53 protein-coding genes are annotated in these 57,671 nt (G+C 35.8%); 12 read left to right on the forward strand and 41 right to left on the reverse strand.

The genetic code is table 11. From position 1 onward, the window contains the following. A partial coding sequence (locus CN326_RS15300) for a DUF3898 domain-containing protein (protein ID WP_141525059.1) occupies positions 1 to 198 on the forward strand: 198 nt, incomplete at its 5' end. Positions 199 to 506: 308 nt separating this feature from the next. Here the strand turns inward: CN326_RS15300 and CN326_RS15305 are convergent. The 6 genes from CN326_RS15305 to CN326_RS15330 all read right to left on the reverse strand — a co-directional run bounded on the left by CN326_RS15305 (position 507) and on the right by CN326_RS15330 (position 6,981). Further along, positions 507 to 1,835, reverse strand: a complete 1,329-nt coding sequence (locus tag CN326_RS15305; RefSeq protein WP_098309866.1) for a glycosyltransferase family 4 protein — start codon at positions 1,833 to 1,835, stop codon at positions 507 to 509. Positions 1,836 to 1,874: 39 nt separating this feature from the next. Next, the gene (locus CN326_RS15310; protein WP_483295649.1) at positions 1,875 to 2,930 is read right to left on the reverse strand and encodes a phosphotransferase; all 1,056 of its coding nucleotides are present in this window, start codon (positions 2,928 to 2,930) and stop codon (positions 1,875 to 1,877) included. Between the two features lie 5 nt (positions 2,931 to 2,935). After that, positions 2,936 to 4,111, reverse strand: coding sequence for a carboxylate--amine ligase (locus CN326_RS15315; protein ID WP_098309868.1), 1,176 nt, complete (start codon positions 4,109 to 4,111; stop codon positions 2,936 to 2,938). Continuing rightward, complete coding sequence (locus CN326_RS15320; protein ID WP_098309869.1) at positions 4,101 to 5,429, reverse strand: glycosyltransferase family 4 protein; 1,329 nt, start codon at positions 5,427 to 5,429, stop codon at positions 4,101 to 4,103. The genes CN326_RS15315 and CN326_RS15320 overlap by 11 nt, the downstream gene beginning before the upstream one ends. Continuing rightward, entirely contained in the window at positions 5,426 to 6,082 is a 657-nt protein-coding gene (locus tag CN326_RS15325) for a PIG-L deacetylase family protein (protein WP_098309870.1), read from the reverse strand. Before CN326_RS15325 ends, CN326_RS15320 begins: the two co-directional genes overlap by 4 nt. Before the next feature lie 347 nt (positions 6,083 to 6,429). Continuing rightward, positions 6,430 to 6,981, reverse strand: a complete 552-nt coding sequence (locus tag CN326_RS15330; RefSeq protein WP_098309871.1) for an AarF/UbiB family protein — start codon at positions 6,979 to 6,981, stop codon at positions 6,430 to 6,432. Positions 6,982 to 7,179: 198 nt separating this feature from the next. Here CN326_RS15330 and CN326_RS24270 point away from each other — a divergent pair, with 198 nt between their 5' ends. Then, a complete protein-coding gene (locus CN326_RS24270; RefSeq protein ID WP_141525060.1) occupies positions 7,180 to 7,422 on the forward strand; it encodes a DUF1361 domain-containing protein in 243 nt (80 codons plus the stop codon). Positions 7,423 to 7,599: 177 nt separating this feature from the next. Here CN326_RS24270 and CN326_RS15335 read toward each other — a convergent pair whose 3' ends face one another. Beyond that, complete coding sequence (locus CN326_RS15335) at positions 7,600 to 8,451, reverse strand: exonuclease (RefSeq protein WP_098309872.1); 852 nt, start codon at positions 8,449 to 8,451, stop codon at positions 7,600 to 7,602. A 138-nt stretch (positions 8,452 to 8,589) separates the two neighbouring features. Next, positions 8,590 to 8,790 carry a cold-shock protein CspD gene (gene cspD / locus CN326_RS15340; RefSeq protein ID WP_035430809.1) on the reverse strand — a complete coding sequence of 67 codons (201 nt, stop codon included), beginning with the start codon at positions 8,788 to 8,790 and terminating at the stop codon, positions 8,590 to 8,592. A 537-nt stretch (positions 8,791 to 9,327) separates the two neighbouring features. Between cspD and CN326_RS15345 the strand changes: the two genes are divergently transcribed. Next, on the forward strand, positions 9,328 to 10,440 hold the full coding sequence (locus CN326_RS15345; RefSeq protein ID WP_098309873.1) for a phosphodiester glycosidase family protein: 1,113 nt from the start codon (positions 9,328 to 9,330) through the stop codon (positions 10,438 to 10,440). Positions 10,441 to 10,493: 53 nt separating this feature from the next. Here the strand turns inward: CN326_RS15345 and CN326_RS15350 are convergent, their stop codons facing one another. After that, positions 10,494 to 11,111 (reverse strand): acetate uptake transporter, encoded by a 618-nt coding sequence (locus tag CN326_RS15350; RefSeq protein WP_098309874.1) that lies wholly within the window; start codon positions 11,109 to 11,111, stop codon positions 10,494 to 10,496. 161 nt (positions 11,112 to 11,272) lie between these two features. Next, positions 11,273 to 11,728 (reverse strand): ferritin family protein, encoded by a 456-nt coding sequence (locus CN326_RS15355; protein WP_098309875.1) that lies wholly within the window; start codon positions 11,726 to 11,728, stop codon positions 11,273 to 11,275. A gap of 187 nt (positions 11,729 to 11,915) precedes the next feature. Here CN326_RS15355 and CN326_RS15360 point away from each other — a divergent pair, with 187 nt between their 5' ends. Next, positions 11,916 to 12,668 (forward strand): (S)-benzoin forming benzil reductase, encoded by a 753-nt coding sequence (locus CN326_RS15360; protein ID WP_098309876.1) that lies wholly within the window; start codon positions 11,916 to 11,918, stop codon positions 12,666 to 12,668. A gap of 24 nt (positions 12,669 to 12,692) precedes the next feature. Here the strand turns inward: CN326_RS15360 and CN326_RS15365 are convergent, their stop codons facing one another. The 4 genes from CN326_RS15365 to CN326_RS15380 form a co-directional block, all read right to left on the reverse strand. Further along, positions 12,693 to 13,532 (reverse strand): GNAT family N-acetyltransferase, encoded by an 840-nt coding sequence (locus CN326_RS15365; RefSeq protein ID WP_098309877.1) that lies wholly within the window; start codon positions 13,530 to 13,532, stop codon positions 12,693 to 12,695. Positions 13,533 to 13,602: 70 nt separating this feature from the next. Further along, the gene (argH, locus tag CN326_RS15370; protein ID WP_098309878.1) at positions 13,603 to 15,111 is read right to left on the reverse strand and encodes an argininosuccinate lyase; all 1,509 of its coding nucleotides are present in this window, start codon (positions 15,109 to 15,111) and stop codon (positions 13,603 to 13,605) included. 100 nt (positions 15,112 to 15,211) lie between these two features. Then, positions 15,212 to 16,312, reverse strand: coding sequence for a serine hydrolase (locus CN326_RS15375; RefSeq protein WP_483295651.1), 1,101 nt, complete (start codon positions 16,310 to 16,312; stop codon positions 15,212 to 15,214). Between the two features lie 127 nt (positions 16,313 to 16,439). Next, positions 16,440 to 17,387 (reverse strand): nucleoside hydrolase, encoded by a 948-nt coding sequence (locus CN326_RS15380; protein ID WP_098309880.1) that lies wholly within the window; start codon positions 17,385 to 17,387, stop codon positions 16,440 to 16,442. Positions 17,388 to 17,483: 96 nt separating this feature from the next. Here CN326_RS15380 and CN326_RS24675 point away from each other — a divergent pair, with 96 nt between their 5' ends. Then, positions 17,484 to 17,669 (forward strand): hypothetical protein, encoded by a 186-nt coding sequence (locus CN326_RS24675; protein ID WP_218007851.1) that lies wholly within the window; start codon positions 17,484 to 17,486, stop codon positions 17,667 to 17,669. A gap of 138 nt (positions 17,670 to 17,807) precedes the next feature. Further along, entirely contained in the window at positions 17,808 to 18,182 is a 375-nt protein-coding gene (locus tag CN326_RS15390) for a DUF3888 domain-containing protein (RefSeq protein ID WP_255258139.1), read from the forward strand. Between the two features lie 529 nt (positions 18,183 to 18,711). Here CN326_RS15390 and CN326_RS15395 read toward each other — a convergent pair. The 4 genes from CN326_RS15395 to CN326_RS15410 form a co-directional block, all read right to left on the reverse strand. Then, complete coding sequence (locus CN326_RS15395; protein ID WP_098309882.1) at positions 18,712 to 19,815, reverse strand: lactonase family protein; 1,104 nt, start codon at positions 19,813 to 19,815, stop codon at positions 18,712 to 18,714. Positions 19,816 to 19,932: 117 nt separating this feature from the next. Then, on the reverse strand, positions 19,933 to 20,178 hold the full coding sequence (locus CN326_RS15400) for a hypothetical protein (RefSeq protein ID WP_255258140.1): 246 nt from the start codon (positions 20,176 to 20,178) through the stop codon (positions 19,933 to 19,935). A 152-nt stretch (positions 20,179 to 20,330) separates the two neighbouring features. Continuing rightward, positions 20,331 to 21,770 carry a sodium/pantothenate symporter gene (gene panF, locus CN326_RS15405; RefSeq protein ID WP_098309930.1) on the reverse strand — a complete coding sequence of 480 codons (1,440 nt, stop codon included), beginning with the start codon at positions 21,768 to 21,770 and terminating at the stop codon, positions 20,331 to 20,333. Positions 21,771 to 21,772: 2 nt separating this feature from the next. Then, positions 21,773 to 22,051 carry a YhdT family protein gene (locus CN326_RS15410; protein WP_098309883.1) on the reverse strand — a complete coding sequence of 93 codons (279 nt, stop codon included), beginning with the start codon at positions 22,049 to 22,051 and terminating at the stop codon, positions 21,773 to 21,775. 435 nt (positions 22,052 to 22,486) lie between these two features. On the opposite strand from CN326_RS15410, the gene CN326_RS15415 reads away from it, so the two are divergent. Continuing rightward, entirely contained in the window at positions 22,487 to 23,971 is a 1,485-nt protein-coding gene (locus CN326_RS15415) for an aldehyde dehydrogenase family protein (RefSeq protein ID WP_098309884.1), read from the forward strand. A 65-nt stretch (positions 23,972 to 24,036) separates the two neighbouring features. Here CN326_RS15415 and fabG read toward each other — a convergent pair whose 3' ends face one another. After that, positions 24,037 to 24,777: a 3-oxoacyl-ACP reductase FabG gene (gene fabG / locus CN326_RS15420; protein WP_098309885.1), complete on the reverse strand. Its 741-nt coding sequence runs from the start codon at positions 24,775 to 24,777 to the stop codon at positions 24,037 to 24,039. A 134-nt stretch (positions 24,778 to 24,911) separates the two neighbouring features. On the opposite strand from fabG, the gene CN326_RS15425 reads away from it, so the two are divergent. Beyond that, the gene (locus tag CN326_RS15425; RefSeq protein WP_098309886.1) at positions 24,912 to 25,061 is read left to right on the forward strand and encodes a YfhD family protein; all 150 of its coding nucleotides are present in this window, start codon (positions 24,912 to 24,914) and stop codon (positions 25,059 to 25,061) included. Positions 25,062 to 25,081: 20 nt separating this feature from the next. Here the strand turns inward: CN326_RS15425 and shc are convergent, their stop codons facing one another. From shc to CN326_RS15445, 4 genes are all read right to left on the reverse strand, one after another. Further along, positions 25,082 to 26,941 carry a squalene--hopene cyclase gene (shc, locus tag CN326_RS15430; RefSeq protein WP_098309887.1) on the reverse strand — a complete coding sequence of 620 codons (1,860 nt, stop codon included), beginning with the start codon at positions 26,939 to 26,941 and terminating at the stop codon, positions 25,082 to 25,084. A gap of 100 nt (positions 26,942 to 27,041) precedes the next feature. Beyond that, a complete protein-coding gene (locus tag CN326_RS15435) occupies positions 27,042 to 27,467 on the reverse strand; it encodes a divergent PAP2 family protein (protein WP_098309888.1) in 426 nt (141 codons plus the stop codon). A 78-nt stretch (positions 27,468 to 27,545) separates the two neighbouring features. Beyond that, on the reverse strand, positions 27,546 to 28,475 hold the full coding sequence (gene rarD / locus CN326_RS15440; RefSeq protein WP_098309889.1) for an EamA family transporter RarD: 930 nt from the start codon (positions 28,473 to 28,475) through the stop codon (positions 27,546 to 27,548). 94 nt (positions 28,476 to 28,569) lie between these two features. Next, positions 28,570 to 28,818: a DUF1294 domain-containing protein gene (locus tag CN326_RS15445; protein ID WP_098309931.1), complete on the reverse strand. Its 249-nt coding sequence runs from the start codon at positions 28,816 to 28,818 to the stop codon at positions 28,570 to 28,572. Positions 28,819 to 29,077: 259 nt separating this feature from the next. Here CN326_RS15445 and CN326_RS15450 point away from each other — a divergent pair, with 259 nt between their 5' ends. Beyond that, on the forward strand, positions 29,078 to 29,554 hold the full coding sequence (locus tag CN326_RS15450; RefSeq protein ID WP_375337670.1) for a CarD family transcriptional regulator: 477 nt from the start codon (positions 29,078 to 29,080) through the stop codon (positions 29,552 to 29,554). 664 nt (positions 29,555 to 30,218) lie between these two features. Here CN326_RS15450 and CN326_RS15455 read toward each other — a convergent pair. From CN326_RS15455 to CN326_RS15475, 5 genes are all read right to left on the reverse strand, one after another. Continuing rightward, on the reverse strand, positions 30,219 to 30,359 hold the full coding sequence (locus CN326_RS15455; protein WP_098309891.1) for a phosphonate ABC transporter permease: 141 nt from the start codon (positions 30,357 to 30,359) through the stop codon (positions 30,219 to 30,221). 56 nt (positions 30,360 to 30,415) lie between these two features. Beyond that, on the reverse strand, positions 30,416 to 33,778 hold the full coding sequence (locus CN326_RS15460; protein ID WP_098309892.1) for a tubulin-like doman-containing protein: 3,363 nt from the start codon (positions 33,776 to 33,778) through the stop codon (positions 30,416 to 30,418). A gap of 17 nt (positions 33,779 to 33,795) precedes the next feature. After that, entirely contained in the window at positions 33,796 to 35,898 is a 2,103-nt protein-coding gene (locus CN326_RS15465; protein WP_098309893.1) for a vWA domain-containing protein, read from the reverse strand. Positions 35,899 to 36,268: 370 nt separating this feature from the next. Beyond that, positions 36,269 to 37,306, reverse strand: a complete 1,038-nt coding sequence (locus CN326_RS15470; RefSeq protein ID WP_098309894.1) for a DmpA family aminopeptidase — start codon at positions 37,304 to 37,306, stop codon at positions 36,269 to 36,271. 70 nt (positions 37,307 to 37,376) lie between these two features. After that, on the reverse strand, positions 37,377 to 37,712 hold the full coding sequence (locus tag CN326_RS15475; RefSeq protein ID WP_098309895.1) for a hypothetical protein: 336 nt from the start codon (positions 37,710 to 37,712) through the stop codon (positions 37,377 to 37,379). A 177-nt stretch (positions 37,713 to 37,889) separates the two neighbouring features. Between CN326_RS15475 and CN326_RS24680 the strand changes: the two genes are divergently transcribed. Then, a complete protein-coding gene (locus tag CN326_RS24680) occupies positions 37,890 to 38,303 on the forward strand; it encodes a hypothetical protein (protein WP_098309896.1) in 414 nt (137 codons plus the stop codon). Between the two features lie 140 nt (positions 38,304 to 38,443). Here the strand turns inward: CN326_RS24680 and CN326_RS15485 are convergent, their stop codons facing one another. Both CN326_RS15485 and CN326_RS15490 read right to left on the reverse strand, forming a co-directional pair. Continuing rightward, positions 38,444 to 39,163, reverse strand: a complete 720-nt coding sequence (locus tag CN326_RS15485) for a class I SAM-dependent methyltransferase (protein WP_098309897.1) — start codon at positions 39,161 to 39,163, stop codon at positions 38,444 to 38,446. Positions 39,164 to 39,389: 226 nt separating this feature from the next. Continuing rightward, positions 39,390 to 41,096 (reverse strand): peptide ABC transporter substrate-binding protein, encoded by a 1,707-nt coding sequence (locus CN326_RS15490; RefSeq protein WP_098309898.1) that lies wholly within the window; start codon positions 41,094 to 41,096, stop codon positions 39,390 to 39,392. A 784-nt stretch (positions 41,097 to 41,880) separates the two neighbouring features. On the opposite strand from CN326_RS15490, the gene CN326_RS15495 reads away from it, so the two are divergent. Then, positions 41,881 to 42,369 carry a DinB family protein gene (locus tag CN326_RS15495; RefSeq protein ID WP_098309899.1) on the forward strand — a complete coding sequence of 163 codons (489 nt, stop codon included), beginning with the start codon at positions 41,881 to 41,883 and terminating at the stop codon, positions 42,367 to 42,369. 434 nt (positions 42,370 to 42,803) lie between these two features. On the opposite strand, the gene CN326_RS15500 is transcribed toward CN326_RS15495, so the two are convergent. Then, entirely contained in the window at positions 42,804 to 43,610 is an 807-nt protein-coding gene (locus CN326_RS15500) for an ABC transporter permease subunit (RefSeq protein WP_098309900.1), read from the reverse strand. Continuing rightward, the gene (locus CN326_RS15505; RefSeq protein ID WP_098309901.1) at positions 43,607 to 44,497 is read right to left on the reverse strand and encodes an ABC transporter ATP-binding protein; all 891 of its coding nucleotides are present in this window, start codon (positions 44,495 to 44,497) and stop codon (positions 43,607 to 43,609) included. Before CN326_RS15505 ends, CN326_RS15500 begins: the two co-directional genes overlap by 4 nt. 161 nt (positions 44,498 to 44,658) lie before the next feature. Between CN326_RS15505 and CN326_RS15510 the strand changes: the two genes are divergently transcribed. Beyond that, positions 44,659 to 45,249 (forward strand): TetR/AcrR family transcriptional regulator, encoded by a 591-nt coding sequence (locus CN326_RS15510; protein ID WP_098309902.1) that lies wholly within the window; start codon positions 44,659 to 44,661, stop codon positions 45,247 to 45,249. 31 nt (positions 45,250 to 45,280) lie between these two features. On the opposite strand, the gene CN326_RS15515 is transcribed toward CN326_RS15510, so the two are convergent. From CN326_RS15515 to parE, 9 genes are all read right to left on the reverse strand, one after another. Continuing rightward, complete coding sequence (locus CN326_RS15515; RefSeq protein ID WP_098309932.1) at positions 45,281 to 46,420, reverse strand: branched-chain amino acid ABC transporter substrate-binding protein; 1,140 nt, start codon at positions 46,418 to 46,420, stop codon at positions 45,281 to 45,283. 194 nt (positions 46,421 to 46,614) lie between these two features. Next, the gene (locus tag CN326_RS15520) at positions 46,615 to 47,643 is read right to left on the reverse strand and encodes an oxidoreductase (RefSeq protein ID WP_098309903.1); all 1,029 of its coding nucleotides are present in this window, start codon (positions 47,641 to 47,643) and stop codon (positions 46,615 to 46,617) included. A gap of 160 nt (positions 47,644 to 47,803) precedes the next feature. Then, positions 47,804 to 48,505, reverse strand: coding sequence for an ABC transporter ATP-binding protein (locus CN326_RS15525; protein ID WP_098309933.1), 702 nt, complete (start codon positions 48,503 to 48,505; stop codon positions 47,804 to 47,806). A 113-nt stretch (positions 48,506 to 48,618) separates the two neighbouring features. Next, positions 48,619 to 49,395: an ABC transporter ATP-binding protein gene (locus CN326_RS15530; protein ID WP_098309904.1), complete on the reverse strand. Its 777-nt coding sequence runs from the start codon at positions 49,393 to 49,395 to the stop codon at positions 48,619 to 48,621. A 10-nt stretch (positions 49,396 to 49,405) separates the two neighbouring features. Then, the gene (locus tag CN326_RS15535; RefSeq protein ID WP_098309905.1) at positions 49,406 to 50,689 is read right to left on the reverse strand and encodes a branched-chain amino acid ABC transporter permease; all 1,284 of its coding nucleotides are present in this window, start codon (positions 50,687 to 50,689) and stop codon (positions 49,406 to 49,408) included. A gap of 9 nt (positions 50,690 to 50,698) precedes the next feature. Beyond that, positions 50,699 to 51,685, reverse strand: a complete 987-nt coding sequence (locus CN326_RS15540) for a branched-chain amino acid ABC transporter permease (protein WP_098309906.1) — start codon at positions 51,683 to 51,685, stop codon at positions 50,699 to 50,701. Positions 51,686 to 51,752: 67 nt separating this feature from the next. Then, positions 51,753 to 52,961 carry a branched-chain amino acid ABC transporter substrate-binding protein gene (locus tag CN326_RS15545; RefSeq protein ID WP_098309907.1) on the reverse strand — a complete coding sequence of 403 codons (1,209 nt, stop codon included), beginning with the start codon at positions 52,959 to 52,961 and terminating at the stop codon, positions 51,753 to 51,755. 142 nt (positions 52,962 to 53,103) lie between these two features. Next, positions 53,104 to 55,527 (reverse strand): DNA topoisomerase IV subunit A, encoded by a 2,424-nt coding sequence (parC, locus tag CN326_RS15550; RefSeq protein ID WP_098309908.1) that lies wholly within the window; start codon positions 55,525 to 55,527, stop codon positions 53,104 to 53,106. 1 nt (position 55,528) lies between these two features. Continuing rightward, positions 55,529 to 57,493 (reverse strand): DNA topoisomerase IV subunit B, encoded by a 1,965-nt coding sequence (gene parE, locus CN326_RS15555; protein WP_098309909.1) that lies wholly within the window; start codon positions 57,491 to 57,493, stop codon positions 55,529 to 55,531. Positions 57,494 to 57,671 lie beyond the last annotated feature (178 nt).

The following is a 57,671-nucleotide window of genomic DNA, read 5'->3' on the forward strand; positions in this document are numbered from 1 at the left end:
CTAAAGGCAGACCATATTTCAGTGAAGGCATTGCTTGCGGATTTTGGAGACCAAATTCATATTGCGAAAGTTAATGATAAATATGTACTGATGATTGAGGCGGATTCGCTTACGTTTGAAAAAGGGTTCTCTCCTATTGAGTTTTTAAAGCCTGATGAGTTGGAGAAGGTTGTAGAGCGGATTGCAAGGAAGTCGTGAAATAAAGGACATTTTAGTGATACTAAAATGTCTTTTGTATTTGGCAATCTAGAAATACGCCCTTATAGTTATTAAGAATCTCAGCCTTTCTCATTCAATTACATTGTAATAGAAAAGTTGGAGTTTTTAATATAGTATCTTTAACATATACTTACCATTAGCCGAATTGACCCCGATGCCTCATGGCAAAAGCTCTCTATTCCATTAGCAAAAGTAATTATAACTAATATTTTCACATTCTTGATTCAGAATAATTCTCCTTCATAGATTGAGTCATCATCTTTCTATGAAGGCATTCAATACAGATTCTACATATCGCTCATAAAAGAGTGATAGATTTTTTCTATCTTTGAGACCATCACATCTTGAGTTAGATGTTGTCGTGAATAGGCCTGAGCCTCTCTTCCTAATCGTTCACGAAGACTCTTATTGCTTAAAAGCAATTTAAGAGCATCGGAAAGTTGTTGCACATTGCCTGGGTCACAAATGATCCCTGTTTTTCCGTTTTGAATCATTTCTGGTATGCCACCGCAATTTGTTGTAATAATAGCTTGACGAGAAAACATAGCTTCAATAACTGAAATAGGAAAATTATCGTTAATGGTAGGTAAAACATAGATTACAGAAGAGGAAAGAATTTCTGGTATATCTATTCTTCTACCAAAGAACCTAACATTATCGAGACCCAGTTGTAGCACTTGGTTTTCTAATCTTTCTCTCATAACACCATCACCAACAATCCATACCTCTACATTAGACAAATCTTTTTGAATTTGCGAGAGCGCTTTCAAAAAGATGTCATGGCCTTTTCTAGGAGAAAGACGAGAAACACAGGAAATTACAAGGTTATCATTACACTTCTGTTTAGATATAGAATTTTGATGAAAAGGTATACCTGTATGAACAGTAATCAATTGTTCTACCTTTGCCCCGTATTCTTTTAAAGGAGAATGAAAGGAATTGCTGATCGTTATGATTTGATCGGATGCTCTTATTCCCTGTTTTTCAATTTCACTAAAATACGCTTCTTCAATTGATCCTTTTTTTATTTTATCGAATTTTAATCGACTTTCTGTAAAATGCCCATGCGGTGTAAAAAAAAGAGGTTTCTTATATTCTAGATTTAGTTGTCCTAATAAAAAGACAGCAAATAAATCTTGCGCATGAAACACATCATATTGTTCTAGCTTTTTTTCCCTTAAGAAAGACTTAAACACGTTCAAAAAGCTCGTGTTTTTTATAATTTTTTCATTAGCTGTACCATATCGTTGTAACATAAAATCCCTTGCATGTTTAGCAGCCTGCGGAATGTCTTGTTCTAGATGAACTGCTGTCATTTGAGTAGGAGAGATGACATCTACGTCATGACCATACTTCTCAAAACCTGTTTTTAAGGAAGTAATATAGTTTGATAATCCCCCTGTATTGGGATATTTTAAAAATGTTACATAAAGAATTTTTAATTTTTTCGTTTTACTTGGTATACTATCTTTTTTGATTCCAAACGTCTGAAACGGTTTGATTACATAATTTTTTTTACTATCTATTTGATAATATTCATCCATAACTTTTAGCAGGCTCGCATGGAAGGGACAAATACATTCATTTTGCTCTTCCTGTGTTGTATTCAGAAGTATCTCCCCCTAACTCAGCTAATGATGAAAGTTTTATATATGTTATAAGCCTAATTCTCTTCCCCAGGCCGAAATTTTTTCAAGGTGATACGGCAATAACTCACCGCCGCGATTATCAAATATTCTTCGTAGCTGGGTATGCAGTCCTTTTTCTAATGTTCTCTGCAAATATGCCATTTTATAAAGGTCCATTGGAGCGGTTTTAAATTTAATACCCTTCTTCTTCATTTCTTTTGCATAGAATTCCACACAATGTGTACGAATTTCTTCTGCATTGCTCTGCCAATCTTTTCTAAAACCTAATAATATTTCAACTAAAACAACCATATCAAACCAGACGGGTGCATATTTAACTGACTCCCAATCAATAAATTGAATATTCCATGGTGCATTTAGTGTCACATTGTTGCTGCAAATATTTTGCATATGAAGATCACCATGCGTTATCGATGAACCATTTTTAAATAGTTCCGGGAAAAAATCCGGTCCCTTATTACATATTTTTACTAGAGATTTATAATAAGGTTTAATGATCTCCCTTAACCGGTCGTCTTTCATCGCATCATCAAGAAAATTAATCGTCTTTCCAATGTATTTTGTTCGATCATTTCTCATTTGGCTCGATTCATAAATGGGGAGCCAAGATTCCCAAACATCTTTATGCTTTTTAATCTTGTCTTCAAATGTGTGTGCGTGAAGTTTGGCAACAGTAGGGATAATGTAGTCAAAATGCTTCGGAGAGAAGGTAATCTGACCGCGTACTTGGCGTACAAATTCCATGAATATCCAAGTTTCATTTCCATTTTGTTCAATATGATATATTTTAGGAAGAAATTCTTTCAATATAGGATAAGCTCTATCATATATATTAATCTCTATTTCATTTTTGTAATCTGCTGAATTATATATTTTTAAAATGATAGGATAGTAATCAGCTTTTGTTCGAATAAATAATTTGTATATGCTACTTCTTCTTGTTGATTTTAAACACTCTATTTTATCGGAATCTATTACAACTCTCTTATCCATTGAATAAGAGAGTTTTTCTACAATTTTTAACTTTTCAAAATGATAGGATAATGTTTTTGCCTCGTACAATGTTTTCATTCCTTTCGCTTTCGTTTCCAGGCGTTTATCAAATGAGACCATGTGCTTCTAATGAATGGCATTGGATCATCCCATGCAAACAAAGCAAACTCTTTTTTGCCTCGCAACCCTTCATAAAAATCTTTAAACGTCATTTCAGCTCTTTTTTTCTTATGGCGGAATGTTAAATAATACCGCACAAGATAGATCCATTTGATACCATCTATTTGTTTAAGCCTCGGCGCTGGATTTTGCTTGGTTAAATATAAATAATACATGTAAACAAAATCGATACCGGCAGGCCCTGTCAGACTATGCGTTAACCAAAAGCGAGGGTTTATTTCAATAAACTTATAAACACCATCGCGAGGGTCCTTTTTAAACTCTGCCATAGCAATACCTTTAAGGTTAATATTTTCAAAAAAAGGTAAGCATATATCCACCAATTCTGGAACTTGTTTACTAACGATGTGAGCTCCTGTTCCAAATTCAGCTGGAAATTGATGATTTTTTTGTAAAGAAAATAACGCTAGTAACTCCATGTTGTCGTCATAAAATGTGGCAACTTTATAAAAACATTGATTGTCGCCAGGAATGAGTTCCTGAAGGATGAGTTTTCCATGCTGTCGATACAATTTATACTCATTTCTAAGTTGGTCTGGATTCTGTATGAGAATGGCCTTTTGATTTATCTTTTTTCGAAACTCATGCCCCAAAACCGGCTTTAATATACATGGGAAGTCGAGGCTCAATATTGCTTCTTCCAATTGTTCTTGCTTCTTAATCACATACGTTTTAGGACATGGAATATTATGTTTGACTGCCAGTTCATACATTTTATGTTTATTCAGTGTTTCTTCAATCAACGAATGTTCAGGGAACAAAAATAAATAGTAGTTAGACAGCTCTATTCGATATTTTGAAATGAATACCACATAATCATCCGCACCTGTATACAAAATGGGTTTCAATTTAAATTCTTTAGCCAAGTTGATTAGAAAAGTAAGTAATTCCTTTTCTTCAGATAAAGGGCTTGGGCATACTCCACATGAAGCGAGGCGTGATTTTCCTATTTTATAAGGTTTCTCTACATCAAATGCATAAACCTTGATTCCTTTTCTCGCTAAGCTTCTAATAATTCCAATTCCATTAGCGCTTAAATCTAGTACAACCGCTGCATGTTCATGATTCATAGAGTTCTTCCTCACCTAAATACTTTTTGTAGATTTTTTCGATATTTGCTGCCATTGTCTCTCTAGTTAAATGCTTCTTAGCGAACTCTCTTGCATTTTTACCCAACTGCTCTCGAGCTTTTTGATTTTCAATGGCGAACTTTAATGCGCGTGCCAGTTTATTTGTATCTCCTGCATCAACAAGGATACCTGTCTTAGAGTGGTTAATCAGTTCAGGTATACCTCCTAATGGTGTGGAAATGACACAAACCCCACTATGCATAGCCTCAATAATAGAAATAGGCAGGCTGTCATTTAAAGTTGGAAGTACAAAAATATCAGTTTTACTTAAAATGTCTGGCACATCATCTCTTGCCCCTAAAAACTCCACCATGGAAAGATTCAAATCATCGACTTGTTCTTCTAACTTGTCTCTCATCTCACCATCTCCGACAATGAGCACTTTAACGTTGTTAGTATATTTGCTTCCCATTTGTGAAAGAGCGTCAAGTAATACATTATGGCCTTTTCTTGGGCCTAATCTAGCGACACATGTAATAACGAGTTTTTTATGCGCTGATGTATTTTTTGTATGATACTTATCAGGATAATCAATGCCAGTCAACACAGTTGTCATTTTCTCTCGCTTTGCCCCCAACTGCATTAATGGACGCCGAAATGAATCACTGAGAATAATAAGGTGATTGGCAAATTCAATAGCCTTTTTTTCTAATACTGTATAATAGACTTCTTCCAGCGAACCTTTTTGAAATATGCCAAACCTCAGCCGGTTAAAAGTATACATTCCATGGGGAGTAAATAATAATTTTTTCCCATAGTACTCGTTAATTCTTCCTAATATATTAGCTGTAAACAAATCTTGCGCATGGAGGATATCATATTTTTTAAAGTTAATATTATCAAGTAACATTTTTTCATAGATATACATATTTCTTTGATTTCTAACAATTGTGCTATTATAATTTTCATAACGTGTGTTAAAAAAATTTTTTAATTCGGGAACAACCGATTCACGCATCTTTTCTACTCGGCTTTTAGAAAATTGATTAGGAGAGATAATGTCGACGTGATGTCCCTGTTGTCTTAAACCTTCACTAAGTGCCGTAATATAATTAGATAATCCTCCAGTATGAGGATAGTCCCAAAACGTAGCAATTAATATAGAAAGATTTTTCTTTTTAGACCTCTTCGACTCTGTATTTGTATAACGTTCTTGCTTTGTACTCTTCTTTTTTTGTGCTGAAAATGATCGAATTCCAAAATATTTATCCAATGATTTGATTACATAGGGATACGGAAACTCAAGTTTCATTTTCATTCCCAGACCCTCCTTACTACTTCGAACGCTTCGGCGTATGGTACACCAATCGTCATTCCCCTAACTCTTCCTAAATATTGAATTCCTTCGTATGAACGAGGATGAGGAAAATCTCTCATTTCTACATCGTAATGCTTGAGTGCCGCAATCTTTGAATCCATTTGATTTGTAATGTTGACAAAATAATTAGGTTTGAAAGATTTATCATTCGTGTGGATATTCCACTCACTAGAGGAAACGGTTTCAAATGTAATTAATTCTATCGGTTGTTGGTTTGGTAGAGGTCGAGTCGCAGTTAAAACCGCTTGAAAAGTAATATGATGGTCAATATTGAGATCTCCATAATGATGGGTGAAGATTTTGTTCGGTTTATAAATCTGTATTAAGTGTTCTATTTCTTTCGTTAATTGATGCAGTGGAATTAATTCCAATTCTAAATTAGCATTCTGGAGGAATATCACTTCTTCAATACCTATCGTCTTATTTGCACACCGACCTAGGTGCTGTATGTGATGAGCTTCCTCTTTTCTTCCTAGAGCAGTAATAATTGAAATTACCTGATGTCCTTCATCTACTAATCTTTTTAAAGTTCCGCCAGATCCTAATAACTCATCGTCAGGATGTGCGCCAATGACTAAAATACACTCTTTCATTAGTATTCTCACTCCTTGTACTTCTTAATTTATGATTAATACCGCAAAAAGAAACCGTCATTAGCGGAAAACCCGCTTTTATTTATTACTAACAAGCAATATTCAAGCCTTATAATCTATTGAGATTTATATGCTTCTGCCTTATATGATAAAGAAAATTTCCCATCACTGAAGGTTCCTTTAATCCTCGCTGATGGAAAACTCTTGCCAACCAAGCACATATTAGTAATTATTCCCCGTACCTATCCTTTAATGACATTCTTTCCAACTGAAAATTCTGAAAAACAAAAACATAGCGGTGGTTTTAATATTCAAAAACAATAATATATCATCCAAGACACTTCGTTTTACTGATAATCCCTCAATTTATTATAAATCGATGGCCGTATATTCCTCACATGCTTTAAAAAATCCTGTGCTAGTCCAATTTTTTTAAATCCCTCTAATAACTTAGTAGGAACCTTACTATTTGAAGTAAAAGCTCTCTTATGGTCAATGACCTTTAACTGACCTTCTTCATTTATTAAAACATGTCTCACTTCCGTGTCCCATCTAGTAAATCCTAGGTTTTTTAATTCATTTAACATTATTAATATTTTTCTGGCTAATTCTTCTGTGATTTTTTTTTCTTTTTTCAAGTGACGTGCAAGTGAAATTCCATGTATATACTCCATAACAATATAATTTTCTCCATATTCATAAAGTCGTGGAATAATAGGTGATGATTGTCCAATTACCAAAGCTTTCAACTCTTTTTTTTGAGTTTCTTCCAGAAAAAATATTTTCACGCATTTATCATTGGTTAATTGATATACTTCCCCATCCTTCCCATCCCCAATGAGCTTATATTTTTCCACATCCCGTCTACTTACTCTTCTTTTGTTAAAGTATGCTTTCATTTTATCGTCCCTTCATTAAGATTTCGTAAATTTATATATCATCTCACATTCTATGATTCATCACTTACATATGTAACCTAGACCAATATATTATTTTTATAAATTGATTCCATTCATATATTCTTTTAGTAGATATTATTTTAAAATACATGAAAAAATAATATAGCAAAAATTAAAAAGGTCATTCATTTTAAATAAATAGGAAGATTTCTTCGCTTTCACTCCATTCATTTATTTACTGGGCCATTTTCATTATTTATTCAATTGCTGCGTTCATTGAATGGAGATTTTCTACAGTTCATAGTATGGATGAGTATTTTACAGCTTATCATTTGTGGGTTATTCTTAGATTCAAGAACGAGCAACTTTTCATTATCGAAGATAACAATAGGAGTTGTTATCTTCACAAATTTACATTTCTATCCTTTTGTATCGATATGAAAAATCTGTATGGTGGGGATGTATTAGGTTTTTCTTGTCCTTTGGTCTTAATGTGCATGTTTATCTCGCATTAACGGGGGGAAAAATTCCTTCTATAGCAAATCATAATGCCATTTCTTTTACCGTCGCCTTCACGGGAATACTATCCCAGAATTCCCGCTCTTCTTATAAATTCTATTATGTTTTATTCCCTTGATTATTATTATTCATTGCAGCCAATACTTGAAGTTGCTGTTTAGCTTTCTTCAAAGCAGTATTGAAGTAATTTTGTAACAGTAGTAAGGTCGTACGATTGAAATGATATTGATCAGATACATTCTCCCATGTCTTACTATTTATGAATGTATCCCATGTCAAGTGAGAATTTCCGTTTTTCTTTACCTCTTTAAATACCCATCTTTTCATTTTCTTTTTACCCTTATCAGTTAAAGAGCCATTTTTTACGAGTATGAGTTCCACATTTCTCTTGTATCGTTTATGAATATCCTTTTGCTTAGCCACTGTGAGAAATATATTCGCGGTGTTCTTGGCATCCGAGAAGGCACGGTGCTGTTTTCCTTCCCATTCTAAAGCCAATTGTGCCACTGCAAGTTTCAAACTTGGTGGATTTAGGAATAATTCTTTATATGCATGAAATACAAATCTCTGTAAATCAAATCTTCTTTCCTTCCCAAGATCAAGGCATTCCACATTGTATCGTACACAATCTTCCGTTAGAAATCCGTAATCTTCTTTCCCCCACGTTACAAACATATAATCTTCTCCAACAAACTCACGAAATCTCTCAATTACCTTAGGAAATTTTTCTACACCTTTTACATCTTGCTTTGTAATTCCTGTTAATTTTGTTGTATGACGAGATATAGATGCCGATGGTTTCACTAACGAAGAGAAAAACTCGATAATGCTCATTGTACTTGCTTCAATCTTAATAGCTCCAATATCAACAATTTCCGTTGGAGCATCTGATTGGTAAGGTCTAAAATTCCGCTCAATATCAAATACAATATAATATTTTGGTTCATACATACTACATACCTCTTCCTTATCTCTTCTTAACATTATATCCCCAATCTCTAATATGTATTAACAATACAATATCGCAAATATTCTCTATTTTAGGGTACTAAAAAAAGAGAAGGGGGATTCCCTTCTCTTTCATTTCGATTACTTTTTAGTTACGTTAGTAGCTTGTGGTCCACGGTTACCTTGTTCAACTTCGAAAGTAACTTCTTGACCTTCTTCTAAAGTTTTGAAGCCGTCGCCTTGGATAGCTGAGAAGTGAACGAATACGTCTTCTCCACCTTCAACTTCGATGAAACCGAAACCTTTGTCAGCGTTAAACCATTTTACTTTACCGTTTTGCATGAAAAAATCCTCCTAAAGTATGTACCTTCATGTACATGTCCATTTTCAACCACTTTACAAATAATAATTAGACATTAAAAAACTGCAACCTAGAGAAGATTTAACATTGCTATCCCCTCTTAAGTTACAGCTTATTTAAATCTCTATGGTATTAAAAGTAAAATGGTTTAACACCACTATACACCTTTATTAGAATAAAAGCAAATGTTTATTTCATGTTTTTTCGTAACTTCATCAATTGGCTGGTTTAATACCTTTCACTTCTTTATTTTTTTTATTGAATTATCTTACATGTCTTTGTTCCTGCCCTCCCACCACATAATGCTCATTCTTGTTATTAATGTGCCAGCCGTTCACTATTTTTTCATTCAGTCGCTATTAATCTGACCGTTTTTATCGTAATTTAACGATATACATTCATATTTACCTCTTGTCAAATTATTCATATCATTCTATTGTAAATAAACAAATCAAATAAAAAAACGAATTTCTCATACAAAAAACTAAGGAATGAATTATATAAGAGGAGTTTTCAAAATGAAAAAACATCTAACAAAAGTGATAAAGGCATCTTCCATTTTATTACTTATTTTCATTTTAATTGGTGCTGGTATTTTGTTTGGTACTCCGTATGGACATAAATTGCGTGTAATTGCTGCGGAAAGTATTCTAACTTCGCAACACCGCAATTTAGCAAAATTCACCTTTTTATCGCAACAAGAACTGGATGATATTTCAAATTCCATTAATAATCCGAAGTGGAAAAACAGCCAATCTCTTGGCTTTCAGAAACTTTCAAAACAGCAATTAGAAGCGAAAAAACATATGCCGCTTCATATAAAAATCGAAACCATTCAAAAAAAATACGCGGATCATTATTTTGAAGGCAAGCTCATGACAATTAGCAATCCTCTTAATGTAAAACTTGTAACACAGCAAGGTACACAAGGTAGCGATGTTGGTGAAAAAATTTACGTGATGGCGAAGCGAAATCACGCAATTACTGCAGTAAATGCAAGTGGATTTTCAGATGAAACGGGACATGGGGGCGGAAAAGAGGGGCTAGGCATTGTTATCGAGAACGGACAAGTCATCCATACACCAAAAGATATAAATTCACCGACTATTATTACCGGCTTAACAAAATATGGACAAATGGTAACAGGTGATTACTCTGCACAGCAATTGCTGAATAAAAATGTTGTTTCTGCAGCTGGTTTTATGCCCCAACTTATCGTAAATGGCGAAAAAATGCTTACAAATGATGGAGGCTGGGGATATGGTCCACGAAGCATTATGGCTCAAAAAAAAGATGGCTCAATTATGTTTCTTATCGTAGATGGTAGACAACCTCACAGCATTGGCGCTTCTTTAAAAGATTGTCAGGATCTTTTATATGACGAGGGCGCTGAAAACGCGATGGCTATGGATGGTGGTTCTTCTGCAACTATGTATGCCTTAGGAGATATATTAAACATCCCTTCCACTTTATCTCATAAGTCTCGTTATCTTCCGAACTGCTGGGTTGTAACTGCCAATAACAATCAAAAAGTGGATGTAACAATTGATGGTCACGTAGCTGAAGCTTCAAAGATTGCGGAAGTTACAGGAACATCCGCTGTTGCTTCTAACGAAACAAAAAGCAGTTAAGTATCTTACAGATACTTAACTGCTTTTTTCTGTTTCATTCATGCTGCTATGTTTTATTTTTTGAAGATACCAAATGGCTTACCAACAGGTAATACAACTTTTCCGAAGTGCGTATTTAATACTGCAGCTGCTGATCCATAGAATGAAAGCAGTGAAATAAGCATTTCAGAAATTGCTGCTAATTTATGCATCGCATGTGGCATAACACCTAAAGTACTAAATGAAAGACCAATAAATAAGAAATCAATAAGTACAAAAATCATAAATAATACTTTATGTGTTTCCATTGCGCCAATTGTCATAAATAAGCTGAAAATTAAGTAACCAACAAATGCTACTCCAAGTTGCTTTGGATCCACAGTTGCTGCTAATTTTTCACCAAATACTCCAAGTTGAATTAACCATGAAGTCCCAACGCCAAACCAAAACAATGCAAATCCACCAAACGCAGTTGTACCGAATGTATTGTTATGCTTTGCATCGTTAATGCATGCAAATAATTGAGCAAAACCTCCTAAAAAGATTGCCCATGGCACTACAAATGAGATGCCACTTGTTAAGCCCAGTTTTTGTGAGGACGCAACAAGTGTAACCATTGCAAGTCCAAATAAGCCAAGTGCAGACGGATCTGCTGTTGTCATTTTCACATGATGTGTAGTTTGCTTTTCCATAAAACCCTCCTGATTTAAACACATACTTGAATACAATACTGAAATCAGAAGGTACTGTCAATCTTTTTATTGATACACATAAATTATGAATTTTCATAGATGTATTTTTACGAATGCGATGGCAAGAAAAAAACTAGACAAAATTGTCTAGTATCCTTAAGTTATGATAAAGAAGATAATAAAAAACCAAAGCGCATTGCATGCTCTATTTCATCTGTCATCGCCCGAAAGAAAACATCTCGAACGGCTAAGTTTTGCGTTAATAAATAAGCATTTCGATAATCTTCATACGCTTCTAGTTCATCTTCATATGCACGTTCTAATCCTTCTTTATAAGAAGAATATTGAGTTTGCACCACTTGATACGTTGGCTGCTGTCCAGTTAGTGTTGTAAACAATTGTATAAATTGTTGTAAATGTACTTTTTCGTCTTCTAATGCGTGTAAAATATCTTTTTTATGTCTTGCATTTGGTGCTTCCTTTACAAGCCGACTATAAAAATCAATCGCAGCAGCTTCGCCTTTAATAGCTTCTAAAATAGCTTGTGATACTTGGTTATACGTTCCCTCATATACCCGATATAAATGATTATATGAGTTAGGGGTTGCATAGTACATACCTACTCCTCCTCGAAATAATACATTATTACTCTATTGTATGTAGACGCATTAATTCCGTTCAGTTTAGTTTATCCCGCATTAACGAGCAGTAAGACCCCCACTGATGGAAGTTTCACTTTATTTTCGCGTATTAAAAAAGAATATCTTATACTATTACATATATAATGAAAGGAGATTTAGATATATGCGTTATGTAATATTAACAGGAACTTCCCGAGGATTAGGTGAAGCAATTGCTACACAATTATTAGAACAAGAAACGAAACTCATCTCTATATCACGTAAACAAAACGAACAACTTATTGAACAAGCACAACATCTTAATATTCCGTTTGATTTTTATTCGTTTGATCTACAAGAGATTCATCAAATTGAATCATTGATGGCAAATATCTTTTCGAACATTGATGTAAAAACCGTTTCTTCTATTCACCTTATTAATAACGCCGGTATGTTAGCACCAATGAAACCAATTGAGCGTTCAGAAAGTGAGCAATTAATTGCAAATGTCCATGTAAATTTAGTAGCTCCCATGTTACTTTCTTCAGCCTTTATGAAACATACGAAAGACTGGAATATAGACAAACGTATCATTAACATCTCTTCTGGTGCTGGACAAAAACCATACTTTGGCTGGGGAGCATACTGCACCGCCAAAGCTGGTATTAATATGTTCACAAAATGTATTGCAGCAGAAGAAACCGATAAAGGATATCCTGTAAAAATTATTTCTTTTGCGCCAGGTGTTGTAGATACAGAGATGCAAACAGAAATTAGACAAACATCAAAAGAAGACTTTATTAATGTAGACCGTTTCTTAGCCTTGAAAGAAGATGACCATTTACTTTCACCAAATTATGTAGCAAAAGCCGTTATTGATTTATTAGAAACAGATAACTTTCAGCAAGGCGGCATTGTACGCATTGATGAAAATTAAAAAACTCGCTAGTAGCGAGTTTTTCTATTGTTTAGATTTTAAAAATAATAGAACTGACTCCATAATTAGTTCATAACCAATTTCTTGATAGATTTTGTTAGATGTAGGATTAGCTAGATCAGTATATAATGAGGTCGTCGCATACCCATTATCTAACATATATTGACTGAGTGCTGATACACAGTTTAAAGCATAACCTTTTTTCCGTTCTATCTTCGGAGTATATACAAAATTAATTGTGACATTACGTTTCGTCGGTCTTGTAATAGCTGCCATCGAAACTAACTGTCCTTTCATTTCCCATCCGAACAAGCGCTGACTTTCAATTAATTCAGCAGCAGTATGCACCGCTTCTTCCCTTGTAATTGCTAAATTTACTTCTTCACAAAAACAATATATCCAATCTTCAATCAAACCTTGTTCTTTTAATTCTATTCGACGGAAAACCCCATTATTTCCGGCTCTCTTCTTTACATACTTTAACCCATATACCCCTTGCTTCATTTTGATTTGAATCGATTTATTTTGAAAATCCGCAAGTTGTTCTGCTAAACACTCTACCATCTGTTTTTCTCCAATTAATCCGGGCACATCAGGATATGCAATCGCTAGTTGTTGTGCAATTTCTCTTATATCATCCTTTTCTAAAGGCGCAGACTTTGCTACAATGGCTTGCTGATGATGCGTTTGAAGCATAACGAATACAAGCTCTCCCTCTTTTGTAGCCGTTGCCATAAATAAGGGAAGCTGCGAGGACCGTAACACACCTAATATTAAATTATTCTCTTGCTCATACGTTTCTAAAAAAGGTAGAATATCATTTTTAAATTGTACAAAATTCGTATATACATTTAGTCGTATCACTATAATCTCTTCTTTCTTTCGAAATATATAGTGATATATTAGCGATTTACAAGTTAAATCCTTCTTTATTTTATGAATGAATGATAGTTGCAACAAGTTTATTGACTTGTTTTTCAGCTTCAGCAAGTTGTTCCTTCACATTCTCTAGCCGCTCTTCCTGCTTTGAAACATTTTCTTTTCTCTCTTTAATCATTCGCTGCATTTGCTGCAGGCTCGGCCCACCGTATACATTTCGCTTTGCAACAAACGAATGCGGTGAAATTATTTCACTCCACTCCTCTTTTGTTAATACAACCTGTAATTCCTTTTGTAAATACATATTAATGTCGACAATATTTAGTTCGTGTAAATCTTTTTTCTGTTCTTCTGAAAGTTTAGCTATATAGCTTGCTGTATAATGAGCACGGCGAAATGGAACATCATACTGCCGAGTTAATGTATCAGCTAATTCAGTTATCGTAATTGCATGCTTTTTTGCACGACTTTGTAATATTTCCTTTTCAACTGTCATCGTACGCACTACTGCATTCATTACACAAATAACTCGAAGCGCTTTCTCAAATCCTTCATATAAATGGGGCTGTAAATCATCTTCTGTATCGACAATATCTCCAAACGGTGTATTATGAATCATTTGAAAAACAGTAAATGCTTCTCCCCAAGCGCTACTCGCAAGAGACCTTGCATGTTCAATTGATACTGGATTGCGTTTTTGCGGCATAATACTACTAATTTGCACATAGGGATTTGCAACTGTAATACCGTTGTACTCTTTCGTAGCTAATAATAAAAAGTCTTGAAGCCATCTACTTATATTTGTCATCATTATCATAAGCGCGCCGCTTGTTTCTAATAAATAATCTGTACTTGCAATCGCGTCGTATGAATTTTCAATTACCTTCGAAAAACCAAGAAGATCCGCAACGCGCTTTCGATTAATTGGAAAACTAGTTGTAGCAAGCGCCGCTGCTCCTAAAGGAGATTGATTTACAATATGATAAGCGTTCCATAATCGCTCCGCATCACGTTGCATCACATCATAAATAGCAAGCAGATAATGACCAAATGTTGTTGGCTGCGCTGGTTGTGTATGTGTATATGCTGGCATAATCGTTTCCATGTGCTCCTCAGCTCGCTCTAGAATACTCTCTTGCAGTAGCATAAAATGCTCGATGTATTGTAGGAGATAACGTCGTAAGCTCATACGATACATCGCCACCCCCATATCATTTCGGCTTCGCCCAATATGCATATTGCTAACAATATCACTGTCTGCTTCTTGTTGAATCAGATGCTCAACTAAAAAAAAGAGATCTTCATACTCTTTGCTGTATACTAGCTCGTCTAATGGGACAGCTTTTACTTTTTCTACGGCCGCTACAATCTGCTTAGCATTTTGTTTTTGTAGCAAACCTTCCTCTTGCAACATAATGACATGTGCATGGTGAATACGAAACATGTCATCCAATAAATAATTCCGCTGAAAACAGAATATATGTTGTAATATATAATCAGCATATGTTCTCCCTGGAAAGACTACACCTTCTCGCTGTAAAAACTCCTCGCTTCCCTCCCGCATTTTAAATAGCTCCCCTCACTTATTGATTATTAATCATCATACCCAGCTACTAAAAAAATGTGTTTATCCAAAGAAAAAAACCGATGCATACACATCGGTTTTACTTAATAACAGTTGCTTTATATTTATCACTTTGCAATATTTGAAAATGCAAATTAAGTAAATGTTTACGTAATTCAACACTGTCTTCCTCATTTACATTATTCGCCAAAAAGACAATTTCTGTGCAGTTTCCCTGTTTGTCTGTTGCATATACAGCTTTAGACAAAGACCATGGTGTATACCCATTTTTTTGACCTGCATGTCGAAAATGTTGACGATACTTTTTCCCTTGCATATCTGATTCCACAAGTTGTGACCATTCTTTTTCTTCCTCTTTTGTGAAACCTTTTTGATGGTTTGCTTTCTCTAATAAAATCATATAGTCATTTGCAGAAGCAGCCGGGAGTCTATCTGACCAAATTTTGTCGTACTTTTCTCCCAAGAAAAGCGGAATTTCATTTTGCAGCTGCGGACCTTTTTGTTTTAAACGCTCATGTATTAACATCGCATAACGACAATATTCTTCTTGCGGCATCGTTCTTAATGTATGCGCTAATTGTTGCTTTGGAACATGTAATTCTTTGTATAAATAGCCTGGAATATATAAAGATGAAACAATTGGGAATAATGGCTGGTGTGATGGTAATCCTAATTTATTTATATTTTCATTAATATTCTCTATACCAAGGCGCTCCATTAAATACTCTGTATTTGCATTTGAACTAAATTTCATCATTCCTCTTGCTACTTGTTCTAACGTAACTGCATTTTCTTCAATAAGTCCTTTTTTCATTAAAACATTTTGCCATCTCTCATGAGCACCGCCATCCGTCTTTGGAACGTAATAACGATTAATATCGTCCATCGACACAAGCTCATTTGGATCAATTTTCCCTTCCCCTACTTGTTTTGTAAACTCCAACGCTACAATGAGCTTCATCGTACTCGCTACAGGTAATACAACATTAGGGTTTATAGAATATACCAATTTATCATTTCGTTTCACTAGCAATGCGCTGTTTTTTTGATCTTTATTTTCTTCTACAAATGACGCAACATATTGTGCATCATCATAGTTTGAACTCCATACTTTTTTCACAAAAAAATTACCTGAGATAATAAATACGAATAAACAAAGTATTGCTATACATAATCCTATTTTCCTCAAATGGAATTCCTCTCCTAAACTTTGTCTTGTAATCTATTATATATAATTCATTCGCAAAACAATAGAGGCGATCTATGAAAAGATCGCCTCTATTGTAACTTGTAAACTTGCATACTGTCTACGTCATAACCCGAATAAAATCTTCAAGAAATTTTTTATAATGTAACTTCCAGCCAATCCTCACCCATTTTTTCATCGCTTCTGCCCTTGGCTGTGGTCTAAAGTCGGCAATACTTTCACCTTTTGCAAGACCATCAATATCAACTTGAACACGACGATATACATATTCTATCAAGGAAGGATTAACAACAGCCATCATTGTTACAACATCATGAATTGGACTTCCAGCTATGTTCGGATTTAATTTTTTATAGGCTTTATAGTAATAATTAAAAATTGGTTCGATTAATTTATTAAAATTTGTTTTTGTATTTTTTGTAATATATGTAACAGTATCAGGAGTAATGACTGCTCCATTTGTTACGTTCAGCGGAATTAATGAAACGTTCTCAGCATATTGCATTACTAAATTTGAAGCAATCGCATCTCCGTGAAAATTTGCTTCTGCAACAGGGGTAACATTTCCTGGAACAAGAAATGCCCCACCCATTATGTAATACTCTTTTACGCTTTTCATCAATTCTTTCTCTAAAATAAAAGCCGTTGCTAAGCTTGTCGAACGGCCCGCATCAACAATAATAAGCTCTCCTTTATATCTTTTAATAATCTCAAATATCTCACAAAACGGTTTCACATTCGCTTTAATCGTTTCAGGTGGACGAATAGGACCTAAGCCTTCTGGTCCATGTATTTCTGGATAGTATGTTATAAATTCTCCTGATAAAGGAATTTTTGCCCCATTAATAATTGGAATATCTTCTCTTCCAGCTATTTGCAATAAATAAGCCGCATTATTCGTCGCCTGCTCCTGAGTAACATTTCCATATCCTGTTACAACACCAACAATATCAATATCAGGATGTAATAACCCATACATGATTGCTAATGAATCATCAATACCAGGATCTCCGAGAAACAGCACTTTTTTCAAGGCGTTCAACTCCATCCTATCAATTGCTATTACTATATGACTGAAAAAAAGTGTACAGAAGTAAAATATAAACGATTTTTTATCCCATACGAAAAAGGGCATGAACAAAATATGATTTTTTTAACAAAATTTATTTTAGTAGCAGGTTATAACAACGTTGGACATATTATGCCAGACGATTATTTTTCCCAAAAACTATTTCATGAAAAAGAACGTGAGATGGACGATAACTACAAAGTTGCCATCATTGCATTAAGATGTTGGAAGGCGAAAACAAGCAGTTGCGAGAACAATTAAAGGTGGGTTACGCAGACGTTTATAGGCACATATAATATAAAGTGCCAAATGTTATTTTAGTGTTATTTCTTCAACTAACACATATTATTTTATCAAGTGGAAAGGCTACCTGATGAAATAAGGAGGTAGCCTAATAGTATGAAATACAGTTTCATCGCCTTTATGATAACATCGTCAGTTTTAGGATTAATCTTACCGAATCAAGGACGCACTGAAACCGAGAAAATCAGTGTCGGAGAAAAACATACTGATTTTTATGATGCTTTTTTAGTATTGTTAGACCCTTATGCCAGAGAAGCGATTAATAAAAAATTCCCAAATCGTAGTTATGGATTATGGAATGCAGAAATATTAGAGGTTACACGAAGAAAAGGTGGATTTTCTCAATTTGATTTTATAGTGAAAGTTAAATACGACACTTATACAGGTCCACATAATCCACCAGAAGGTCCTGTTACTATAACTTTTGATGTAAATATTGAAGGAATTACTGTAACTGAAATCAAAGGTTAATTTCTGAGTTTATTATTCAATGTAGTGTAGTGTTTGCAAAATAAACTATAATCATTAAAATACCAATAATCCCTGATTTCGATCAAAAAGCAGGTTTTTTTGGAATTTTAATGGATTTAGGGAAATGAATAACCTATTGTTGCTTATTCAAGAAAGGCCCCCGTTTGATTAAGTACAATTATTTACATTCTTGTTTTTATATAAAAGCTGTAAAAGTAACTTACTTTCTTACATTAGTACCCAAATGAAAAAAGGATAATACCTAATCATAGTATTCTTGTTTGTTACTTTCCAACCTGCCCCATTAGCACAAAAAAAAGCTGTCAATTGATAGCTTTGATTTACAACTATGCACTAATTTTTTATTTTTTTTGAGTTTTAATTGTGAAAAATACACCAGTAACTTGATGATGTAGGTCTCTCTCTTCCATATCGTCTTATTTTCTGCCTCCTTCGTCTATTTGATAACTACCGTCCAAAAAATCATCCTTTATTTTCTATTCCACCAAATATAGTGAATCCAATAGAATCAAAGAACAGCTAAACCTTGCGATCCGAAATAAGGAAAGTTAGTCCAAGCAGCAACCTGCAATCTAACAAGACTACCATCATCTTGGATATGAAATACTGAGACTGTACCCTGATTCCCGTTCAGTGTGTAAAAATGGCGGCCATCTTTACTCACTCCAGCATCTATCGGCAGACCTGTAGCTGTACCTGCTGGTGTACTGGTAATATGCCTTACCACCGACAGTGCTCCATTGGGATCGATTCGGTAGGTGGAAATGGTGCCGCTTAAGGTGTTGGTAGTGTATGCAAAACGTTCATCCCTCGTTGTTACAACCCAACAAGCGGTCTTATATCCGTTTGGTACAGAGCCGCTGATCACATGAAGGATACCATCGTTAGTCAATGAATAAGAGGACAGCGCATTTGAAACTGCTTCTGTAACTAAGAGGATTCCAGACGATAGAAAATAGGCTCCCAATGGTCCTTGACCATAAGAATCATTAACGATTGGTCCTGTAATCGTACCATTTTTATTTACATGGAATATACTAAGATGGTTTGATGTAAGCTCGGAGACAAGAATTTTACTGCCATCTGGAGTGAAGAGAACCTGCGCCGGCTGAGCATTGAAAGTACTAAGAGAATGGCTTGATCCGGGAATAGGAGTAAGGCGTCCGTTATCATCTATACGAAAACCAGTGATATTGGATGCAAAATTGTTAGCGGCATTACCTACATTGGAAACATAGAGAAGATTACCAAATACAGCTACGCTATTGGGCTGAGCACCTCCTGATGGCTTCACATCCACGAGAACGGGTGCTCCGCTGTCGGTGATGATGAAACTACTAATACTATTGCTGCCTGCGTTAACTGCAAGTAGGAAACGTCCATCACGGGACAGAGTCAGGGAACCTTGTGACGCAAGGGGATCGACGCCATCGTTTGCTGTTGCAGTGGAGACTTCCTTTGTACCAGTACCTCTGCCATAAGTTGGGTAGGAACCCACAAAGGTGAGCATACCATTCATGTCCCTGTAAAAGGCAATGATTTGATTCATTACTTCATTATTGGTCATAATATAAACCATACTCACACGAAAATTTTTATTCATTATCTGCATTTTATGACTCTCCTCCTTTCATAACTTTATATGGTTCTTTTGCCATTTCAATTCCCAGAATTGATGTACATCGGTTTAAAAGATAGGTGAATTTTCATCTCCCACTAACCTGCTCCGTTAGTTCAATAACACAGGTTCTTGTTTTCCTTCTAATTTATATGCTTCATCCCACTCTATTCCACAAGCAGCAGCATATAATTGAGGATCGTATTTCTGACCACTTTTAAAAAGTGTATAAAATAAATTTGCAATTCTAAAACAAAGATGACCAATTTCCTGTTTCTTTATCATTCCTTCTTCTACTTTACGATCATGGTATGCTTTAAAGACAGTAGGCTTACGTTTCCCATTTGCTGACATCATCTCTTTAAGGACTACAGAAACTAACGGGTGCTTTAATTTAATAAAAAGGACAATACATATTAGTTATATAAAATATGTATTGTCCTTTATTTATCGTTTTGTTAATTTAGGTCTTGATAAGACACAACTCTTGCTCTTTTTATGTAAAGATTTTAAATTTGTTGTAACTTACGTGAAAATAACATACTTCCTATAATATAAGCAATAAGTGCTAAACATACCGGAAATACGACTGTATGAACACCAAAAGGATTAGGGAGAAACAGATGAAATCCCATATAAGAGCCAACTCCAACAACAATAGAAGCAAGTGCCCCGGCAGCATTCCCCTTTCTCCAATACAACCCAAGCACAAGCGGCCAAATGAACGCTGCCTCTAAACCACCAAAGGAAAATAAATTTAACCAAATTAAAAAATCAGGCGGCTTAATCGCTGCAGCATAAACAAGTAATCCAACAATCGCTGTAATCCATAGCGTTCCTCTTTTTACTGTTTGAGCAGCAGCATTTTCATTTATGTAATTTACATAAATATCTTTAATGATGGAAGAACTCACAAGCAATAACAATGCGTTAACTGTCGACATAATAGCTGCCATTGGTGCTGCTAAGAAAACACCAGCAAGCCAAGGAGGCAATACTTTCATCGCAAGCAATGGCATTACTTTATCAGGCACACTCACTCCCGGTAAAACAACACGGGCAAATACACCGGTTAAATGCATACCAATCATAATTGTACCGACGACAACAGTACCGATAATTAAAGCTTGATGCATCGCTTTTGAATTTTTATAAGACATGGCACGTACACTAATTTGCGGTAACCCTACCACTCCAACGCCAATCAAGATCCAATATGAAGACACATATACCTTTGTCAAACTCCCATCTGCTCCAAATGGCGTAATTAAATTCGGATTGATCTGTACAAGTTCTTGTATAATATTTGAAATACCACCACCTGCAATAATCGTACCAATTAAAATAATTGTCGTACCGAGCAGCATAATAAGACCCAGTATTGTATCTGAAAGCGCAACAGCACGAAATCCGCCAATCAAAACATAAACAAGTACAAAAAACGTAAAAAGAAATAAAGACGTTGTATAAGAAAGACCTGTTAACGATTCAATTAATCTTCCACCGCCAACCCACTGCGCAACAGTTGCCGAAAACAAGAAAATAATAATACATAATGCTGATAAAATAACAACAGCTTTATTGTTATATCTTCCTTTCAAGTAATCAATTAACGTAATAGCTTCCATTTTTCTTGCAGTAATCGCAAATTTCTTTCCAAGTACAGTTAGTACAATGTAACCCGTTACAACTTGAATAGCCGACAACAATACCCAGCCAAGCCCCATGTTGTATGCAATTCCAGGCCCACCGATAAAGCTACTTGCGCTACCATACGTCGCAATCATCGTCATCGCTAATAACAATCCACCAAGTTCGCGTCCGCCCAGAAAATATTCTTGCAAAAATTTGTTATGCGCGGTCGTTTGAACACGTCTCGACGCATATATACCAATCAAAAACACAACAATAAAACATAAAATCATTGGAATAATTACATACCAGTTCATTTTCATTCCTCACTCTTCTCTTCCTCATCAAACGAAACATCTTGAAATACGAAACGGACAACAAATACAATAAGTAAAACCATTACAATAAATCCTACTATACAACTATAAAAGAACCAGGCTGGAAACCCTAGTACATATGTATATTCTTTTGGATTGCCACTACCTAATCCATATGCGAAACCGTACCATAATAGAAAGTTGATAACAGCAAGTCCAATTCCGATCCACGCTTCACGATGTGCGATGCGAAAACGCGGATCATCATGATGTTGATTCATTTCTTCCCCCTCCTTTCACGATGTATTATTGTACCATTGTTTGTATCGTTTTTCCTATAAAAAAAGCAAAATGAATATCTCTTGTGCATAATATTAGACTTACATCACAAAATTACATATTTTTAACAATTGTAACATAAATAAGATTGAAATTTCTGACTTTTTAAGTTACGATTGAAATTGGATGTCCTTCACCTAGTTTATCCCGCACTAACGGGCAGTAAAACTCCCATCTCAAGATTTTGAGAGAACAAAAAAGATAGATGGGAGATAACTACTGGCATGTGCCCGATTGGTGAGAGCTTTCCATCAGTGGGAAATAAAGAAAAGCCTCTACTGATAGAAGCCTCGCTTTATCCGGCAACTCCTCTTTTATTTGGAATAAATGCAGTATTTTACTGCGTTTACATTATATATTTTTAAGGGGGTTATATAATGAGCCAACTAGCTGTGAATCTCCATGAAAAAGTAGAGAAATTTTTACAAGGAACAAAGAAACTATATGTAAATGGGGCCTTTATTGAAAGCGCTTCCGGAAAAACATTTAAAACACCAAATCCAGCAACTGGTGATACGTTAGCTGTTGTATATGAAGGCGGACGTGAAGATATTCATAAAGCTGTCGTAGCAGCACGTCAAGCGTTTGATGAAGGACCATGGTCACGCATGAGCGGTGCTGAACGTAGCCGTTTCATGTACAAGCTTGCTGATTTAATGGAAAAACATAAAGATGAGCTTGCACAACTTGAAACATTAGACAACGGAAAACCAATTCAAGAAACAACAACTGCAGATATTCCTCTTGCAATTGAACATATGCGTTATTATGCTGGATGGGCAACAAAATTAGTCGGTCAAACAATTCCTGTTTCAGGAGATTATTTTAATTATACACGCCATGAACCCGTTGGTGTTGTTGGTCAAATTATCCCATGGAACTTCCCGCTTTTAATGGCGATGTGGAAGCTGGGAGCAGCACTAGCAACTGGATGTACCGTCGTACTAAAACCAGCAGAACAAACTCCTCTTTCCGCACTATATTTAGCTGAATTGATAGAAGAAGCTGGATTCCCAAAAGGTGTTATTAACATTATACCTGGATACGGTGAAACGGCTGGTCAAGCTCTTGTCAGTCATCCTCTCGTTGATAAAATTGCTTTCACAGGCTCAACTGAAGTTGGGAAACACATTATGAAAGAAGCATCCCAATCATTAAAACGCGTAACATTAGAGCTTGGTGGTAAATCACCAAATATTATTCTACCTGATGCCGATTTATCTCGTGCAATTCCAGCAGCACTTTCTGGTGTTATGTTTAACCAAGGACAAGTATGTTGTGCTGGATCTCGCTTGTTCATACCAAAGAAAATGTATGATAATGTTGTCGCAGATCTTGCCTTATATTCAAAGAGCTTAACGCAAGGATCTGGATTAGATCCACAAACAAACATTGGTCCCCTCGTATCAGAAGAACAACAAAATCGAGTGATGGGCTATATTGAAAAAGGAAAAAATGAAGGAGCAGAAATATTAGTTGGCGGAAATAAACCTTACGAACACGGTTATTATGTTGCTCCAACAATTTTCGCAGCTGTACAAGATGAAATGACGATTGCGAAAGAAGAAATTTTTGGTCCTGTCGTTGCTGCAATGCCATTTGATGACATTGATGAGGTTATTGAACGCGCTAACAAATCAGCATATGGATTAGCTGCCGGTTTGTGGACAGAAAACTTGAAGAATGCGCATTATGTTGCAAGTAAATTACGAGCTGGAACAGTATGGGTAAACTGTTATAACGTCTTTGATGCAGCCTCTCCGTTTGGAGGTTATAAACAGTCAGGTCTTGGACGTGAAATGGGCTCTTACGCGTTAAATAACTATACAGAAGTAAAAAGCGTTTGGATTAACTTAAACTAAAAAAAGGTCTTGCCAATTGGCAAGACCTTTTCCTTGTTCTAACAAACTGACAGCCTTACTCCTTTTTATACTTGTAACCCCCCACTTACATTTAGCACTTCCCCAGTAATGTAAGAAGCAAAATCTGATGCTAGAAAGGCAGCTGCATGTGCAATATCTTGCGGTGCTCCGATTCGCCCTGCTGGAATGGCTGCAATCATCTTTTCCTTTACTTTATCCGGTATGGCTTGCGTCATATCGGTGTCCATAAATCCAGGACAAATTGCATTACATGTAACACCAAATCCAGCTGCTTCTTTTGATGCTGTTTTTGTAAGCCCAATTACACCCGCTTTAGCAGCAGCATAGTTTGCTTGACCAATATTTCCTTGCCAGCTAATTGAAGAAATATTAATAATACGTCCATATTGTTGTTTACGCATATACAAAAGTGCTGGTTGCATACAGTTAAATACACCCGTTACATTTACTTGCAATACTTGCTCCCATGCTGTTTTTTCCATTTTATGTAACATTGCATCTCGTGTAATTCCAGCATTATTTACTAAAATATGCAATGCACCGTATGTTTGAATCGCATACTCAATTAGCGATTTTGCATCCGTATGGCTGCTTACATCACAAACATACGCCCTTACATCATATCCTTCTTGCAATAACTGTGTTGTCGTACTGTTTAAAGCTTCTTGATTAATATCACTTAGTAATACTTTCGCTCCTAAAGTGCCAAATACACGTGCAATTTCTTTTCCAATCCCTTGTGCTGCACCTGTAACAACAGCTGTTTTCCCCTCTAAAAAATTCATCCTTCTCCCTCGCTTTTTCTATGTATTTTCTATATATTTCGTCTTATGTATTTCATTCTCCTTTTTTGCATAAAAAAGTCTATTTGTGTCACACTATAATTGAAACTTAGCATAACACAAGGAGATTGTGTGAGATGAAAAAAAAGAATTTACAGCAAAACAAAGTGTCCGATGGAATTGATGTTGAGTTTTCTCAAGAACTCGCTGACCAAGATGACTTAGAAGCTCAAGCTCGTGCAGATGCTGCAGATGCACGTCAAAAACACCAACCAAACAAAAAATAAACCGAGGACATATTCTCGGTTTATTTTTTGTATTTTTTCACATAATGCGCAAAGGTAAGTAAGGGAAATAAGCGATGATAACTATGATAACGAATATAAAATTCCCCAGGCAATCCTGCTCCAGTTGGATATTCAATATGTTCTAAAGAATGCTCTAGCAAATAATTGATTCCCTTTTGAATATATGTTGTTTCCGTATCATGTACAGCGATTAGGGCATCTAAAGCCCATGCCGTTTGAGAAGGTGTACTAAAAGGTATTGAAATAAACCGCTTTTCTTTACTACTTTTACACGATTCTCCCCATCCGCCATCATGATGTTGAATCTCCTCTAACCATCGCACTGCTTTTTCTAATGCTGGATGATTCGCTGGCAATCCGTTTGCTCGCAGTCCTGTTACAGCAGCCCATGTACCATATATGTAACAAACTCCCCATTTTCCATACCAAGAACCATTTTGTTCTTGATTACGGAGGAGCCATTGCATTGCCCGTTGCAAATCATATGCACTTATTTTATTTGGCGCATAAGTTCCAAAAAACTCAAGCACCCTCCCTGTTAAATCTGCTGTAGACGGATCAAGAATCATATCTTCTGCACTATCGAGAGGAACATGCGCAAACATATGCTTATCAACATCCTTCTCAAACGCTCCCCAGCCTCCATCTTTATTCTGCATTCCAAGAATCCACTGTATCCCCTTATTCCAAGCTTGTTTTACTTTCTTATCTTTCTTCGCAATGTAAGTAAGTGAACGTAGCGCCGCTGTTGTATCATCACAATCTGGCGCAATGGTATTCGAATCGGTAAATCCCCATCCGCCAGGAGGTAAAGAAGGTGCATGAACATGCCAATCCCCATAAGAAGTATGCTGTTTCTTTAATAAATAGCGATTTGCTCGTTCAATCATCGCATCATCTTCTGACACATTTGCTTCTTGCAAAGCATAACTCAAAAGAGCAGTATCCCACACTGTTGAAGGTGAGTTTTGCAAATGGGCACCATTTTTTGTATTCCATATGTACGACTGTATCCCTGATACACCTTTCTCAATAATAGGAGAATGTCTAGAATGACCGAGAGCAAGGAGAGCGTAAATCATATAAAAAGTAGCGCTCGCATAAGTGTAAAGTGTTCCATTTCCTTCTATACGTTCTAGCATAAAACGTTCCGCTGCTTTATATCCTTTTTGATGAAGAGAATATGGATACGAAATGAGCGTTTTCCCTTCTGATAAAATTGTTTGCAAAACAGAAGAGCGTTTATTATGAAACCAATTTGATTTATTCGCACCCACTATGTAACTAAGATTAGGAATAATATTTTCTTCTATTACAAATTTCTTATTCATACAAATGAGCGTAGGAACGAAATGAATACGTGCAGAATTACTCAATTCATACATACTAAACGGGGAATGATCCGGTAGAAAGAAAAAAGTCATGGGAAAATGAAACAGTGCAGGGTAATCGTATTGCCCATGTAAGGCTAACATAAACTTCGTCATAAAATGAGCGTTTGTAATGCCACCTTGTTCAAGAATAAATTGTTCTGCACGGCGCAGCATATAGTCTTCTTTCTTAAATTTCCTAGAAGCTAACAATGCAGTATACACTTGAATTGTAGCTGAAAGATTTCCATTCAGCTCATCTTCATACAATTTCCATGTCCCTTCATTTGCTTGTAAAGAAATTAGTCTTGTCACAAATGGCTCTATTTCTTTTTCTCTTCGTAACGTACGTAATAATAAAATCATATGACAATCAGTTAATGGGGATCCCTCAAAGCAAAAACGCCATGTTCCATCTCTTTGCTGCATCGTACGTAACGCTGTAATTTGTCTCTCCATTTCCTGTTTTACTTTGTCATACAGCAGCATAGATGTCCCCCCTCTTTATTGAATCCATATACAATATTCAATAACATACGTAAATATGTGTAAAACAAAAAAGCAAAGTGAAGTTGATTCCTCACTTTGCTTACGAACAATACCAAATCGCAACAACAATTCCTAAAATTGCCCCGACAATGACTTGATATGGCGTATGACCGACAAGTTCATTCAATTTTTTATACTCTGTTTGTCTTCCATGAAAAAAGTCATTTAAAATTTTTGCTTGTTTACTTACAGCAAGTCTTACTCCTGATGCGTCATACATGACAATAATCGCAAAAATCGTCGCAATTGCAAATACAGAGCTCGTAATTCCTTCTTCAATCCCAATTGCTATTGCTAACGCTGTGACAGTGGAAGAATGAGAACTCGGCATTCCACCAGAGGCAAAAAACTGTGCAAAATCAAATTCTCTCTTTTTTACTAAAGTGATTATAACTTTTGTAAGTTGTGCTAAGAACCAAGCAATCACTGCAGACATTAATGGGTTGTTATGTAAAATTGTCTCCATAATTCGCACCTCACCGCTTATAATGGAATATCCTTACTTACATTATAAAGAAAACGGCATACATAATACTATGCCGTTTTACGAAACTTTTGCAGATTTATTTTTTATAAATTTCGGCTGCTTATTTAACATAAATTTCGTTTTCGCTATCGAAAATGTAAATAACGCAATCCAAATAAAGAAAAATGCTATCATATGAGTCCCTGTAAAATGTTCATGAAAGACAAAAATTCCCAATACAAGACTGATTGTCGGTGCAATATATTGCAAAAATCCGACCATTGATAACGGAATAAGCTTTGTACCTTTTGCAAAATATAAAAGCGGTAATGCAGTAACAATACCAGCACCAGCTAAAAGTAACGTCGACGTAATCGAAACTGATCCAAACGAACCAATTCCTTGAACACCTAACATTCCTAAATATACAAGAGCAATCGGCATTACAAGCATCGTTTCCATCGTAAGCCCAATCATTGAATCATAATCTAATAATTTCTTTGATAAACCATATAAACCAAATGTACATGCTAACGAAATCGCAATCCACGGAATGGATCCATAGTGAACTGTTAAAATTGCAACCCCAAATGCCGCTAACCCTACGGCAACATATTGCCAAAAATTGAGTTTTTCTTTTAAAACGAGCGTGCCAAGTAAAATACTAACAAGCGGATTAATATAATAACCTAGACTTGCTTCAATCACATGATTATGATTAACAGCCCATATGTACACAAACCAGTTCCCGCTAATTAATATAGAAGCAACAGTTAATGACATGAATAATTTAGGACGTTTAAAAAGTTGCACAAGCTCACTCGTAAATTGACCAAAACGTTTGCAAATCAATAAAACAAGTAACATAAAAGCGAATGCCCAAACGATACGATGAGCTAAAATTTCTTCTGCAGGAACTTCATCTATCAGTTTCCAATAAAGCGGTAGAACTCCCCACATCATATATGCACTTGCCGCATATATAATCCCCTTTTTTTGCGCTTCCATTTGACTCCCCTCTTTTCTTTTTTCTTCATTATAAAGTGTCCTTCTACCTTTTTACAATTTTCCGCTACATAACTTTTTCACACGGACCACCTTACTATAATATCCAAAAGATATATGCTCCCGCAGCCGCAAGGAATGGAATACCAAACACAAACTTATTTTTATGTGTCTTATGATGAAACATATACATCCCAATCCAAGCTCCAATTCCTCCCCCTGCTGCTGCGACTAAAAACAACGTACTCTCCGGCGTACGCCACTGCTTCTTCTTTGCTTTTCTTTTATCTAGTCCCATCATCATAAAAGCGAGAACATTAATAATTACAAAATAACCCCATTTCAGCATATTATTAAACCTCTTTCATACATTTTTCCAATCAATTATTTATCCCGTACTAACGGGCAGTAAGCCTCCACTGATAGGAGGTTCAATTTATTATACACTCATTTTATTTTTTAGTTTTATAAATATGTAACAATGATTTTATCTAATCAAACAAAAAATATTGACTATGATAATTATTTTGTGATATTATAAATAATTTTACTTATCATCTTATATATGATAAACTTAGAAAGGTTACCATATGGAGGTGGATTATTTGTTTCAAATTGGCGATAAAATTGTTTATCCAATGCACGGAGCAGGTGTGATTGAAGCCCTAGAAGAAAAAGAAATCCTAGGAGAAAAACAAAAATATTATGTAATAAGAATACCAATTAGTAATATGGAAGTAATGATTCCGATGAAAAAAATGATACAATTACGTATACGATTAATTGCCGATAAGCTTACATTAGAAAATGTATTACTTATTTTGCAGTACGGCGAATCAGATGATTCACTCTCATGGAAGCAAAGATATACCCAAAACATGGAGAAAATGAAGACGGGTGAAATACAAGAAGGTGCTGAAGTAGTTCGCGACTTAATACGTAGGAATAAAGTAAGGGCACTTAATACAAGTGAAAAACAAATGTTAGACAACGCACAAAAAATTTTAATTAGTGAATTAAGTTTAATTAAAGGAATTACTGAAAATCAGGCAATTGATTTGTTAAATACGAAAGTCGGCTAGGTAAAGAAATCCTTTTAAAACCGTTTTGAACTTGATTTTAAATTATATAAGATACCTAAAACGACAAAATAGCCTACATCTATTTTGTTTTTTTTTTGCTTTATGTACCTCAATATGATATGATTACAAATACGATTTGATTATAGGAACATTACCCTCTAAGAAAAAATTCTTTTTCCTCTAAATGAATTATTCTCACCACTTTTTATTCTCATACTTCTAAGTATACGATGAGGTTCATTTATCCAAGCATTGTTTTTGGATATCCCGATTCATACTGGCACGGTCATCGGAGCCGTAAGGACGAAAGAGAGGTAGGGCTTTCGTTGTTTTGAGGTTTCAAAAACGATAATGAACATTTACTGTTCTTATCTTCCATTTTAACGTAAAAACGATAACAGATTTAAATATATGCTTATATTTGCTCGGTTCATATAAATAGGAAACACATCTTTAGTAATATTATAAAAGTTTTTTATATGAAAACAATCAAGACAGTAAAATGGTTTAATAGTGAAAAAGGATTTGAATGTACGAAGTACAAAATGATAGTAATGTTACAGTAAATTGCATTCAAACAAGTTAACAGAGGTCAAAACCTAAGAATGTTGTAAAACTATAAGAAAACGAAAAGAACATGCAACAGTTTGCTGCATGTTCTTTATTATTCTTCTCCAGTTTCTCTCTCATCTCCACTGATACATTCATGAATTGATTGACTCTCTTTCTCCTCCATACAAATCATCGCACGATAAATTTCTGAATATAGACCAAACACTTGATACACACTTCCAAGAAACGGCATCAGAATCCCTCTTTTCCAAATAATAAATTCCAAAGTTAAGGATTCCCTATCTTTTCTTAAACATTCGCATTTGTATCTTCCTTTTCTATTTGAACGTTAAGAAGATGTAACCATTTTTTATACGGTGCACTGTTTGGATCTACAAATTCTTTTGCATATGAGCGATTCCAAAGTTGCTTTACAAATAAAGTCGCTTCTTTTTTTGCTGCTACTTCCGCTCCAGTCCCGTAATAAGCTTTAAAATATTGTTCAATTTCATCAACAAGTAATCGTAACAGTTCATCAGATGTTTCTTCTAACGTCGGATCATATTTCGCTTCCTTATCGTACATCAAGATAACATCTAAGATATTATGAACATGTTCTTTTCGAAGCCATCTTATATCTTGCGCACCTAATACAAATGAATGTGTATATAAATGTCCTCCGTGCTGCAATGCTTTTCCCTGTTCTTCTTCAAAACGAGAAATAATATTTTCATATATAAATGGATTATGAAGCAATGCACGGTGCAATTTATATCCTTCATTTGTTACATTTTTCCCCATCGATTGAATAAGAGAACTTCGGCCCACTCCGTTATATTGGTAAACGAACTGACCATCCACAGCAGCAAGACTAATCCAACGATATATATATGCATACAATAAAGCACGATTACACTTATCATAATCCAGCTTCGTTTGTGTTACATTTAAGTCTGGCATAAAAGCAGGTAAGTGCCAATACTTATCAAGATGCGGTGTTAAATTCGATTTACGAACGTTTAATTTATTTACGCGGCGATAATAAGACTGAAAGTAATCTCCCTTCTCGTTCACATAACCGTTTGCAATATGCCCAGACGATAATTTCGGAAAATCTTGCAGCGACAATCCGTAATGCGCACGGTAACATACAATTTCATACGGTGAAAAAGCTTCATCAACTGTTTCTTTTTCCTGGAACATCTCTTGTAGCGTCTCTTCATTTAACTCTTGATGAATAAGCGGATGAATACCCCAATATTGCAATTCACGATGATGCGCAACTTTCGGTATAAATGGACTTGCAAGATGCAGCAAATCTTCAATTTTCTCACTTACATACTCTGTCATATCACGCTTTTGAATAGCCGCTTCTTTTCGCAGTGCTTCAATAATATTTAATTCTAATTTATCTCGGTAGCGATCTTGCAATTCCTGCTCACAATACGTTAAAATATGTTTCCGATAAAAATCTTCTACTTTTTGTGATTGTCCTTCCTCAGCCTGCGCTCCTCTGCAATATTCACGATATAAACTCATATAAATTTCAGCAGATATCTCTTTTGGCAGCACACCATTGTTTACATGGTGATGAATATCGTTCCACATTTCTTCCTGCATTCGCTCATCTGCTAATACGTATACATTTGTTGGATTTGTTTTTCCCTCAAATTCTTTACTACGTTTTTGAATGTCTAATAATAAATTTTCACGAGTTTCTTGTAAATTATCAAAGAAACGCTCCCAATATTGAATCATTTTATCTACAGCCTGATATAAAGATTGATAAACAAGCTCTAATAACATTTCTTTTCGATATTCATTTAACTTGTGTACATATTGGGTCGCAATATCTTGAAATTCTTTTCGAAATAAACGCTGTTCATTATGAAACATTTTTCCAAACCAACCTTGTTGCTGCGTCAGTTCAACACGTCTAACAGCTGTTACCGTTCCTTCAATATTGCTCACATTAAATTTTTTATCATAATTTTGGATAAGACTGCGTTTCTGTTCATTATTTTCATGCAGACGATTCATTTTTTCGGTTAACAATTTACGAATTTCATATAACATGTAACGTGCAGCGACAGGATGAACAGGATCTGTTTTCTTTAAAAACCATGTATTCAACTGATATGACTGACCCTCTGAACCACTTGGTGTAAATCGATCAGTTTCAACCATATCATATATCAATGTTGTTACATGCTCATGTACACGGCTTGGTATCGCATACGCATATAAGCGTACAGCATGGTCCACCCGTGCCACTTCACCTTTCATTTGTTCAGCAATTTTCAGTTTTGCAGCTGAAATTTTACACTCTCGCTGCAAGCGATTTAACTCTTCATCTTTTTGTACCGTACGCTGCACATAATTTTCTACCGCTTCTAAAAATAATTTTGATTTTGATATACCAATTTTTCCGCCTTCTGCTCCTTCGCGCGTTTCATAATACATTTGCTTATAAAACACATGCGCCTGTTCTGGACGAGTCGCCAAATGTTCTAAATCTTCTAAGAAACTTTTTCCTCGCTCGGGCTTTTCACGCTGCATACCGCGGCGAACGTCTTGCTCATACCGGCTTTTCTTATCTTGAAAAAGTCGATCTAAATGAAGCCACGATTCATCTAGCCCTTGCACTGCCCATTTTAAAGCGCAGTAACGAAGAACATTTTCGTATGGATAAATAAGTTTTGCAGCTCCTGCTCCGCAATAACGAGCTTTACCATTTGAATCAGCAAGTTGTTGAATTTGATTATCTTCTTGTGCAAAATGACTCGTTGACATCGGACTAAATAATTGTAAATAAATTGTATTTGTCATTTGTTCCATATAATCAGACAAACTATGCAAATGGTGACCATGTAAATTTTCATAATCATATAAGAAGCAATAATTGTATGGTAAATGATGCTGCATAATGGTGTGATTTGTGCGTCCGTCTTCATCTACTTGATCCGGACGATATTCTAACTCAATTGTAACGCCCCCGCGGCGTGATAATTCTCCTGTAGATCCTAAAGTAATTGCGTGTAATTCTTTTAATGATGCATATCCGTTTGCCTGCACCGTTTCAAATTCTTTTCCGCTTATTGTGCGTGTTTTGACGAGAACATCAGGAAGTAAAAAAGCACCGCGAATTAAAATGTTGTGATGTTGCAACTTTTTCCGAAGCATTTCTCGTAAATATAGAGCGATTTGCAAAAACATACCGGAACCTGTGCCACCTGCTAATGACGTAACAATAATAACGCGAACACCGTATTCTGTTGTATCACTTGTTACCGGAAAAATCTTCTCAATTTCTTGCCAAAAAGCTGTTAATTTATCTTCCTTCATCGCTGCGCGAAGTGCTAGGCGAGAAATAACCCGAAGTTGACCAGCACCTTCTGTTAATGGTTTATCTAGTACAGTCGGGTCAATCGGAAACCAATCTGGAATCGTTGGATCTTCCGCCATATATTCGCGCGGTGTTTTACTAGAGCTCGTTTGTGTCACAAATTTACGAATATGCTGAAAGTGACTTAACGTATTAATATCTGTATCAAATACGTGCATCGCTACTTTTTTACGCCGTTCTTTCGGGAGCTTTCGGTAAATATCATGCGTAACTGTACTTCCAATTCCCCCGAGTCCAATTAAAATTGTTGGCACTTGAAAATCCATGTGAACCACCTTCCTATTTATTCACATTCATATCTATATACTTCTTTTCCATAACCGCGATCAATAACAACCATTTCGTTCGGATATAACGTTTTATACTCGCGTCCTGCTTCTTCATCAGTTAGGACCATACCATCAATCACCATGCCTGGTACTTGAGAATCTTTCGTAACAAATATAGATTTTGAGCCCTTTTTTGCAATAAACGTAACAGATTGCACTGTTTTCCGCTCCGCTCGAAATGGAATACCAAAATAATGATTCCACCATTTCGTTCGCAGTGGCTCTGGTTCAGATTTATATAACCAATCTTCCGCAATAGATTGGTCCCATTCATAATACATAAGCGCTTTCCTATGAAAACGTGGGCGAACTATCCATCCAACAATAAGAATTGTAATAATGAATAAGATTATACTAAATGGTAAAACGAACTGAAAAATAGTCGCATAACGCTCTAAAAAAGGAACGTCAATAATAGACAACGAAATTTGTTTACTAACTTTGTGCGATTGTGAATCTCGTAATGTGATGGTAGCTTCTATGATGCCGGTGTCTGTAAAATTAAATGTGTTGGAGTAATAAGGACGAGGATATACATATATTTGATTTCTATTTTGCTTTAACTCATAGTTGATAGATTTATGAAATGTAATAGTTACTGTTTTCAACAATTCCCTTACTTCTGCTTCTGACATTGATTCTTCATTTAATAGTGGCTGTATAATAAATGGTGCACTATGCTCTAAATTTGTTACTTTTTCTTTATAATTCGTGGTAACAACTTTTAATGATAGTTTTGGTTTTGGAACGGATTGAATGCGAAATTCTTTCGTTTGGCGATAAAACCCTTTTATATTCATGTGCACATTTCCATGCACAGCGTCTCTCCCTATCTTCGTTTCATAGTAGAAGACTTTTCGTTTCCCATCCCATTGCATCGAATACATTTGACCATTTATTTCTATTTGAGCATTAAAATATGAAGCATCTACCGGTACATTTGTTGGTTTTGCTTCTATAATTGCTGTTTGATTTTCATAGATTTGTTCTGTTTCTTTTTTCGGGTCCTTTCCTTTTTCATATATGGAAACGGTATAATCTAACGCTGGTTCTACTAGTACTTTCATATTTTCCTTTGTCACTGCTTGATCAATTTCTACCATATATGTTCCTGGTTCCATTACAGCATTGTTTTTAGGCATAATATGAGTAATTCCACCATATAATCCCATTCCCGCCGGTGCTTGAATCGAAAATCTTGATTGTAAATTGAGTGATCCTTGTATATTTTGGACACGATACGGTATGTTTTGAGAAGATTGACCAACAAGCGTAATTCGTTTTAACGGAAATGGTGTTTTAACTTCAATCTTGTTTCCTACTATATTTGTTTTTACCGCTTCTTCTACTGATGAAAATGGATCACGATTCGCTATTAAAGCAGCGGCTTGGTTGACGCTGTGGATAACACCATCTTCTCCACTTGTTGGGAATACGATTCCATTTATCTGGTGTTTCCAAATATCTTTAAAGACGTTCATTTGTGCTTGTTCTTGCGCCCCTAAATTTTCTTCCATTGTAATTAATACTGCATGTAAAGAAATGTTTTTTGCTTCCATTTCTTTTTTAAAAGTACTGAGCGTTTCTGAAATCCTTTTTTTTCCACTATCATCTTGTTTTTCTAGCTCATTAAACGCTCCATCTGTTAGAATAATAAGCCAAAATTCACGATTGGCATTTTCCTGAGTTTGCCTCTTAATAGATTGCATAGCTGTTTCCACTGATTGAAAAGGTGTGTTAACATGTTCATTCCATGTTTGAATCTTTTCAATTTCCTCTTGCCGTTTGTTATTCGCTAGAGAAACTGTTATTTCTTGCGATGGATGACTCATTGGTACATAAGAAAACGTATCTTTTTCATCTAACAATGCAATCAAACTTTGCAATGCATAATTTGCATACTTCCAGCGATCATTATTACGCATACTACCAGAATCATCATACACAAGTGAAACAACACGCTGCCTCGCTTCTTCTCCTTTCGCTAAACTAGAAAAAGGACAAATACATATGAGTAGTAAAAACAAAATAGATGTGGCTATGATTCGAATATGCATGTTGAAGCTTCGCCACCTTTGTAGACAAATTCCTATGTTTAAACTTATGAGAAGAAATACAAGATATGACTTGTATTTCGAAAAACGAACGAGAATATAATATTATTATGTAAACAATCGTTTAATAAAAAACTGCTCATTTTCAGTTTTTTATTTTCTTCTAATTTTCATCATAATTTACTTTCTCACCCAATATTTTTGCCACTTCTCATTAAAGTACATTTCAACTTCCTATGCCATATATATCCGGTTTTAATTATATCGGTTTCTATAGAGTAATAAAAAAACTGACATTTATACTTTAGAGTTTGTATGTAATAGTAATAACCAAAGCTCCGCTCTATAATTTATATTAATTTACATAATTAAATTATTTTAACCTTGGTATGTTTTTTAGATTTTCATAAGATATCGCCTCTAATTTTCTTTTTCCTCTACCTTCTATTGTTTCTGCCATACATAAAGCATTCCAAATTGCCTCTTCTACGGCTTCAATTGTCATTGCAAATAAATGAGAAATTTCTTTCCCATCTTCACGCAAAAATTGATACTGCAATGATTCTGTAGTTGGCGTATGAGAAATACGATGTGCTGTTGAAAAGGCAATAACAATATCCCCGCTCCCATGCGCTCCGTAAGAACCCGCCTTTGCAAGTCCAAAAGTTGCTCGCTTTGCTATGCGATGTAATTGTCTATCACTTAACGGCGCATCGGTTGCGATAACAATCATGATAGAGCCATCTGGCAAAGTTTCTTCGTTCTCTTTTTGAATATATAAATCTTCTTTTCTCCCAAAATTCGTAACAACTAAAACACCCACCGTATACGTATCTTTTGTAAAAGTTATTATGCGTGAGCTTGTACCAATTCCGCCTTTATATCCAAAACAAGCCATCCCTGTACCAGCTCCCACGCATCCTTCTTCCACTGGACCATTTTTTGCGTTTGTAATGGCCTCAATTGCATGCTTGGGTCTTACATAAAGCGTTCGAATGTCATGTAAATATCCATCATTACACTCTCCAACAACAATATTTACAGTTCCAGTTGTATCACCAATTTCCTCATTCCGCTCTAGCAAATATCGTAATGTCCCTTCTAATACCGGAGCAACTCCAAATGTATTGGACAGCATAATCGGACTTTCAAGTACACCTAGTTCTTGTATTTGAATCGTCCCAATCGTTTTTCCAAAGCCATTAATAACATAAGAACTAGCGAATACTTTTTCACGAAATATATTTCCATCATGCGGTAAAATCGCCGTGACACCAGTACGAATATGCATTTCTTCCTTCAAAGTAACATGCCCCACTAAGACACCTTCAACATCAGTAATGGCATTCCATTTTCCCACATCATATTTTCCAATTTTCACTCCTAGTTCACGTAACCGCACTCGCTTCATAATTTCACCTTTTTTCTTAATTTTCTATCTCTTATTATAACAAAGATGAGAGTGCAATCTACAAGCACTCTCATTGTTTTACGTATACTTCTACAACTGGATTTTCTTTGTGATCAGCATGAAGACGAATGTTACTTTCTTTTACATTGTAGATATCCGCCAATAGTAATACTGTTAATATGTTAGGAAATTTGCTATCTGTGCCATATTTTCGTTCAAGTGCTTCCTTATATTCAAACGCAAGATCTCCTTGTATATATGTATACACTTCAAAGCCATCTTGTAAATCACAGACAATGGTATCAATAATATCAGCTCCTACTTGACGTGTCATCTCTTTTCGAAGTGCATCCGTTAATGCATTCCATGACACTTCATACGTTTGAAATGTATCTAAATGACTCATTTTTTTCTCTCCTTTTTATCTCACTCTAACAGGGAGTAACATTTTTCATTACTAGAAAACAATCTTTCCTTATCATTCCCGTTTTTCACTGCAATTATGATGGAATAGACAAACGTACAAGCCGCTCTTGTCCCTTTATCATATCGTAATATTGGAAAGAGAAAGGGGCAAAATTATATGAGTTCTCATAAACATTTTCATACATGTCGGCGTTATTATGGGCGAGTCGTACGTATTGAAGATTATAAAGGCAATATCCATATTGGAAGAATTGTTGATCTAACAGATGAATCAGTATGGATTGAACCCGTTCATCGCAAACGATTTGACCACGGGTTTGGCTTTGGTGGTAGCTTCGGCTGTGATTTCTGCGGTGGTTTAGGTGAATGTAACCATTGTGGATTTGGATTTGATGACTGTAGATCTGGTAGATCTCGTAGATCTGGTAGATCTCGTAGATGTGGTAGATGTGGATTTGATGAATGTAGATGTGGGTTTGGTGGGTTTGGTGGGTTTGGTGGATTTGGAGCCGTTGAACTTGGTCTTGGATTTATTTTCGGTATTTCATTAGCTGCTTTATTTTTCATTTAAAGAAAAGCCAACATATTGTTGGCTTTTTTTAATAAAATGAAACTTCCATCAGTGGAGGGTTCTTCATCCACCACTGATGGAAAGCCCGCCCAATCGGGCTTTTACGGAGAATGAAGTTCACCATTAATCAAAATTCCACTTTATTTTTGACAAATAAAAATCCGGTGCCCTAATATATGCTTGTATTGATGTAAAATATGTTCATGCGCAATCCATGCATTATACAAATCTTGTGAAATAAAATCTGATATATCCCACTCTGGCTCTTCTACATGTGCAGAAATCGTTGTTGCAATGGTTCCGCCTCCAAGTACACGTACTGTTTTAAAATTTGCTTGTTTAAAGAGTATAACCCATTCTTGTGCTGTTAACAGTTGTTCCATTCCATATAAAGTTACTATATTTTTTTCCTCATGTACTGGTAAATGTTGCTCAATTACCAATTCAATAACAAGCAGCGTCCCGCCACATTGTAATACACGGTAACATTCATCTATCGCTTTCCTTTTATTTGTAAACGCAAGAACGGATTCTCCTAATACAATATGAAACATTTCATCACGACACGGTAGTGCCTCTACACTCCCTGCAATGAGCTCAATATTTACTCCATCCTTATACCATCTTTTTTTTGCTTTTTCAATCATCGTTTCATTTATTTCAACTGCACTTACAGCAGAGCCATACTGTTTCGCAATATAGGAGGCTGTCCTGCCTGTTCCACAACCAATCTCTAATAATTTTGTATGCTGGTCTAATGAAAGCTGTGCTAATAATTGCTTTGTTAACGTAAAACCTCCTGGATGTGCACTGCCAATACCAAACGCTGCTAGGAAATCTAAATAAGAATATTGTTTCATATACATCTCCTTCTATCTCACATTTAACGGGCATATTCAGAAAAACAAAGGATATAGATAGAAGATTTCTGCCCGGAAAAACTTAATTAGTCGGATTGACTATCATAAATGACAACATTCATTAATGAATGTTTTTATTTATTGTAGTACTGCATATGTATTCATTACACTTCAAAATGTGCACATAGAGAAAGAGGATACGTTACCGCATCCTCTTTTTAAATAATTATTTATCTTCTTTTTCAGTGATATATGTCCACTTGTAGCTGAAATCACCACCAACATTATGCTTAACAATGTTGTGTACAGTTGGACGTTGTAAATAAGAAGTTCCACGTTGGTACAGCGGTGCAATTGCAGCATCATCAAGTAACATCTTCTCAGCTTTCGCAAGTTGTTCCCAACGAGTTTTCTCTTGTGTTAATAAATCTGTTTTACCTTTTTTAACAATGTCATCATACTCTTTATTTGAGTAACTCATTTGGTTATGAGAGTTTGTTGTTTCAAACATATCGATGTATGTCATTGGATCTGCATAGTCAGGACCCCAACCAGCGTAAGAGATATCAAAGTCTTGATCTGTTTCTAGTTTTAGTTTTTGCTTAAATGGTTGGTTTTTCAAGTTAATTTTTAAGCCTGGTAAGTTTTTCTCTAATTGCTCTTTTAAGTACTCACCAATTTTCTTCGCATTATCAGTATCGTAGTTTAATAATTCAAGTGTGATTTCGTCTTTACCTAACTCTTTCTTCGCTTCATCCCAAAGTTTTTTCGCTTCTTTCGTATCATATGATACAGATTTTACATTTCCATTAATTGTACGGAAATCTTTATCATCTGGACCTTTTACGAAGTCAGCTGGTACAAGATAATCAGCTGGTTTAGAACCATCATTTAAGATTACGTTCGCCAACGCTTTCTTATCGTATGCTTTTGCGATTGCTTGACGAAGTTTCTCATTTTTAAGCGGCGTGTCTTGTTGTTTCAGACGTTTTTCGTTTAATCGTAAGAAGAATGTAGATGGCTCTAAATAGCTTCCAAATTCATCTTTCTTCGATTTATATTTATCAACATATTCAGCACTTAAAGCAACGCGATCAGCTTCGCCGCTTTCATATAAGTTAACACGAGTAGATAATTCTTTTACAACGTTAAAGTTGATTTCTTCTAACTTAACTGTGCTCTTGTCCCAATATTGATCATTTTTCTTCAGCTTCCAACCTTGTTCATGTTTCCATTCTGTCATAGCAAATGGACCGTTGTATACTAAGTTCTCTGCTTCTAAACCGTATTTATCGCCTTTTTCTTTTACAACCTTTTCATTTAACGGATAGAAAGAACCGAATGTTGTTAATTCAAGGAAATATGGCACTGGGTTGTCTAATTGCACTTCTAATGTATTGTCATCAACAGCTTTTACACCTAAAGAATCAACTGGTGCTTTGCCTTCGTTGATTGCCTGTGCATTTTTCACATCATACATAATAAATGCGTATTCAGCAGCTGTTTTTGGATCTAATAAACGTTGCCATGCAAATACGAAATCTTTCGCTGTTACAGGATCACCATTTGACCATTTCGCATCTTTGCGAAGCTTAAACGTATATGTTTTGCCATCATCGCTCTTTTTATACGATTCCGCCATACCTGGAGTTGGTTTTTGGTCTTTATCCAGACGATATAATCCTTCCATTACGTTATTTAAAGCAAGGAAAGACACTGCATCTGTTGCTTTAGAAGAGTCCATAGACGGAATTTCTTGCGTTTCTAGTAAGTTTAACACCTGTTTTGATGCTAACTTACCTTCTGTTTTTTTCTCTTCATTTTTTGGCTCTGTGCTTGCTTTTTTGTCCCCTGATCCCGAACATGCTGTTAAAGCCACGCTCATTGCTAACACTGGCGCTACTACAGCTGAGATTTTTTTAATCTTTTTCATTTTGTACCCTCCCTAATTTTATGTACGATACTACTTGTGAGAAACTTTTTTGATAACTTTATGTTTCTATATAGTTATCAGAAAATTTCTATTAATTAATATTCTACTAATTTTTTTGATTTTGTAAAGTGGTATTATTAAAAAAATTAAAAAAATTATTTTATTACAGTAATATTTATAATCATTCTGTAAAATAACTCAAGAAAAAAGGCATCCCCTTACTGTATGGATGCTTAAATCCTTTTATTTATTACTATTTATTACTATTTTTTTAAAAAAACATATAAAACAATGATTTACAATATATTGCATTCTTATACATATCCTCTTTATGATTCTTTCATTTTATTCTCTTGTATTTCCAGCAAAACTTTCTCATGTTTTGTCTGACAATTTTATTTTTACTCTTCGTAACAATAGCAACACTCTTATTATTTCTTACACTATATAATTACGGACTTCTAATATAAAGTGAAACTTCCATCAGTGGAGGTTTTCTTCATCCCCCACTGATGGTTAGTTGAACCAATCGGGCTTTTACGGGATAAAGCGATCGATACTAAACAAAAACGCTAATCCTTTTTACAAAATAACTTCCAGTGTGGAAAATCCATCGCCATTAACTGTTACTGCATCTTTTCATTTTCTTTATTAAAATTTTGGCTTTGTTAAAGAACATTATTGATTTTTCTTATTGAACAAACGAAGCAGGATAGTTAGAAGAAGGATTAGGACATTAAGTATGGAATAAGTTTTTTAAACACCAAATAAAGGAGCGTATGTAATGCATAAAAACGAATATGAATGGGTCAAGCAGACTCGATCCGTACTTCTTGACTTTTGTAAAGAACTAGAACCAAATGACTTTAGTCGCCAAATGGGGTTCGGTTGGCAAAGCGTGCGAGATACAATGGTACACATAGCAGACTGTTATAACGCTTGGCTTGGCTCATTTGTTTTATTAAAAACGAAGAAACCGCTCACTTCAAAGGAAGACCTGCAACAACTCAGTTTGAACGAAATAAAAGTACGCTTTGAACATATAGATTCTCTTGTAAATGAGGTATTTGAAGTACTTGCCCATCACATGGATGAGCCGATTCAGAGGGAGATCCCTTGGAGAGAAGAAGGAGAAACGTTATCAATTACACCTGGTAAATTGATAACGCATGCAATCACTCACGAATTCCATCACAAGGGACAGATTTCAGCCATGATACGTCAGATGGGGTATGAACCTCCAAACACAGATGTATTAGGAACTAGTGATTAGGGAGAATACGTTTGGTGCCGTTTGTTGAAAACAGAAAGTAAAAAGCATGGTACCAACATATGTGAGGCTGTTTTTAAGCAGCCTTTTTTGTTTGTGGTACAACAGAGAGCGAATTCATTCGTCCCTCCCAGCGAATCTGAAGTGAAGATATTGGAATTAGAATGTATCTACCATAATAACAATTGGTTGTTTTTACAAATGAGTTAGGCTGTACCTAACCGAAATTCATCCCCACCTTACCGCTAGGCTACTGCCTGTTACGTGCTTGAAGATGGGGACTTCTTTCTGAAATACGTTAAATAAAGCGGTAAGGTTTCTTAATTGCTGTTTCATAATATTCACCTAAAAGGGATAATACCAGTCCACCACATCAGATAAACTCTTTTTACTGTCTACCTAAAAAAGCCAATTCACCTCTTCTTTTTATTAGATCATCATAAAGGCAAATCTCTTCTCTTAAAAACAATAACAGAAATTATAAAAAGAATAATAGCTGCTATAAGTAAACCAATACTTGTCGGCCATATATTATAGGTTCCATCAACAATTTCCTGCGGGCGATACAAGCTAAATATAGATAAATTTCTCATCCATTCCAATTTCTCGCTCAACTTCCCTAACATATCAAATCCATAAAACAATACTGTTATACCTGTAGAAATACTTAACGCTTTCTTTTCATCATCAAATAAACAGGAAAAGAAAAATGAATATGCACAAATAACAAGAAATACAAGTCCACCAAGAAGATTGAGTTTAAAAAATAATACTTTATCAAGAGATACTTTTTCAATTAGCCATTCTGCCCCGACTAAACCGCCAAGATAAGTAGCTATAACAATCGTAAATAGCCCTATGATTAAGACAGATGCTTGTGTCAAAATTACCTTTGTACGCGAAACAGATGTAGATAATAAATAAGCCATTGATCCTCTATCAACTAGATGAGCAACTAATTGTGTTGATGCTAAAATACTATATATCATCAACAATAATACAAAGATTAAACCATAATATTCTCCAGCTAAAAAATCATTCAATTGTTCAATCCCTTTTTCAAATCCCACTGCTTTTAATACCCCTTGAGGCATAGCTTTCAGTATTTCATCTAATCCCTTTACAGATGAGAATGATGGAAAGATCCAAATTAGTAACCATAAATAAAGAACTGAACCAATAGCATAGTTCAAAATCATTTTGGCATTTGCTTTTAAACTAGCAACAAATAACGCTTTACTCATAACCGATCTGCTCCTTCCTCATCATAGTAATGCATAAAGATATTTTCTAAATCCATTGTTCTCATCTGAAAACCAATTACATCATGTTGCGCTAATGTTTGAAGAAGTTCATTATAGTTTCCCTGCACAATAATCGAAGCTGTATTTCCTTGCACACTATCAATTTGTAGTGTCGTTTTCTTTAATGCTTGCAATTGTTCTTGTGAAGATACTGTCACATCAAGAACTTGCCGTTGTTTTGCTCTCAAATCATGAATATTTTCTACTGTAAGTAACTTTCCGTCTTTAATAATCCCTACACGATCGCATGTCCGTTCAATTTCTGTAAAAATATGAGACGACATAAAAATTGTTTTTCCTCTTTGTTTTTCTTCTAATATAAGATCAACAAATAACTGCTGCATAAGCGGATCTAAACCTGAAGTTGGTTCATCTAAAATGAGCACTTCTGGATCGTGCATAAAGGCTGCTACAATCCCTACTTTTTGCTTCATTCCTTTAGACATTTTTCGAATGGGTGTTTTCACATCAAACTGAAAGCGCTCAATTAATTCATCACGTCGGCCATTACTTTTCATACCACGCATTCCTTGCATAAGTTGCAAAAATCCCAATCCATTCATTCCTTCTATAAAAGAAATCTCTCCTGGTAAATATCCAACCCTTTTTTGAATATCAGCCGCATCCTTCCAGCAATCCAATCCAAACATCGTCGCTGTTCCAGAAGTAGGTTGTATAAATCCCATTAAATTACGAATTGTTGTTGATTTTCCTGCTCCGTTTGGTCCTAAATAACCAAATACTTCCCCTTCTTTTACTTGAAATGAAACATCGAACAAGCCTTTTCCGTTTGAAAATTGTTTCGTGACGTTTTGAACAATTAACATAAGATCACCTCTTTTTGAAATATTTTATATACCATATTTCAAAAATATTATACTCCTCTGTTATAAGAGAATCAACATTTTTTGAAATTTTATAAAGCCTATATTTCAAAAATATTGTTTCCTTTCTTATCATCTTGTATATTTAAGTGGAGGTGATTCATATGAACGGTTTTGAAAAGGTGAAAGAGAAGAAAAAGCAGGCTATTAAAGCCGCTGCACTAGAACTGTTTTCTAAATTCGGATTTAAAGATGTAAAAATAGAAGATATTGCAAAACAAGCAAGCGTTTCACAAGTTACAATATATAATCATTTCGGAAGTAAAGATGCTTTATTTCGCGAACTCATTCAAGAGTTTACCATTCAAGAGGTTCATTATTATGAAGAACTGTTAACGAGCGACTTATCTTTTCAAGAAAAAATACATCGTATTATGACTCGAAAATTACAAAGTGTGAACCGTTTACATCCTGAAATGATTGAACAAGCAATGCAAACAGATGAAGAATTGCGTAATTTTCTATTTACATATCAAAAAGATAAAGCGCTTCCCCTTTTTCTTCACTTTATAGAAGAAGCACAACAGAAAAAAGAAATTAACCCCAATCTTTCAAAAGATATGATTTTGTTATATATCAATACGTTTTCTAAAATGAGTGATCAATTCGTTGCACACTTAGTTGGTGAAAATCGTGAACAACAAACAAAAGAAATCCTCACAATGTTTTTCTATGGACTTTCTAATCCAAACTAAAAAAACCCGGCCTCTGCCGGGTTTTTTTTCATTATTTGCTTACTTCTCCGTCTTGTCTTCCTGGATATTTCGCACCCTCATACTTATAAATATAAACTTTTGCAAATTTGTTATCACCTTTATCATCGAAAGCTACTTTCGTAATAACGCCATCATATTCTTTTATAGTACGAACTGCATCGCGTACTTGTTCACGCGTTGGATATTTACCATCATTTTTCTTAATGGCATCTTTAATTCCTTGTAAAATAACACCAGCTGAATCATATCCATATGCAGAGTATGCCTCCACATCTTTTTTGAACTTCTCTTTATATTCTGTCACAAATGCTTTCCCTTTCTCTGTTACCGTTGGTGCTGTCGCTACTGTTGTATAATACGTATCTTTTAATCCATCTTTTGCAACTTCTGCCATTGTTGGAGAATCGATACCGTCACCACCCATAATTGGTGCTGTAACCCCTTTTTCACGTGCTTGTTTTACTAAAACGGAGCCTTCTGAATACATACCACCAAAATAAACAAGATCTGGCTTTTTCGCGACAACTTGGTTTAACACACCACTAAAATCTTTCTCACCAACTGTAATCCCTTCATAACCGACAATTTTTGCTCCTAGCTTTTCTGCTTCTTTTTTAAATGCATCAGCTAACCCTGTACCGTAAGCTGTTTTATCTTGAATTACAAAAATATTTTTTGCCTTTACTGTTTCAAGCGCATATTTCGCTGCCGCCGGACCTTGGAAATCATCTCTTGCAACAAGGCGTGCAACAGTCTTTAATCCACGTTCTGTTAATTCAACTGCCGTACTCGATGGCGATACCATAACAAGATTTGCTTTCTCATATGTTTCAGAAGCGGCAATAGATACACCTGACATTAAATGTCCTACAACGCCCAATACTTCTTTATCAGCTGCGACAGACTGAGCATTAGCAACCCCTTTTTTCGGGTCACCCTGATCATCTTGCGGAACAAATTGCAATTCAAAACCTAGTTTTTTAAACTCTTCTTTTTGTTTATCTACTGCAAGCTGCGTTCCAAGCTTAATGGCTTCTCCAAAAGCAGCTGATCCACCAGAAAGAGGGGATTCAGAAGCAATTTTAATTACTTTACTTTCCTTTGTTTCAGTTTTAGTAGAAGCTGAATTCGCATTACATCCCGCCATCATTCCCGCTAATAAAACACCTGATAACAAAAGCGATATCTTTTTCTTCACAGTACTCCCCCTAAATTTATAATATTTCTAATATTTAAAATATTAATCTATACATAAAGGTTGTACAATAAAAATCGTTAGCGTTTTCTCGTAAAATTCCGACATGATTTGCTAACATACAAAAAGAGTCAGCGCATGCACTGACTCTACCATTTCACTATCATTCCTTGCTGACTACTTTGTAAACAAGCTGTAATAACACGAATCACATTTAGGGCTTCCTCAGCAGTAACAGGTGGCATTTCTTGTTTCATTATCGCATCTCGGACACCTTTATAATAGTTCTCATAACACCCTATTTCTGTTGGAACACGAATTTCTTGTTCCTCTGTAGAAAGAATAGCATACATATGCATAGCATCTTCTCCATAGCCTACATCACCAGGTTTCTTTCCAGTCTTTAATTGCTCCTCTTGGGAATCCATTCCATATTTAACAATCGAGCCTTTTTCACCGTGAATGCTAAAATGAGGACCTGCATATTTAACGTGACTACTGCTATGAAGAATAACACGCATTTCTTCATAATGAAGAATAATATGAAAATAATCATCTATTTGCGACCCTGGGCGCTGATTGATAACATCTGCATAAACTGCTTCCGGCATACCAAATAGATGTAACGCTTGATCAATAAGATGTGAGCCTAAATCAAATAACATCCCTGATCCTGGTAATTTATGTTCACGCCAACGATCGCGAACATGCGGACGAAATCTATCAAAATGAGCTTCATACGTATAAACTTTACCAATTTTATCATCTTGTAATAGTTTTTGAATCGTTCTGAAATCGTTATCCAAGCGGCGGTTATGATATACACTTAACACAATACCATACTGCTTCGCTAGTGCTATTAACTCTTCCCCTTCTTCAACAGTAACAACAAAAGGTTTTTCAACAACAACATGTTTACCGTGAAGAATTGCCTTTTTTACATATTCAAAGTGCGTTGTATTAGGAGATGTAATAATGATAAGATCTATGCTCTCTTGCATAACAAGCTCATCGATTGTTGTCACAACTTCTACATGTGGAAATGATGCTTTTACTTTCTCTTCTTGTGAAGAAACAACCGCACGAATTTCGTAGTCTTCAATTGTTTGTAGCAATGGAATATGGAAGGTTGTACTAGAAAAACCGTAACCTACAATACCAACACCTATTTTGTTCATAAAACCCCTCCCAATTATGTATGGAATATGATGAACTTTTATTATATCAACTTATCTTTTTTCTACATAATATTTTGCTTTTTTACAAATTACGCTTTAGTAATAACGGTAACATAGATTAACATGACAAAGAGCCACCCTACTTAGGGTAGCCCTCATATTATGCTAAATACGCTTCTTTCACAAATTCATTATGCATCAATGATTTTCCTTCTCCTACCATTTTAATTTCCCCTGTCTGAATCACATATCCACGATGTGCAATTTGCAACGCTTGATACGCATTTTGTTCAACAAGTAGAATCGTCATTCCTTCTTTATTAAGCTCTGAAATAATTTCAAAGATTTGCTCAACAATAATTGGCGCTAGTCCCATTGAAGGTTCATCTAACATAAGTATGTGAGGCTGGCTCATGAGCGCACGTCCAATTGCAAGCATTTGCTGTTCACCACCACTCATCGTACCGCCCTTTTGTTCTAGCCGTTCTTTTAACTTTGGAAAATAGTGAAAGGTACGCTCCATCCGTTCCTTCACTATTCTTTTATCCTTTACTGAAAATGCTCCCATCTCTAGGTTCTCTTTTACTGTTAGACGTGAAAAAATACGTCTCCCCTCTGGTACATGAGCGATTCCAGATAAAGCTGTTACGTGCGGGGATTGTTTCGTAATTTGTTTCCCCTCAAATGAAATTTCTCCTGACTTCGGTATAACAAGACCACTAATCGTCTTTAATGTCGTTGATTTTCCAGCTCCGTTGCATCCAATAAGCGTTACAATTTCGCCTTTTCCTACAGAAATATTAATTCCTTTTAACGCGTGAATGCCACCATAATACGTATTAATATTTGTAAGCTCTAGCAAAATACTTCCCTCCTTTTTATTTTTTTCAAGCGATTTTGTAGCATGCTCTTTGCTTTGTCCCGCATTAACGGGCAGTAAGGCCCCCACTGATGGAAGTTTCACTTTATCCCGCATTACTTCTCTAACACTGCGCTTTTCCCTAAATACGCTTCAATAACTTTTGGATTGTTACGAATATCTTCCGGTCTTCCTTCTGCAATTTTTTCACCATGATCTAGCACAATGATATGCTCAGATATCTCCATGACAAGTTTCATATCGTGTTCAATTAATACAATTGTTACGTCCAGCTCTTCACGCATACGATAAATAAGTGCTGTTAACTCCTTCGTTTCCTTTGGATTCATCCCAGCTGCTGGCTCATCCAATAATAAGACTTGCGGTTTTGCCGCGAGCGCCCTAGCAATTTCAAGGCGCCGCTGTGCACCGTACGATAAATTTTGCGCTTCTTCATTTAACAAATGATCTAACCCAACATATTCTAAAAGCTCATACGCTTTTTGCTGCGCTTGTTCTTCTTCTCTCTTTACTCCTGGAAAATGTAACAAAATTCCCAAAAGATTACTTTTCAAATGATTGTGAAGCCCTACCATCACATTTTCAAGTACCGTCATATTGTTAAAAAGACGAATATTTTGAAACGTACGAGCAATACCATGCTTTGAAATATCATGCGGCTTCAAACCAGTTATCTTTTTTTCACCAAGTAGAATGTCCCCTTCATCGGGCTTATACACGCCTGTTACCATATTAAAGAACGTCGTTTTCCCTGCTCCGTTCGGTCCAATTACAGCTGTAATCGATCCTTTTTTTACTTTCATATCAACACTTTTCACTGCAACAAGCCCGTCAAACCGTTTTGTAATATTTTGAACTGTTAAAATCGTCATATTCTCACCCCTAGGCTCCAAATACGTTCTCTTTTTGTGTTTGCGATTCGATTTGTTCTGTCCTACCTTTTTTCAGCTGCTCTTCATTAAATTTCCGATTTTTTGCAGGTATGAGTCCTTGCGGGCGATACAAAGCAAATAAGATTAAAATTCCCCCAAAGATGAAGCGCTGCATCTTTGCTGGAGAAAGTGCATCTGGGATCGCAATCGTTCCACTTAAGTTCAATTGATTTAGCCAGTTTGTTACTTCAGTAAGTACTTGTAAATTTAAAATCGTCATAACTGCTGCGCCTAAAATAACTCCTGGTACACTCCCCATACCACCAAGTAATACCATAACAAGAATCGTAATCGACTCTAGTAACGTAAAACTTGTTGGATCGACGAAAGTTTGTTTTGCTGCAAAGACAACACCCATCATTCCAGAAAATGACGCACCAATTGCAAACGCTAGCAGCTTTGTTTTCACAAGCGGAATTCCCATCGCTTGAGCGGCAATTTCATTTTCACGAACTGCCTTCCAAGAACGGCCTATTTTCGAAAACTCTAGTCGTTTTACAATAAAAATCACGAGTAGTAAAATACCGAGCACAATATAATACACTTGACTCGATTGCAAAAATGTAAACCCAAATAAAGAAGGTGGCTTTACAGAAGATAAACCCATTGCACCGTTTGTAATATTGATTGGTTTATCTAAATTATTAAAAATAATACGAATAATCTCTCCAAATCCAAGTGTCACAATTGCTAAATAATCGCCTTTCACACGTAAAACCGGGATACCGAGTAAAACTCCAAATACTGCTGCAATAAAACCGCCTAGTAAAATAAAAATCCAAAAGCTTTCTCCTGACAATGGATATTGACCAAATGGCATAAAGTTATTTGCTTGAGCTGTTGCAAAAATACCGTATGTGTAAGCTCCTATTGCAAAAAAAGCGACAAATCCTAAATCTAGCAATCCCGCAAAGCCGACAACAATATTTAATCCTAGCGCCATTGCTATATAAATCCCAACTAATGTCGCTACTTCCATATAAGACTGATAGGCTGGCCCGCCGCTTGCTGTGAATGGAAGCAATATGACTAATACAAATAACCCTATCAACCATTTCCATTTACCGTGCAAATTTGTGTAATACAATAATAAAAGAGACAATAATAATAGTAAAAATGCCGTTACTGACTTTTGTGCAAAATATAAACTTGCAGCCGTTATACCAATATAAAGGACTAATAATATAAGTTGCAGCTTCGTATTTTTCCTTATCATTTCTAACCATTTTGTCATTATGATCACCTACACTTTCTCGGCAACTGCTTTGCCGAAAATGCCTTCTGGTTTAAAAATTAAAACGAGAATTAAAATTCCAAAGGCAAATACATCCTTATATTCCGCTCCCAATATTCCTGAAGATAAAATGGATAAATTTGCAGCCGCGAACATTTCTAGAAGTCCAAGCAATATACCGCCAACCATTGCACCTCGAATATTACCAATTCCCCCTAAAACAGCTGCTGTAAAAGCTTTTAACCCTAAAATAAAGCCAATGTACGGATCTATTGTTCCATATTGCACAGCAAACAGTACACCTGTTGCTCCGCCAAGTGCGGAACCAATAAAAAACGTAAGGGAAATCACTTTATTCACATTTACTGACATTAATGAAGCAGTATCACGATCTTGCGCAACAGCACGCATCGCCATTCCCCACTTTGTTTTATTAATGAAAAAGTCTAAAGAGAGCATCATAATAACTGCAAGAACGAGTAGAATAAGTGAAGATGTTTTAAGTTGAGCATTATTAAAAGAAGACATAATCGCTGAAGTCTGTACTGTAATTTGATCATTGAATAAAGTAGGACCTGTTATAATGTAATTTCCTTTTTTTAATTCAGCAATAAAACGAACGATATCTTGCAGCAGAAAAGAAACACCAATTGCTGTGATTAACGTAATAAGTTTTGGTGCTTTTCGAAGCGGTCGATACGCAACCCTTTCAATCCCCATCCCAAGAAAACCCGTTATAAGAGATGTTGCGACTAAAACAAGTAACAATGCTAGCAGAGCAGGCATAACCGTCATCCAACCAAATCCCATAAAAACAAGAAAAATTGTTGTGCCAATAAAAGCACCAGTCATAAAAATTTCTCCATGAGCAAAATTGATAAGTTCTAATATCCCATATACCATCGTATATCCTAACGCAACAACTGCGTACACTGCACCAAGTGTTAATCCGTCAATTAGCACTTGAGGAAGTGTATGCATGATTTCACCGAACATAGAAATTCCTCCCTTTTTATTTTTCTCTAAAAAAGGTACGGAACATAAGCACCGTACCCATATCACCTTACTTTTTCTCTACTTCGCCTTCTTGTCTTCCTGGATATTTTTGCTCTGCAAATTTATAAATATATACTTTTGCAAATTTATTATCCCCCTTGCCATCAAACCCTACGTTTGTTACCGCTCCTTCAAAATTATTTGTTTTCCGAACAGTATCGCGTACTTGTTCTCGAGTTGGCATTTTGTTGTTATTTGCTTTAATCGCATCTTTCACTCCTTGCAGGAGTACACCCGCAGCATCATACCCATAAGCCGAATATCCTTCTACCTCTTTATTAAATTTACTCTTATAATCATCCGCAAATTTCTTTCCTTTTTCCGTTGTTTTCGGGTCAGCAGCGATAGAAGTGTAATACGTGTTCTCAATATAGTTACCTGCAATTTCTACCATCGTTGCTGAATCCATACCATCACCGCCCATAAACGGGATTGTAAGGCCTTTTTCACGTGCTTGCTTCACTAACAGTCCACCTTCTGCATATAGACCACCAAAGTAAATTAAATCAGGTTTTTTCGCGAGTACTTTATTTAACACACCGTTAAAATCTTTTTCTCCGACCGTAATAGATTCATAACCTGCAATTGTTCCACCTAATTTTTCAACTTCTGTTTTAAATGCTTTAGCTAAACCTGTTCCATAAGCTGTTTTATCATCAATAATAAAAACGTTTTTTGCCTTCAGTGTTTTCAACGCAAACTCTGCCCCGGCAGGGCCTTGAAAATCATCTCTTGTACATATACGATTTACTACTTTCAAATTACGATCCGTTACTTCAATAGCAGTATTTGTAGGTGATACCATAACAACATTGTTTTTCTCATACACTTCAGAAGATGGAATTGCAACTCCTGAATTCATATGTCCAACGACACCAAGTATTTCTTTATCCGCACCAATAATCTGTGCGTTCGCAACACCTTTTTTCGGATCAGCTTGATCATCATATGGCACAAATTTTAGTTCATATCCTAATTTTTTAAACTCTTCTTTTTGTTCTTCTATTTTCAGTTGTGCACCAAGTTTAATTGCTTCCCCTTGCGTTGCAGAACCACCAGAGAGCGGTGATTGAGTCGCAATTTTTATTACCTTTCCACCCCCACCTCCCGTACTTGCTGTATCAGCATTACCATTTGTTTTATCACTGCATCCTGTTAATAAGCCAAACATACACACTGCAGAAAGAACAAAAGCAAAATTTTTCTTTTTTATCACCCATATACCCCCATTTTAGTTTTTTCTAAATATTTAAAATATTTAGTTAAATAATAATGGAAGTGTTTTATTTGTACAACTACTATTCTTCAGACAAATTTAGACAAAAACACCCGACTCATATAATGAGTCGGGTGTTTTCTTACTTTTCTTTTTTCTGTGGCCATGTTTCCACAACAAGACCAACATCACTTACATCTATTAATAAACTTCCGTTACTGTAACGATCCTTATTACGAAGTGTATTCGGATCAATTTCTTCTATTATCTGCTTTTCTGTTCGCATACAAACAACTTCATCTTCACGAACAACTTCTACACCGACGATGCGATATGGATTCTTTTTCAATTCTTTAAAGATCACAAGACCCCGTTTTGCTCTCGTCGATTTTTCAATTTCTGTCGCTTTTAATCGTTTTACTGCACCTCTTTGCGTAATGAGAACGAGCTGATCTTTTTCAGAATTGATAGGAAGACCGCATACAACGTAGTCATCTTCCTTCACATTCATTCCTTTTACACCAGCTGCCCGTACGCCAACTGGACTCACTTCTTCTTCATTGAAAACAAGTGCATATGCGCCGTGCGTTGCAAGAAGAATATCTTGTGTTCCATCTGTAACAAAAACATCGACGACTTCATCATCTTTCTTTAAATTAGTCGCGACAAATGCACGTGAATAACGCTGCACTTTATATTGATTTAATTCTGTTTTCTTAATCATTCCGTTTCTAGTAACAAACGTAATAAATCGCTTCTCTTCATCAAAATTCGGAACAACAGTTGCAAAGACTAGTGTTTCATCTCGGTCAAGCGACACAATATTCGCAACGTGCTGACCTAGATCTTTCCAACGAATATCTGGCATTTCGTATACCGGAAGATAAATATAGTTTCCTTTACTTGTAAATAAAAGAATTGTCGCGGTTGTATTTGTATCGAAGCGTTCGAGTAAGATGTCGCCCTCTTTCATACCGAAGTCTTTTCCGTTCGATGCATTATGCGAGCGCCAACCAGTTCGCTTTACATATCCTTCTTTCGTTACAGTAACGATGACATCTTCATGTGGAATCATCACTTCCACATCAATTTTAATTTCTTCAATCTCTTCTTCAATTACAGCACGACGATTATCACTATACGTTTTCTTTACTCTCTTTAAGTCCGATTTAATCACTTGAAGAAGTCTTTTTTCACTTTGTAAAATCGCTTGTAATTCTGTAATTTTCGTTTGTAGCTCTTCGGCCTCTTTTTCTAATGCTGTAATATCTGTATTTGTTAAACGGTACAATTGCAGTGATACAATTGCTTCTGATTGTGCTTCTGTAAAGGAGAATCTTGCACTTAAATTATTTTTCGCATCACGTTTATCTTTAGAAGCACGAATTGTTTCAATGACTTTATCTAAGATTGATAAAGCTTTCATCAAACCTTCCACGATATGCTGACGATTTTCCGCTTTTCGCAATTCATATTGCGAACGACGTGTTACAACTTCTTTTTGATGCCCAATATATGCATCTAAAATCTTTGGTAATGTCATTAATGTAGGGCGGCGATTATGAATTGCTACCATATTGAAGTTATATGGTATTTGTAAATCTGTATTTTTATATAAATAATTTAAAATACCTTCTGCATTTGCATCTTTTTTCAATTCGACAACAATACGAAGACCTGTACGATCCGTTTCATCACGAACTTCAGCAATTCCATCTAATTTTTTATCTAAACGTAGCTCATCCATTTTCTTAACAAGATTTGCTTTGTTTACTTCGTAAGGAATTTCTGTAATTACGATTTGCTGCTTCCCACCACGAATCGTCTCAACTTCCGCTTTTCCGCGGATGATAATTTTCCCTTTTCCTGTTTCATACGCCTTCTTAATCCCATCAAGCCCTTGGATAATCCCCCCTGTCGGGAAGTCTGGCCCTTTAATCAGCGTTAATAAATCGTCTACAGTACTGTTTGGTTTATCAATTCGCAACATTGTTGCATCGATAACTTCTCCAAGATGATGTGGTGGAATTTCTGTTGCATAACCAGCTGAAATTCCCGTAGATCCGTTCACTAAAAGATTTGGAAACATAGCTGGTAATACAACTGGCTCTTCACTTGTATCATCAAAGTTTGAAACAAATTCTACTGTTTCTTTATCAATGTCACGTAATAACTCAGAAGCAATTGGTGATAAACGAGCCTCTGTATAACGCATCGCCGCTGCCGGATCACCATCGACACTACCATTATTTCCATGCATTTCAACTAATACATTTCGTACTTTCCAATCTTGACTTAAACGTACCATCGCTTCATACACGGACGAATCACCATGCGGATGATAGTTACCAATTACGTTACCAACTGTTTTGGCAGACTTACGAAATGGCTTATCATTTATATTTCCTTCTACATACATAGAATATAAAATACGACGTTGTACTGGTTTTAAACCGTCGCGTGCATCTGGAAGTGCACGGTCTTGAATAATATATTTACTATAACGTGCAAAGCGGTCACCAAGCACATCTTCAAGCGGGAGGTCATGAAACTTCTCTGCTTGCATGTTATTCCACCTCCGTTGCTATAATCATTTCATTTTCTAAAATATTTCCTTCTTCTTGCATACCAAATTGAACATTGCGCTCAATCCATTTACGGCGCGGTTCTACTTTATCCCCCATCAATGTAGCAACCCGGCGATCTGCTCGTGAAGCATCATCAATTTTAACGCGAATTAACGTGCGCGTCTCTGGATTCATCGTTGTTTCCCATAATTGGTCCGCATTCATTTCACCAAGACCTTTATAACGCTGTAGAATATAACCTTTTCCGACCTTTTTCGTGACACCATCAAGCTCTTCATCAGACCAAGCGTATTCAATGACTTCACTTTTCCCCTTTCCTTTACTCACTTTATATAAAGGAGGAAGTGCAATAAATACTTTACCTGCCTCAATTAGCGGCTTCATATAACGATAGAAGAATGTCAATAGCAGTACTTGAATATGCGCACCATCTGTATCGGCATCCGTCATAATAACAATTTTGTCATAATTGATATCTTCAACCGAGAATTCCGCTCCAACACCGCCGCCAATCGCATAAATAATCGTGTTAATTTCTTCATTTTTAAAAATGTCAGCAAGCTTTGCCTTTTCTGTATTAATAACTTTACCACGCAGTGGAAGAACAGCCTGGAAGCGACGATCACGGCCTTGCTTTGCAGAACCGCCTGCAGAATCACCCTCTACTAAGTATAGCTCGTTCTTTTGTGGATTACGTGATTGCGCTGGTGTCAGCTTTCCGCTCAATGTTCCTTCTGAACGTTTTTTCTTTTTGCCGCTGCGTGCTTCTTCACGCGCCTTTCGCGCTGCCTCGCGGGCTTGCGCTGCTTTAATTGCTTTTTTCACAAGAAGCGTTGCCACACCCGGATTTTCCTCTAAAAAATACTCTAAATGCTCTGACACAACAGCATCAACAGCTGAACGCCCTTCACTTGTTCCAAGCTTTCCTTTCGTTTGCCCTTCAAATTGAAGCAATTCTTCTGGAACACGAATGGAAACAATTGCAGCTAATCCTTCACGAATATCCGTTCCTTCTAAATTTTTATCTTTCTCTTTTAACAAAGAAACTTTACGTGCATATTCGTTAAATACGCGTGTCATCGCTGTTTTAAATCCAGCTTCGTGCGTACCGCCATCTTTCGTACGTACATTATTCACAAAGGAAAGAATGTTCTCAGAATACCCATCATTAAATTGAAAAGCTAATTCTGCTTCAATTCCGTTTTGCTCTCCAGTAAAATATACAACTGGGTGTAAAGAGTCTTTCTCTTCATTTAAATATGAAACAAACGCTTCAATCCCCGTTTCATAATGAAAAACATCTTCCAAATCGTTACGTTTATCCTGAAGTACAATTTTCATACCTTTTAATAAAAATGCTGATTCACGTAATCTCTCGCATAACGTTTCATAATTATAGTTCGTTGTGCTAAAAATCGTTCGATCCGGTTTAAAATGAATCGTTGTTCCATTATCTTTTGCTTTTCCGATTTTCTCAAGTGTCGTAACCGGAACACCACCATTTTCAAATCGTTGTTCATATACGTAACCATCTCGTTTAATTGTAACAACAAGCCATTCGGACAACGCGTTTACAACTGATGCGCCAACACCGTGCAAACCACCACTTGTTTTATAACCGCCTTGTCCAAATTTACCACCAGCATGGAGTACAGTTAATATGACTTCTGGTGTCGGTTTTCCAAGCTTATGCATTCCTATCGGCATACCGCGCCCTTTATCTACTACACTTATACTGTTATCTTTATGTATTACGACTTTAATTTCATCGCCAAATCCCGCCAATGCTTCATCAACGGAGTTATCTACGATCTCATATACTAAATGATGCAATCCGCGGCTATCCGTACTCCCGATATACATACCCGGGCGTTTCCGAACGGCTTCAAGACCCTCTAGCACTTGAATTGCATTTTCATCATATTGAAACTGACGCTTAGCCAAACTCCTTGCCCCTTTCCTACCCAAAAAATCAGAACATATGTTTTCTATTATAGAATAACGCCTTTTACTCACTTTTGGCAAGTTACGTTATTTCTTTTATATACTATTTTCATAAGAAAAATCCTTGCTTGTCACAAGGATTCCTCTACGCTACTATTTCAGAAAAGTAATCGTTTGT

Origin of the sequence: Bacillus sp. AFS018417 (assembly GCF_002560985.1) — a bacterium.
GTDB classification, from domain to species: Bacteria; Bacillota; Bacilli; order Bacillales; family Bacillaceae_G; genus Bacillus_A; species Bacillus_A rhizoplanae.

Bases quoted from the DNA above. Each gene is read 5' to 3' on its own strand.
- CN326_RS24675 (WP_218007851.1), top strand. From the start codon at position 17,484: ATGATTTTTTTAACAAAATTTATTTTAGTAGCAGGTTATAACAACGTT.
- CN326_RS15490 (WP_098309898.1), bottom strand. From the start codon at position 41,096: ATGAAAAAGATTAAAAAAATCTCAGCTGTAGTAGCGCCAGTGTTAGCA.
- CN326_RS15500 (WP_098309900.1), bottom strand. From the start codon at position 43,610: ATGAGTAAAGCGTTATTTGTTGCTAGTTTAAAAGCAAATGCCAAAATG.
- CN326_RS15530 (WP_098309904.1), bottom strand. From the start codon at position 49,395: ATGACGATTTTAACAGTTCAAAATATTACAAAACGGTTTGACGGGCTT.
- CN326_RS15520 (WP_098309903.1), bottom strand. From the start codon at position 47,643: ATGAACAAAATAGGTGTTGGTATTGTAGGTTACGGTTTTTCTAGTACA.
- CN326_RS24680 (WP_098309896.1), top strand. From the start codon at position 37,890: ATGAGTTCTCATAAACATTTTCATACATGTCGGCGTTATTATGGGCGA.
- CN326_RS15325 (WP_098309870.1), bottom strand. From the start codon at position 6,082: ATGAAAGAGTGTATTTTAGTCATTGGCGCACATCCTGACGATGAGTTA.
- rarD (WP_098309889.1), bottom strand. From the start codon at position 28,475: ATGGAAGCGCAAAAAAAGGGGATTATATATGCGGCAAGTGCATATATG.
- CN326_RS15495 (WP_098309899.1), top strand. From the start codon at position 41,881: ATGCATAAAAACGAATATGAATGGGTCAAGCAGACTCGATCCGTACTT.
- CN326_RS15320 (WP_098309869.1), bottom strand. From the start codon at position 5,429: ATGAAAATGAAACTTGAGTTTCCGTATCCCTATGTAATCAAATCATTG.
- CN326_RS15540 (WP_098309906.1), bottom strand. From the start codon at position 51,685: ATGTTCGGTGAAATCATGCATACACTTCCTCAAGTGCTAATTGACGGA.
- CN326_RS15435 (WP_098309888.1), bottom strand. From the start codon at position 27,467: ATGGAGACAATTTTACATAACAACCCATTAATGTCTGCAGTGATTGCT.
- panF (WP_098309930.1), bottom strand. From the start codon at position 21,770: ATGAACTGGTATGTAATTATTCCAATGATTTTATGTTTTATTGTTGTG.
- CN326_RS15330 (WP_098309871.1), bottom strand. From the start codon at position 6,981: ATGAAAGCATACTTTAACAAAAGAAGAGTAAGTAGACGGGATGTGGAA.
- CN326_RS15350 (WP_098309874.1), bottom strand. From the start codon at position 11,111: ATGGAAAAGCAAACTACACATCATGTGAAAATGACAACAGCAGATCCG.
- CN326_RS15355 (WP_098309875.1), bottom strand. From the start codon at position 11,728: ATGTACTATGCAACCCCTAACTCATATAATCATTTATATCGGGTATAT.
- CN326_RS15465 (WP_098309893.1), bottom strand. From the start codon at position 35,898: ATGCATATTCGAATCATAGCCACATCTATTTTGTTTTTACTACTCATA.
- argH (WP_098309878.1), bottom strand. From the start codon at position 15,111: ATGCGGGAGGGAAGCGAGGAGTTTTTACAGCGAGAAGGTGTAGTCTTT.
- CN326_RS15390 (WP_255258139.1), top strand. From the start codon at position 17,808: ATGAAATACAGTTTCATCGCCTTTATGATAACATCGTCAGTTTTAGGA.
- CN326_RS15535 (WP_098309905.1), bottom strand. From the start codon at position 50,689: ATGACAAAATGGTTAGAAATGATAAGGAAAAATACGAAGCTGCAACTT.
- CN326_RS15425 (WP_098309886.1), top strand. From the start codon at position 24,912: ATGAAAAAAAAGAATTTACAGCAAAACAAAGTGTCCGATGGAATTGAT.
- CN326_RS15400 (WP_255258140.1), bottom strand. From the start codon at position 20,178: ATGATGTCAGCAAATGGGAAACGTAAGCCTACTGTCTTTAAAGCATAC.
- CN326_RS15380 (WP_098309880.1), bottom strand. From the start codon at position 17,387: ATGGAGTTGAACGCCTTGAAAAAAGTGCTGTTTCTCGGAGATCCTGGT.
- CN326_RS15335 (WP_098309872.1), bottom strand. From the start codon at position 8,451: ATGTATGAACCAAAATATTATATTGTATTTGATATTGAGCGGAATTTT.
- shc (WP_098309887.1), bottom strand. From the start codon at position 26,941: ATGCTGCTGTATGACAAAGTAAAACAGGAAATGGAGAGACAAATTACA.
- CN326_RS15470 (WP_098309894.1), bottom strand. From the start codon at position 37,306: ATGAAGCGAGTGCGGTTACGTGAACTAGGAGTGAAAATTGGAAAATAT.
- CN326_RS15510 (WP_098309902.1), top strand. From the start codon at position 44,659: ATGAACGGTTTTGAAAAGGTGAAAGAGAAGAAAAAGCAGGCTATTAAA.
- CN326_RS15455 (WP_098309891.1), bottom strand. From the start codon at position 30,359: ATGCCGTTTCTTGGAAGTGTGTATCAAGTGTTTGGTCTATATTCAGAA.
- CN326_RS15505 (WP_098309901.1), bottom strand. From the start codon at position 44,497: ATGTTAATTGTTCAAAACGTCACGAAACAATTTTCAAACGGAAAAGGC.
- CN326_RS15415 (WP_098309884.1), top strand. From the start codon at position 22,487: ATGAGCCAACTAGCTGTGAATCTCCATGAAAAAGTAGAGAAATTTTTA.
- CN326_RS15315 (WP_098309868.1), bottom strand. From the start codon at position 4,111: ATGAATCATGAACATGCAGCGGTTGTACTAGATTTAAGCGCTAATGGA.
- CN326_RS15410 (WP_098309883.1), bottom strand. From the start codon at position 22,051: ATGAATCAACATCATGATGATCCGCGTTTTCGCATCGCACATCGTGAA.
- CN326_RS15345 (WP_098309873.1), top strand. From the start codon at position 9,328: ATGAAAAAACATCTAACAAAAGTGATAAAGGCATCTTCCATTTTATTA.
- fabG (WP_098309885.1), bottom strand. From the start codon at position 24,777: ATGAATTTTTTAGAGGGGAAAACAGCTGTTGTTACAGGTGCAGCACAA.
- parC (WP_098309908.1), bottom strand. From the start codon at position 55,527: ATGCAAGCAGAGAAGTTTCATGACCTCCCGCTTGAAGATGTGCTTGGT.
- CN326_RS15360 (WP_098309876.1), top strand. From the start codon at position 11,916: ATGCGTTATGTAATATTAACAGGAACTTCCCGAGGATTAGGTGAAGCA.
- CN326_RS15395 (WP_098309882.1), bottom strand. From the start codon at position 19,815: ATGCAGATAATGAATAAAAATTTTCGTGTGAGTATGGTTTATATTATG.
- CN326_RS15460 (WP_098309892.1), bottom strand. From the start codon at position 33,778: ATGGATTTTCAAGTGCCAACAATTTTAATTGGACTCGGGGGAATTGGA.
- cspD (WP_035430809.1), bottom strand. From the start codon at position 8,790: ATGCAAAACGGTAAAGTAAAATGGTTTAACGCTGACAAAGGTTTCGGT.
- CN326_RS15485 (WP_098309897.1), bottom strand. From the start codon at position 39,163: ATGAAACAATATTCTTATTTAGATTTCCTAGCAGCGTTTGGTATTGGC.
- CN326_RS15475 (WP_098309895.1), bottom strand. From the start codon at position 37,712: ATGAGTCATTTAGATACATTTCAAACGTATGAAGTGTCATGGAATGCA.
- CN326_RS15515 (WP_098309932.1), bottom strand. From the start codon at position 46,420: ATGATGGCGGGATGTAATGCGAATTCAGCTTCTACTAAAACTGAAACA.